General features: G+C 71.4%; 42 protein-coding genes. 21 read left to right on the top strand and 21 right to left on the bottom strand.

Annotated features, from left to right (window positions below):
* The 5 genes from ON41_RS16640 to ON41_RS16620 form a co-directional block, all read left to right on the top strand.
* Window positions 1-2,413, top strand: a 2,413-nt coding sequence (locus tag ON41_RS16640) for an exodeoxyribonuclease V subunit gamma (RefSeq protein ID WP_040748571.1), incomplete at its 5' end; no start/stop codon positions are given.
* A complete protein-coding gene (locus ON41_RS16635; protein WP_083905404.1) occupies window positions 2,410-5,988 on the top strand; it encodes a UvrD-helicase domain-containing protein in 3,579 nt (1,192 codons plus the stop codon). The genes ON41_RS16640 and ON41_RS16635, both read left to right, overlap by 4 nt.
* Complete coding sequence (gene recD / locus ON41_RS16630; protein ID WP_040748558.1) at window positions 5,985-7,862, top strand: exodeoxyribonuclease V subunit alpha; 1,878 nt, start codon at window positions 5,985-5,987, stop codon at window positions 7,860-7,862. Before ON41_RS16635 ends, recD begins: the two co-directional genes overlap by 4 nt.
* 458 nt (window positions 7,863-8,320) lie before the next feature.
* Window positions 8,321-9,574 (top strand): cytochrome P450 family protein, encoded by a 1,254-nt coding sequence (locus ON41_RS16625; RefSeq protein WP_040748557.1) that lies wholly within the window; start codon window positions 8,321-8,323, stop codon window positions 9,572-9,574.
* A gap of 10 nt (window positions 9,575-9,584) precedes the next feature.
* Window positions 9,585-10,820: a cytochrome P450 family protein gene (locus tag ON41_RS16620; RefSeq protein ID WP_040748556.1), complete on the top strand. Its 1,236-nt coding sequence runs from the start codon at window positions 9,585-9,587 to the stop codon at window positions 10,818-10,820.
* A 3-nt stretch (window positions 10,821-10,823) separates the two neighbouring features.
* Here the strand turns inward: ON41_RS16620 and ON41_RS16615 are convergent, their stop codons facing one another.
* On the bottom strand, window positions 10,824-11,516 hold the full coding sequence (locus ON41_RS16615) for a TetR/AcrR family transcriptional regulator (RefSeq protein WP_040748555.1): 693 nt from the start codon (window positions 11,514-11,516) through the stop codon (window positions 10,824-10,826).
* Window positions 11,517-11,652: 136 nt separating this feature from the next.
* On the opposite strand from ON41_RS16615, the gene ON41_RS16610 reads away from it, so the two are divergent.
* The 4 genes from ON41_RS16610 (at window position 11,653) to ON41_RS16595 (ending at window position 15,267) form a co-directional block, all read left to right on the top strand.
* Complete coding sequence (locus tag ON41_RS16610) at window positions 11,653-13,224, top strand: succinic semialdehyde dehydrogenase (RefSeq protein WP_040748554.1); 1,572 nt, start codon at window positions 11,653-11,655, stop codon at window positions 13,222-13,224.
* Window positions 13,225-13,250: 26 nt separating this feature from the next.
* Complete coding sequence (locus tag ON41_RS16605) at window positions 13,251-14,084, top strand: SDR family NAD(P)-dependent oxidoreductase (protein ID WP_040748553.1); 834 nt, start codon at window positions 13,251-13,253, stop codon at window positions 14,082-14,084.
* Window positions 14,085-14,183: 99 nt separating this feature from the next.
* On the top strand, window positions 14,184-14,702 hold the full coding sequence (locus ON41_RS16600; RefSeq protein WP_051161664.1) for a DUF4232 domain-containing protein: 519 nt from the start codon (window positions 14,184-14,186) through the stop codon (window positions 14,700-14,702).
* Window positions 14,703-14,910: 208 nt separating this feature from the next.
* A complete protein-coding gene (locus ON41_RS16595; RefSeq protein ID WP_040748552.1) occupies window positions 14,911-15,267 on the top strand; it encodes a hypothetical protein in 357 nt (118 codons plus the stop codon).
* Window positions 15,268-15,271: 4 nt separating this feature from the next.
* Here ON41_RS16595 and ON41_RS16590 read toward each other — a convergent pair whose 3' ends face one another.
* Window positions 15,272-16,075, bottom strand: a complete 804-nt coding sequence (locus tag ON41_RS16590; RefSeq protein ID WP_040748551.1) for a putative protein N(5)-glutamine methyltransferase — start codon at window positions 16,073-16,075, stop codon at window positions 15,272-15,274.
* 30 nt (window positions 16,076-16,105) lie between these two features.
* Window positions 16,106-16,978: a YdcF family protein gene (locus ON41_RS16585; RefSeq protein ID WP_051161662.1), complete on the bottom strand. Its 873-nt coding sequence runs from the start codon at window positions 16,976-16,978 to the stop codon at window positions 16,106-16,108.
* 507 nt (window positions 16,979-17,485) lie between these two features.
* Between ON41_RS16585 and ON41_RS16580 the strand changes: the two genes are divergently transcribed.
* Genes ON41_RS16580 through ON41_RS16565 form a run of 4 tightly spaced genes read left to right on the top strand, consistent with a single transcriptional unit; the run spans window position 17,486 to window position 20,472 of the window.
* Window positions 17,486-18,004 carry an RICIN domain-containing protein gene (locus tag ON41_RS16580; RefSeq protein WP_040748550.1) on the top strand — a complete coding sequence of 173 codons (519 nt, stop codon included), beginning with the start codon at window positions 17,486-17,488 and terminating at the stop codon, window positions 18,002-18,004.
* A 43-nt stretch (window positions 18,005-18,047) separates the two neighbouring features.
* Complete coding sequence (locus ON41_RS16575; protein ID WP_040748549.1) at window positions 18,048-18,899, top strand: bifunctional 5,10-methylenetetrahydrofolate dehydrogenase/5,10-methenyltetrahydrofolate cyclohydrolase; 852 nt, start codon at window positions 18,048-18,050, stop codon at window positions 18,897-18,899.
* Window positions 18,900-18,925: 26 nt separating this feature from the next.
* Window positions 18,926-19,333: a YciI family protein gene (locus ON41_RS16570; RefSeq protein WP_040748548.1), complete on the top strand. Its 408-nt coding sequence runs from the start codon at window positions 18,926-18,928 to the stop codon at window positions 19,331-19,333.
* Complete coding sequence (locus ON41_RS16565; protein ID WP_040748547.1) at window positions 19,330-20,472, top strand: RNA polymerase sigma factor; 1,143 nt, start codon at window positions 19,330-19,332, stop codon at window positions 20,470-20,472. The genes ON41_RS16570 and ON41_RS16565 overlap by 4 nt, the downstream gene beginning before the upstream one ends.
* A 71-nt stretch (window positions 20,473-20,543) precedes the next feature.
* Here the strand turns inward: ON41_RS16565 and ON41_RS16560 are convergent, their stop codons facing one another.
* Window positions 20,544-21,284, bottom strand: a complete 741-nt coding sequence (locus ON41_RS16560; protein WP_040748546.1) for a L,D-transpeptidase — start codon at window positions 21,282-21,284, stop codon at window positions 20,544-20,546.
* A gap of 253 nt (window positions 21,285-21,537) precedes the next feature.
* Here ON41_RS16560 and ON41_RS16555 point away from each other — a divergent pair, with 253 nt between their 5' ends.
* Window positions 21,538-22,770: an alpha/beta hydrolase gene (locus tag ON41_RS16555; protein WP_051161660.1), complete on the top strand. Its 1,233-nt coding sequence runs from the start codon at window positions 21,538-21,540 to the stop codon at window positions 22,768-22,770.
* A gap of 23 nt (window positions 22,771-22,793) precedes the next feature.
* Here ON41_RS16555 and ON41_RS16550 read toward each other — a convergent pair whose 3' ends face one another.
* On the bottom strand, window positions 22,794-23,450 hold the full coding sequence (locus ON41_RS16550) for a cyclodeaminase/cyclohydrolase family protein (RefSeq protein WP_051161658.1): 657 nt from the start codon (window positions 23,448-23,450) through the stop codon (window positions 22,794-22,796).
* A 144-nt stretch (window positions 23,451-23,594) separates the two neighbouring features.
* Between ON41_RS16550 and ON41_RS16545 the strand changes: the two genes are divergently transcribed.
* The gene (locus tag ON41_RS16545; protein ID WP_040748545.1) at window positions 23,595-24,632 is read left to right on the top strand and encodes an LLM class F420-dependent oxidoreductase; all 1,038 of its coding nucleotides are present in this window, start codon (window positions 23,595-23,597) and stop codon (window positions 24,630-24,632) included.
* Between the two features lie 45 nt (window positions 24,633-24,677).
* Here ON41_RS16545 and ON41_RS16540 read toward each other — a convergent pair whose 3' ends face one another.
* From ON41_RS16540 to ON41_RS16510, 7 genes are all read right to left on the bottom strand, one after another.
* A complete protein-coding gene (locus tag ON41_RS16540) occupies window positions 24,678-25,013 on the bottom strand; it encodes an STAS domain-containing protein (protein WP_051161656.1) in 336 nt (111 codons plus the stop codon).
* Between the two features lie 211 nt (window positions 25,014-25,224).
* Complete coding sequence (locus ON41_RS16535) at window positions 25,225-27,495, bottom strand: SpoIIE family protein phosphatase (RefSeq protein WP_040748543.1); 2,271 nt, start codon at window positions 27,493-27,495, stop codon at window positions 25,225-25,227.
* Between the two features lie 13 nt (window positions 27,496-27,508).
* Window positions 27,509-28,141: a SpoIIE family protein phosphatase gene (locus ON41_RS16530; protein ID WP_040748542.1), complete on the bottom strand. Its 633-nt coding sequence runs from the start codon at window positions 28,139-28,141 to the stop codon at window positions 27,509-27,511.
* Window positions 28,134-28,514 (bottom strand): ATP-binding protein, encoded by a 381-nt coding sequence (locus ON41_RS16525; protein WP_040748565.1) that lies wholly within the window; start codon window positions 28,512-28,514, stop codon window positions 28,134-28,136. The genes ON41_RS16530 and ON41_RS16525 overlap by 8 nt, the downstream gene beginning before the upstream one ends.
* A 35-nt stretch (window positions 28,515-28,549) precedes the next feature.
* On the bottom strand, window positions 28,550-28,927 hold the full coding sequence (locus tag ON41_RS16520; protein ID WP_040748541.1) for an STAS domain-containing protein: 378 nt from the start codon (window positions 28,925-28,927) through the stop codon (window positions 28,550-28,552).
* 13 nt (window positions 28,928-28,940) lie between these two features.
* Window positions 28,941-29,834 carry an STAS domain-containing protein gene (locus ON41_RS16515; RefSeq protein ID WP_051161654.1) on the bottom strand — a complete coding sequence of 298 codons (894 nt, stop codon included), beginning with the start codon at window positions 29,832-29,834 and terminating at the stop codon, window positions 28,941-28,943.
* 191 nt (window positions 29,835-30,025) lie between these two features.
* Window positions 30,026-30,535: a MarR family winged helix-turn-helix transcriptional regulator gene (locus ON41_RS16510; protein WP_051161652.1), complete on the bottom strand. Its 510-nt coding sequence runs from the start codon at window positions 30,533-30,535 to the stop codon at window positions 30,026-30,028.
* Window positions 30,536-30,767: 232 nt separating this feature from the next.
* Here ON41_RS16510 and ON41_RS16505 point away from each other — a divergent pair, with 232 nt between their 5' ends.
* Window positions 30,768-32,444 carry a fumarate hydratase gene (locus ON41_RS16505; protein WP_051161650.1) on the top strand — a complete coding sequence of 559 codons (1,677 nt, stop codon included), beginning with the start codon at window positions 30,768-30,770 and terminating at the stop codon, window positions 32,442-32,444.
* 30 nt (window positions 32,445-32,474) lie between these two features.
* Here ON41_RS16505 and ON41_RS16500 read toward each other — a convergent pair whose 3' ends face one another.
* Both ON41_RS16500 and ON41_RS41615 read right to left on the bottom strand, forming a co-directional pair.
* Window positions 32,475-33,926: an FAD-binding oxidoreductase gene (locus ON41_RS16500; RefSeq protein ID WP_051161648.1), complete on the bottom strand. Its 1,452-nt coding sequence runs from the start codon at window positions 33,924-33,926 to the stop codon at window positions 32,475-32,477.
* A gap of 279 nt (window positions 33,927-34,205) precedes the next feature.
* Entirely contained in the window at window positions 34,206-34,376 is a 171-nt protein-coding gene (locus ON41_RS41615) for a hypothetical protein (RefSeq protein ID WP_157185497.1), read from the bottom strand.
* A 214-nt stretch (window positions 34,377-34,590) separates the two neighbouring features.
* On the opposite strand from ON41_RS41615, the gene ON41_RS16495 reads away from it, so the two are divergent.
* From ON41_RS16495 to ON41_RS16480, 4 genes are all read left to right on the top strand, one after another.
* Window positions 34,591-35,067, top strand: coding sequence for a M15 family metallopeptidase (locus ON41_RS16495; RefSeq protein WP_051161666.1), 477 nt, complete (start codon window positions 34,591-34,593; stop codon window positions 35,065-35,067).
* A 182-nt stretch (window positions 35,068-35,249) separates the two neighbouring features.
* Entirely contained in the window at window positions 35,250-35,498 is a 249-nt protein-coding gene (locus ON41_RS16490) for a hypothetical protein (RefSeq protein WP_157185496.1), read from the top strand.
* A 54-nt stretch (window positions 35,499-35,552) separates the two neighbouring features.
* Window positions 35,553-36,521 carry a helix-turn-helix transcriptional regulator gene (locus tag ON41_RS16485; protein WP_040748538.1) on the top strand — a complete coding sequence of 323 codons (969 nt, stop codon included), beginning with the start codon at window positions 35,553-35,555 and terminating at the stop codon, window positions 36,519-36,521.
* Window positions 36,522-36,606: 85 nt separating this feature from the next.
* Entirely contained in the window at window positions 36,607-37,545 is a 939-nt protein-coding gene (locus ON41_RS16480; protein WP_051161646.1) for a phosphotransferase family protein, read from the top strand.
* A gap of 9 nt (window positions 37,546-37,554) precedes the next feature.
* Here the strand turns inward: ON41_RS16480 and ON41_RS16475 are convergent, their stop codons facing one another.
* From ON41_RS16475 to ON41_RS16450, 6 genes are all read right to left on the bottom strand, one after another.
* Entirely contained in the window at window positions 37,555-38,898 is a 1,344-nt protein-coding gene (locus tag ON41_RS16475; RefSeq protein WP_040748537.1) for an FAD-binding oxidoreductase, read from the bottom strand.
* Window positions 38,895-39,899 carry a class I SAM-dependent methyltransferase gene (locus ON41_RS16470; protein WP_040748536.1) on the bottom strand — a complete coding sequence of 335 codons (1,005 nt, stop codon included), beginning with the start codon at window positions 39,897-39,899 and terminating at the stop codon, window positions 38,895-38,897. The genes ON41_RS16475 and ON41_RS16470 overlap by 4 nt, the downstream gene beginning before the upstream one ends.
* Window positions 39,896-40,264, bottom strand: coding sequence for a RidA family protein (locus tag ON41_RS16465; protein ID WP_040748535.1), 369 nt, complete (start codon window positions 40,262-40,264; stop codon window positions 39,896-39,898). Before ON41_RS16465 ends, ON41_RS16470 begins: the two co-directional genes overlap by 4 nt.
* Window positions 40,261-41,358 carry an alpha-hydroxy acid oxidase gene (locus ON41_RS16460; RefSeq protein ID WP_040748534.1) on the bottom strand — a complete coding sequence of 366 codons (1,098 nt, stop codon included), beginning with the start codon at window positions 41,356-41,358 and terminating at the stop codon, window positions 40,261-40,263. The genes ON41_RS16465 and ON41_RS16460 overlap by 4 nt, the downstream gene beginning before the upstream one ends.
* Complete coding sequence (locus tag ON41_RS16455; protein WP_040748533.1) at window positions 41,355-42,791, bottom strand: amino acid permease; 1,437 nt, start codon at window positions 42,789-42,791, stop codon at window positions 41,355-41,357. The genes ON41_RS16460 and ON41_RS16455 overlap by 4 nt, the downstream gene beginning before the upstream one ends.
* A gap of 538 nt (window positions 42,792-43,329) precedes the next feature.
* Entirely contained in the window at window positions 43,330-44,502 is a 1,173-nt protein-coding gene (locus ON41_RS16450) for an MFS transporter (protein ID WP_040748532.1), read from the bottom strand.
* Window positions 44,503-44,625: 123 nt separating this feature from the next.
* Between ON41_RS16450 and ON41_RS16445 the strand changes: the two genes are divergently transcribed.
* On the top strand, window positions 44,626-45,207 hold the full coding sequence (locus ON41_RS16445) for a TetR/AcrR family transcriptional regulator (RefSeq protein ID WP_157185495.1): 582 nt from the start codon (window positions 44,626-44,628) through the stop codon (window positions 45,205-45,207).
* A gap of 3 nt (window positions 45,208-45,210) precedes the next feature.
* On the opposite strand, the gene ON41_RS16440 is transcribed toward ON41_RS16445, so the two are convergent.
* On the bottom strand, window positions 45,211-47,455 hold a 2,245-nt coding region (locus tag ON41_RS16440), incomplete at its 5' end, for an SbcC/MukB-like Walker B domain-containing protein (RefSeq protein ID WP_276325738.1).

Below are 47,455 nucleotides of genomic sequence, written 5' to 3'. Positions count from 1 at the left end.
CGGAACCCGTTCGGGCACTGTGCTTTCCGCGGTGCAGGACGGGATGCGAAGGGATGTGTGGCCGCCCGCGGAGACGAGTCCGGCGGACGGGACCGTCGAGGTGCACTCGTGCCACGGGCCCGCGCGGCAGGTCGAGGTGCTGCGCGATGTGCTGCTGGGCGCGTTCGCGGCGGATCCGACGCTGGAGCCGCGCGACGTGGTGGTGCTGTGCCCGGACGTGGAGACCTACGGCCCGCTGGTGCGCGCGGCGTTCGGGCAGCCGTCCCCGGAGACCGGCGCGCGGCCGGCGCATCCGGGGCACGGGCTGCGGGTCCGGCTGGCCGACCGGTCGCCCGGCGCCGCCAATCCGGTGCTGGCCGTGCTGGACGGGCTGCTCGGGCTTGCCGACGGGCGCGTCACCGTCACCCAGGTGCTGGATCTCGCTGCGGCCGAACCGGTCCGGCTGCGCTGCGGATTCGACGACGACGATATCGAGCGGCTGCGCGAATGGGCCGCCGAGACCGGCGCGCGGTGGGGGATCGGGCAGCGTCAGCGGCAGTCGTTCGGCCTGGGCGACTTCGCGCAGAACACGCTCAACGCCGCCGTCGACCGCATCCTGCTCGGGGTCGCGGCGGGCGAATCCTCCGAGGACTGGCTGGATCTGGCGCTCCCGCTGGAGGACGTGGACTCCGGTGACGTGGACCTGGCGGGTCGCTTCGCCGAATTCGTCGACCGGCTCGCGGTGTGCGTCCGCGATCTGCGCGGCCCGACTCCGGCCGAACCCTCCGGCTCGGTGCGCCCGGCGCACGAGTGGGCGCAGGTGCTGGTGCGCGCGGTGGATCTGCTCACCGATGTCACCTACGCGCAGACGTGGCAGGCGGTGCAGGCGCGCCGGGAACTGACCTCGGCGCTCGAACATGCCGGGGATATTCCCTTGCGGCTCACCGATATCGCCGCATTGCTCCAGGCCCGGCTCGCGGCCCGGGGCTCGCGCGCGAATTTCCGGACCGGCGAGCTGACCGTGTGCACGATGGCGCCGCTGCGGTCGGTGCCGCACCGCATGGTGGTGCTGCTCGGACTCGACGACGACGTCTTCCCGCGCCCCGGCGGCGTGGACGGCGACGACGTGCTGGCGCGCGACCCCAGGGTGGGCGAGCGGGACGCGCGCAGCGAGGACCGCCAGCTGCTGCTGGACGCGATCATGTCGGCGGGGGAGCGCCTGGTGGTGCTGCACACCGGTGCCGACCCGGTGACCGGCGCGTACCGCCCGCCCGCGATCCCTGTGGCCGAACTGCTGGATGTGCTGCGCGCGCACGTGGGTGACGACGGTGTGGTGACCCGGCATCCGTTGCAGGCCTTCGATCGCCGCAACTTCGATCCGGTGCGGCCGTTCAGTTTCGACACCGTGGCGCTGGCGGGCGCGCGGGCGGTGGCCGCTCCGGCGCGCGACCGGGTGGCGTTCCTGCCCGGGCCGCTGCCGGCCGCGACGCGCGCGGATGTGGCGCTGGCGGAACTCGTGTCGTTCGTCGAACATCCGGTGCGGGCGTTCCTGTGGCAGCGGCTGGGCATCCGGGTGCCGGAGGAGGAAGAGGAGATCGACGAGCGGCTGCCGATCGAACTCGACGGCCTCACCAAATGGAATATGGGCGAGCGCATGCTGGGCGCGCGGCTCAACGGCGCCGATCCGGCGGCCCTGCGCGCGGCCGAGTGGCGGCGGGGCACGCTGCCGGCCTTCGGGCTGGGCGCGGCCGTGCTGACCGAGGTGGAGGACACCGTCGACCGGCTGGTCCGCGTGGCCCGGCCGATGCACGAGGTGCCCTCGCGGACCATCGATATCGCCGTGGACCTCGGCGACGGGCGGCTGCTCAGCGGTACCGTGCCCGATGTGCACGACGACGCGCTGGTGCGCACCACCTTCTCCCGGCTGGCCGCGAAACATCGCATCGCCGCCTGGGTGCGGGTGCTGGCCCTGGCGGCGACCGGGCGCAACCAGGGCTGGCGCGCGGTCACCATCGGCCGCGGCAAATTCGGGCGTCCCGCGTGGCGCTCCACCCTCACCGCCCCCAATGCGGCCGCGGCCCAATCGATCCTGCGCGACCTGGCCGATCTGCGCGACGAGGGCCTGGCCGAACCGCTGCCGATCACGCCGACCGCCTCGGCCGTCTACGCCGAACGGCGGTGTCAGGGCGCGGATGTCGATGACGCCCGCCAGGCCGCCGACCAGGAATTCCTCGGCGGCCCCAACGGCCCCAAGCCCTTCGGCGACCACACCGACCGCTACCTCCGCTACGTCTGGGGCCCGGCCCCCCGCCTGGAACACCTGGAAACCCCCCTCCCCGAACCGGACCCCACCGGCGAGGTCACCCGCTTCGGCGCCCTGTCCCGCCGCCTGTGGAACCCGTTGCTGGCCAACGAATCCCAGGGACAACCATGACCGACGAACTCTTCTCCCTCACCGACCTCGACCCTGCCCCCCGTCCCCGTCGCCGCCCCCGCCCGTCCACCACCCACCCCGCCCCACCCCCACCCGAAACCCCCGACCTCCTGTCCCTCCCCACTCCCGCACCCCTTCCCGACTCCCGCACCCCTTCCCGCACGCTGGACGAGGTGCGAGAAGACGCAACGAGTGCGGGAGTCGACGAAGCCACGGCAGTGGACGACGTCAGCGCTACGCCGACCGACGCCGAGGGCAGTGCCCCGTCGGTGGAGGGGGTCGAGGGGGAGAGGTTCGAGTTGTGCGGGGAGTTGCCTCGGGGGACGACGGTTCTGGAGGCCAGTGCGGGGACCGGGAAGACGTATGCGATCGTCGGGCTGGCGGTGCGGTTCGTGGCCGAGGTGGGGGTGGACGTCTCGGAGTTGTTGCTGGTGACGTTCAGCCGGGCGGCCACGCAGGAGCTGCGGGAGCGGACGCGGGACAAGTTCGTCGCCGTGGCGGCGGGGCTGGCGGATCCGGAGGCGGCGCGCGGGAGCGAGGACGAGCTGATCCGGCATCTGGCGCAGGGGGATTCGGCGGAGGTGGCACGGCGGCGGAACCGGCTGCTGGCGGCACTGTCGGACTTCGACTCCGGCACCATCGCGACCACGCACAGCTTCTGCCAGCGAATGCTCGACGAACTCGGGCTGGCCGGTGAGCACGATCCGCGGGTGCGGCTGGTGGAGAACGTCGACGACCTCGTCGCCACCGCGGCGGACGATCTGTACCTCGCCCGCTACGCGCGGGGCGGACCGCCGTTCGCGGTGAAGGAGGCGCATCAGCTGGCCGCGGCAGCCGTGCAGGACCGGCACGCGCGGCTGGTTCCCGACGAGGAACTCGGCGCTCATCCGGGCGCCGAGCGCGTCGCCTTCGCCGCCGCCGTGCGCGCGGAAACCGAACGGCGCAAACGGCTCTCGGGCCTGCGCGACTTCGACGACCTGCTGGTGCTGCTGCACGAGGTGCTCGCCGATCCGGCGCACGGCGAGCAGGCCTGCCGCCGGATCCGCCGCCGGTACCGGGTCGCGCTGGTCGACGAATTCCAGGACACCGATCCGCTGCAGTGGGACATCCTGCGCCGTGCCTTCCACGGCCACGCCACCCTCGTGCTGGTCGGCGATCCGAAACAGGCGATCTACGCGTTCCGCGGCGCGGAGGTGCTCAGCTACCTGGACGCGGTCGCGCACGCCGACAGCCGCCGCGAACTCACCACCAACCGGCGCAGCGACGCCGGACTGCTCGCCGCCCTGGAGCATCTGATGGCGGGAGCGGCACTGGGGCACAAGGAGATCACCGTCTCCCCGGTGGCGGCGGTCCGCCCGCGTACCCGGCTGTCCGGCACCCTCGAGACGCCGAACCCGTTGCGGCTGCGGTGTTTTCCGCGCACCGGCGCGGGACCGCGCAACGGTGCGGGCTTCCCGTCGGTCGGCCGCCAGCGCGCCCGCGTCGCCGAGGACGTGGCGGCCGATATCGCGCGTCTGCTCGACTCCGGCACGCATATCGGCGACACCCCGGTGGGCCCCGGCGATATCGCGGTCCTGGTGCGCACTCGCGCGCAGATCGATCTCGTGCGCGCCGCCCTCGACCGGGTGGGTGTGGCCTCCGTGCTGGCCGGCGGCGCCAGCGTCTTCGGCACCCAGAGCGCCGTGGACTGGCTGTGGCTGCTGCGCGCGCTCGAACAGCCGCATCGCGGTGACCGGGTGCGCCTGGCCGCGGGGACGCCGCTGCTGGGCCTCTCCGCCGCCGACATCGATTCCGGCGGAGCGGATCTGGTGGGCCGGCTGAGCACCCAGCTGCGCGAGGCCGCCCGCCTGTTCGGCCGCGCCGGATTCGCCGCCGTGTTCGAAAAGCTCTCGGCCGAAACCGAACTCGCGCCCCGGCTGCTCGGGGTCGCCGGGGGCGAACGCCAGCTCACCGATCTGCGCCACATCGCGCAACTGCTGGACCGGGTGGCGCTGCGGGAATCGCTGGGCCTGACCGCGCTGACCCGCTGGCTGGCCGACCGGGTGCGCGATCCGGCCTCCGGCGCGGTGTCCGACCGCAGCCGCCGTCTGGACCGCGACGCCGCCGCCGTCCAGCTCGCCACCGTCCACGCCAGTAAGGGCCTGGAGTTCCCGCTGGTGTACCTGCCGTTCGCGTGGGACAGCGCGAAGAACCCGAACCCGGTGACCCTGCTCTTCCACGACGGCGGCGACCGGGTCCTGGACGTCGGCGGCCCGGAGGCGCCGGGCTACGCCGAGCGCAAACGCCGCAGCGACGCCGAGGAGGCCGGGGAGGAACTGCGCCTGCTCTACGTGGCGCTGACCCGCGCCCAGTGCCAGGTGGTGGCGTGGTGGGCCCCCGCCTACGGCACCGCCTTCGCGCCCCTGCACCGGATGATCCTGGGCCGCCTGCCGGGCAGCGCCGAGGTTCCCGGCAAGAGCGAGGTCCCCACGGACGACGTTGTGCTGGAACAGCTCTCGGCGTGGGCCGGATCGGCCGGTCCCGATCTGGTCGCGGTCGAACCGGTGGCGCGGGTGTCGAAGGTCCGCCCGCGCTGGGACCGCGACGAGACCGAATCCGGTGAGCTGGCCGCCGCCACCTTCGACCGGGCGGTGGACGCCGAGTGGCGGCGCACATCGTATTCGGCGCTGACTGCGGGCGCCCACGACAACCACGTGGCCGCGGAGGAGACCCCCGGCGGGTCCGACGAGCCGGAGACCCCGGCCGAGGTCGACGACGACACCGCCTTCGCCGGCGCCGCGCCGTCGCTGATGAACGACCTGCCCTACGGCGCCGACTTCGGCACCCTGGTGCACGGCGTCCTCGAACTCGTGGACACCGACGCCCCCGACCTCGCGGCGGAGGTGCACGCCCACTGCGTCCGCGCCGTCGAGGAACTGATGGCCGATATCGACCCGGCCGTACTCGCGACCGCGCTGCTGGCGGTCATGCACACGCCCCTCGGAACCGGTTCCCTCGCCGCCGTTTCCAGCCGCGACCGCCTCAACGAACTCGACTTCGAGCTGCCCCTCGCCGGGGGCGAGGCACCGTGCTCGGAGCGAGTCACGGTGCGCGCCATCGCGGGACTGCTGCGCCGCCACCTGCCCGCCGACGACCCGTTCGCCGCCTACGCCGACCAGGTGGAGACCCTCGAGGACACCGTGCTGCGCGGATTCCTCACCGGCAGTATCGATGCGGTGCTGCGTCTCGAGGGCCCGCGCTTCGTCGTCGTCGACTACAAGACCAACCGGCTGGGCACCGACCACCTCACCGTCGCGCACTACACCCGCGACCGCATGGCCGCGGAGATGATGCGCTCCCACTATCCGTTGCAGGCCATCCTGTATTCGGCCGCGCTGCACCGGTATCTGCGCTGGCGGCTGCCCGGCTACGACCCGGCGACGCATCTGGGCGGGATCCGATACCTGTTCGTGCGCGGCATGATCGGTCCCGAAACCCCGTCCGGTTGTGGCGTTTTCGACTGGGATCCGCCCGTCGCGTTGGTGCAGGACCTCTCCGATCTCCTTGCGGGTCAGCTGGACGGAGGCCCCGGGTGACCGCGATTCAGTTGGCGCAGCGGGCGACCGGGCTGTTGCGCACGTTCAACAACGCCGGGGTGCTGTCGGCCGCCGACGTGCACGTGGCCTTGCGGCTGGGGCGGCTCGGGCGCGAGGATACGGAGCTGGTGCTGCTGGCCGCGGCGCTCGCGGTGCGCGCGGTGCGGTCCGGATCGGTCTGCCTGGAACTGTCGCGGATGCACGAGATCGGCGTGGACGGCGAGGGTTTCGACACGGGCGATCCGGATGCCATCGATCCCGCGACGCTGCCGTGGCCGGAGGTGGACACGGTCCTCGCGGCCCTGCGGGGGAGCCCGCTGGTGGCAGGCAGTCCGGCCGGGCCGCTGCGTCCGCTGCGGCTGGTCGAGGCCGAGGGGTTCGGCCCGCTGCTGTACCTCGACCGGTACTACCGGCAGGAGCAGACCATCCGCCGCGTCCTCACCGAACGCGCCGCCACCCACCCGCTGATCGACCCGGAAACCGTTCGGCGGCAACTGGATCGGCTGTTCCCCGGCACCGCGGGCCTGGACCGGCAGCGGGTGGCCGCGGCGCTGGCCGCCACCCACTGGACGACGGTCGTGGCGGGCGGCCCCGGCACCGGCAAGACCCACACCATCGCCCGCATCCTGGCGCTGTTGACGGCGCACCAGCAGGCCGTCCCCGGTTCGGCCGCGCTGCGCATCGCGCTGGCCGCCCCGACCGGCAAGGCCGCCGCCCGCCTGCAGGAATCGGTCCGCGAACAGGCCGGCGAACTGGAACTTCCGGAGCTGACCGCCGCCACGCTGCACCGACTGCTGGGCTGGCAGCGCGGGGGCGCCACGCGCTTCCGCCACCACGAATTCAACCGGCTGCCCTACGACATCATCGTGGTCGACGAGACCTCGATGGTGTCGCTGACGATGATGAGCCGCCTGCTGCCCGCGGTGCGGCCCGACACCCGCCTGGTCCTGGTGGGCGATCCGGACCAGCTGGCGTCGGTGGACGCGGGCGCCGTCCTCGCCGACCTGGTCGCCGGGCCGGTCGCGGCCGAGCCGAATCCGCTCCTCGGCGAGATCCTCGGCGGCACCGATCCCGACGCCCTCACCCAGCGGGAACGAGATCGGCTGCGCGGGGGCATCGTCCGGCTCACCCGCGGGCGGCGGTTCGGCCGGCGGATCGCGGATCTGGCGGTCGCGGTGCGCGCGGGCGACGCGGACACCGCGCTGGCGCTACTGGCCGAGGGCGGGGACGACCTGTCGCTGCGCGAACCCGACGACACCGCCGCCGTGCGCGCCGACGTCGTCGGAACGGCCCGCGACTCGACCGCGGCGGCGGGGCGGGGCGACGCGGCGGCGGCCCTGGAGGCCATGGAATCCCATCGCCTGCTGTGCGCCCACCGGCAGGGCCAGTTCGGCGTCGAACGCTGGGACCGGCTCGCCGCCGGATGGGTGGCGGCCGCGGGGATCGGCACGGAACCCGGTGCGGGACAGTGGTTCCCGGGCCAGCCGCTGCTGGTCACCGCCAACGACCACGAGGCTCGCATCTACAACGGCGACACCGGCGTCATCGTCCGCGCGGCCGACGGCTCGCTGCGCGCGGCCCTGCAGCGCGGCGCCGAACCGTACCTGGTGCACCCCACCCAGTTCCCCGGCGTCACCACGGTCTACGCCATGACCATCCACCGCAGCCAGGGCAGCCAGTACGGCACGGTCTCGGTGGTCCTGCCCGGCCCCGAATCCACCCTGCTCACCCGCGAACTGCTCTACACCGCCATCACCCGCGCCCGCCACCACGTCCGGATCATCGGCACCGAGGAGGCGATTCGCGCGGGCATCGCCCGCCGCGTCCTGCGCGCTAGTGGTCTGCGGATCCCGGCCAAAAGCGTGCCGGGATAAATGAGGGTGCTCGTGCCGGGATAGGTGCTGGTGGTCGTGCCGGGATAGGTGTGGGTGGTCGTGCCGGGATAGGTGTGGGTGGTCGTGCCGGGATAGGTGCGGGTGGTCGTGCCGGGATAGGTGCGGGTGGTCGTCCCGGGATTGGTGCGGGTGGCCGTCCCGGAATAGTCGGCCGAGCGTGGCGGTTCCGATCTGTTCCCGGCATGCTTTTGGCCGGGATCTCGCAGCGAGTATGCACACCGAATCCGATAGCCAACCGGCATAGTGGGCGGTCAAACCGGTGGGTGCGTGAGTTCGTAAGGGCGACTGGGGAATCGGGAGAGAACCTGTGACAGTGCTGCTAATCTGGAGCGGCCGTCCGGTTCTTCCGGGCGGTAACGCTTGTCGGTAAGTTGCTTCGCACGGCTGGGTTTCGTGCGAAGTGTGTTGTGCTGCAATGGTTGTGAGGTGAACACTCAGTGTCGTCCGGCCCGCGTACCGCCACGACCGGGACGTGCCCGGTCCAGGGGTCTCCCGTAGATTCCGACGACCCCCGCACGCTGCTCGATACCCCGGAGTTCGCGGCCGACCCGCACGGCTTCTACCGGGACATGCGGCGGCGGTACGGCTCGATGGTGCCCATCGAACTGTCCCCGGGCGTCCCGGCGACGCTGGTCATCGGGTATCGCACGGCATTGCGGATCCTCAACGACCCCGAGCACTTCCCGGCCGATCCGCGGCACTGGCAGGACACGGTCCCCGAGGACTGCCCGGTGCGCCCGATGCTGCAGTGGTACCCCAACGCGCTGCGCAACTCCGGCACGGCGCACGCCCGCTACCGGCAGGCCTACGTCGCCGCGATCGACGGAATCGACCTGCACGCGCTGCATTCGACGGTGGAGTCGATCGCCGTCCCGCTGATCAACACCTTCTGCCAGGACGGTTCCGCGGATCTGTTGTCGCAGTACGCGTTCCCGCTCGTCTTCGAGTCGCTCAACCGGATCGTCGGCTGTTCGGCCGATATCGGGCAGCGGGTCGCCACGGGTATGGCCGCGCTGTTCGACACGGTCAACGCGGCGTGGGGCATGCAGCATCTGTCCGAGGCGCTGATGGAGCTGATCCAGATGCGCCGCGACGAGCGCGGCGACGACGTGACCTCGCGCCTGGCGCACCACCCGGCCGCCCTCACCGACGAGGAGATGCTCTACCAGCTGATCAGTTTCTACGGCGCGGGCATCGAGCCGATGCAGAACCTGATCAGCAATACGCTGCTGCTGATGCTCACCGACGACCGGTTCGGCGGCGGGATGCTCGGCGGCAGCATGTCCACCCGCGACGCGCTCGACGAGGTGCTGTTCAACGACCCGCCGATGGCGAACTTCTCCGTCACGTATCCGCGCCAGCCGATCCTGATCGACAGCGTCTGGTTACCGGCACACCGCCCCGTCGTGATCAGCCTCGCCGGCTGCAACAACGATCCGGCCATCGCCGGCGGCGACCGCACCGGCAACCGCTCCCACCTCGCGTGGAGCGCCGGTCCGCACGCCTGCCCCGCGCGGTCGGTCGCCTATCTGGTCGCGCAGGACGCGATCGACCAACTGCTCGATGCCCTGCCCGAACTCGGGCTCGCGGGGACGACGGCCGACATCACCTGGCGGCCCGGCCCGTTCCACCGCGCCATGGCGGCGCTTCCGGTCACCTTCCCCGCATCCCCTCCGTTGAATCTTGCGTAAGGAGAACCCGATGGCGCACGATCCGATCGTCCTGGACCTCACCGGCACCGATATCCAGGGCGAGTCGGCCCGGATCCGCGAACTCGGCCCGGTCGCCCCGGTCGTGCTGCCGGGCGGCGTGCCCGCGTGGTCGGTCACCGACCAGGCCGTGTTGCGCAGCCTGCTCGCCGACCCACGGGTGTCCAAGGATCCGCGTCAGCACTGGGCGGCGTACGGCAACGGCGAGATCACCGAGGCGTGGCCGCTGCTGCCGTGGGTGGCCGTGGACAACATGTTCACCGCCTACGGCCCGGAGCACCGGCGGCTGCGCAAACTGGTGTCCCCGGCGTTCACCCACCGCCGCACCACCGCGCTGCGGCCGCGGATCGAGGAACTCATCACGAGCCTGCTCGACGATCTGGCCGCCACTCCGCCGGGCGAGGTCGCCGATCTCCGCACCCGCTACGCCTATCCGGTGCCGATCCGCGTGATCACCGAATTGATGGGCGTGCCCGACCATCTCGGCGCGCCCATGCACAAATGCGTCGACGGCTTCTTCGATACCTCCTTCACCCCCGAACAGGCGCAGGCCAACTACGTCGAGATGTTCGGTCTCGTCAGCGAACTCGTCTCCTATCGCCGCGAGAATCCGGGCGACGACATCACCAGCGTGCTGATCACCACGCGCGCCGAGGACGACGGGTCGTCGCTGACCGAGAAGGAACTCGTCGACACCCTCATGCTCGTGATCAACGCCGGGCACGAGACCACGGTCAACCTGCTCGACCAGGCGATCACCGCCTTGCTGACCCATCCGGAGCAGCGCGACGACGTGGTCTCCGGCCGGGTGCCGTGGTCGGATCTGGTGGAGGAGACGCTGCGCTACCAGGCGCCCGTCGCGCACCTGCCGCTGCGGTACGCGGTGGAGGACATCGATATCGACGGCGGATTCCGGATTCCCAAGGGGGAGGCCATTCTCGCCTCCTACGCCGGCGCCAGCCGCGACCCGAAGATCCACGGCGAGACCACCGACGTCTTCGACGTGCACCGCAAGACCAAGGACCAGCACGTCGCCTTCGGCTACGGCGCGCACCACTGCCTCGGCGCGCCGCTGGCTCGCATGGAGGCGACCATCGCGCTGCCGGCGCTGTTCGAGCGGTTCCCGGGGCTGCGATTCGCCACGGACGCTTCGGAACTGGTGCCGATGGGCAGTTTCATCTCCAACGGTCACCGGTCCCTGCCGGTGTACCTGGACGCCGCGGCGTAGCGGTCAGCCGGCCGGCTCGAAGATTCCCGGAATCGTCAGCGCGAGTTCGACGTCCTCGCGCCGGCCGAGCGTGACCAGCACGCTGCGGATCATGGTGAGCCGCGCCGCGGCCACCTCGTCGGGTGCGGGTTCCGGGGCGGCCCCGGCCGATACCCGGTAGACCACGAACTCGCACACCTGTAGCGCCGTATCCAGATCCAGCGGGCTGGGCGCCGGACGCCCCAGCGCGGCGAATTTGGTGCGGACCAGCGCGCGGATGTCGTCGAACGCCTCCTCGCGATAGGCCGAGACCGGCGAGGCCGGATCGTGCAGCTCGGCGAAGACCGGCCGCAGCATCGGGCCGTGCCCGCGCGCCCAGTCCAGATAGGCGTCGATGATCCCGATGCCCAGCTGCACCGGCTCGTCGGATCGTTCCAGCGCCGCGCGGATGCCGCCGACCAGCCCCTCGTTGGAGGCGGTGAGCAGGACGTGCAGCGGCGCTTCGGCATTCGCGAAATACCGGTAGTAGGTCGGCCGCGAGATACCCGCGCGCTCGAGGACCCGCGCGACGTTCAGCCCGCGCGACCCGTGTGCGGTGAAGACGTCGGCGGCGGCCAGCACGATCCGGGCGCGGACCTCGTCGGCCTGTTCGCGCGTCTGTGGCGGGCGGCCCCGGCGGGCACTGCTGTGCGCCGCGGCCACGCCATCGTGCGGCATCTGTGACACCTCTCAGCTCGGGTGCGCGCCGCTTGACAGGACGCGCGGGAACACGATTAATCTAACACCAGTGTTAAGCTAACACTGGTGTTCAATAAATTCGTTGGACATGTTCCGCCGATCGAGAGGGCCGACGATGACGACCGCCCCGCAGCTCGCCCCCGCCGACGCGCTCCCGCAGTCGCTGGTAGGGGCCCTGCTCACGCACGCGACGGCGGGCGGCGCGCCCTCGGTCGAGGTGTTCGCCCCGGCCACCGGCCGCAAGATCGCGGATCTGCCGCAGTCGTCGACCGCCGATATCGAGGAGGCGTTCGCGGCGGCCCGGCGCGCGCAGCGGCAGTGGGCCCGGGTGCCGGTCGCCGAGCGGGCCGCGGTGCTGCGCCGGTTCCACGACCTGGTGCTGGGCGAGCAGGACGCGATTCTCGACATCGTCCAGACCGAGACCGGTAAGTCGCGCGTGCACGCCTTCGACGAGGTCGGCGACGTGGCGGTCAACGCCCGCTACTACGCCGCGGCGGCGGAGAAGCTGCTGGCCCCGCGCAGCCCGCGCGGCGTCCTGCCCGTCCTGACGCGGGTGGAGGTGCGCAACCGGCCCAAGGGCGTGGTCGCGGTGATCTCGCCGTGGAACTACCCGCTGGCGCTGGCCGCCTCCGACGCGCTCCCGGCGCTGCTGGCGGGCAACGCCGTGGTCGCCCGCCCGGACAACCAGACCGCGCTCACCGCGCTGTGGGCCATCGATGCCGCCGAGCGCGCGGGCCTGCCGAAGGGGCTGTGGCAGGCCGTGCTCGGGCGTGGGTCGGTGATCGGCGGCGAGGTGATCGGCCGGGCCGATTTCGTCGACTACACCGGCTCCAGCGCGACCGGCCGCACCATCGCCCGCCAGGCGGGGGAGCGGCTGATCGGCTACTCGCTGGAACTGGGCGGGAAGAATCCGCTGCTGGTGCTCGCGGACGCGGACGTGCCGGCGGCGGCGAAGATCGCGGTGCGCGCGTGCTTCGCGTCGGCGGGCCAGCTGTGCGAATCGATCGAGCGAATCTACGTGCACGACAGCGTCTACGACCGGTTCGTCGCCGAATTCACCGAGAACACACGGAAATTGGCGCTCGGCTCGGCCCTGGACTACTCCTACGAGATCGGCTCGCTGACCTTCCGGCGCCAGATCGACACCGTGGCAGCGCATGTCGACGACGCCGTCGCGAAGGGCGCGACCGTGCTCGCGGGCGGGCGCGCCCGCCCCGACCTCGGCCCCTACTTCTACGAGCCGACCGTCCTCGCGGGCGTGCGCGCCGGGATGACGGTCCACCGCGAGGAGACGTTCGGCCCGGTGGTGTCGGTATACCGGGTGAGCAGCGACGACGAGGCGGTCGAGCAGGCCAACGACAGCGCCTACGGCCTGAATGCCAGTGTGTGGAGCCGGGATACGAACCGCGCGCGAGAGATCGCGGCGCGCATCGACGCCGGATCGGTGAACGTGAACGAGGGCTTCATCGCCGCCTGGGGCAGCGTCGCCGCGCCGTCGGGCGGGCTCGGCATCTCCGGCGGCGGGCGGCGGCACGGTCCCGAGGGGCTGCTGAAGTACGTCGACACCCAGACCATCGCGGTGCAGCGGGCGCTGCCGATCGCGCCGCTCCCGGGCATGTCCGAGGCGCTGTGGGCGAAGACGCTGACGCTGTACTTCGGCGTGATGAAGAGCCTGCGGCAGAAGTGAATCCGGCGGAGACGACAGGGGTTGTGATGGATATGGAGACGGTGTCCGGCCGGACGGTGCTGATCACCGGCGGCGCGAGGGGACTGGGCAGGACCTTCGCGGAGCGGGCCGTGGGCGAGCGGGCCGCCGACGTCGTGCTGTGGGACATCGACGGGGAGGCGCTGGAGAAGACGGCGGCCGAGCTGACCGCGGTGGGCGGCAGCCGGATCCACCACCACGTGGTCGACGTCTCGGATCCCGCGGCCATCGCGGAGGCCGCGGCGGCGGTGCGCCGGGAGGTCGGCGATATCGACGTCCTGGTCAACAACGCGGGCATCGTGCGCGGGAACGGGTACTTCTGGGAGACGAAGGATCCCGCCGACATCGAGAAGACCGTGGCGATCAATTCCCTGGCGCCCATGTACATCACGCGGGAATTCCTCCCGGCGATGGTGTCCCGCCGGAGCCCGGCGCGCGTGCTGAACATCGCCTCCTCGGCGGCCCTGGTGGCCAATCCGCGGATGAGCGTCTACGCCGGTTCCAAGTGGGCGGCGCTGGGCTGGTCGGATTCGGTGCGACTGGAACTCGAGCAGTCCGGCAACGACCACGTCAAGGTCACCTCGTTCTGCCCGACCTACATCGACACCGGAATGTTCGAGGGCGCCAAGGGTTTCTGGTTCACCCCGATCCTCGAGCAGGACACGGCGGTGGACACCGCCTGGTCGGCGATGAAGAAGGGCACGCCGCTGGTCGTGATTCCCTGGACCTCCCGCATGAACCGCGCCATCTCGGGCCTGCTCCCGCTGAAGGTCCGCGACTTCTACCTGAACACGGTCGGCGTCTATCACTCCATGGACGAGTTCACCGGTCGCAAGGGCTGACGAATCGCCCGCTCACCTGCGGCGTCGGAGGTTGCCCGCCCATCCGGAAGGAATATCTGTTCGAATGGCCGGGTGAACTATGGCATTTCGAAAGGAACCATGACTTCGACGACCTGGCGAGTAACGGGAATCGCCGGCGCCGTGCTGGCATCCCTGGCGGCGGTGACGATCCCGGCGGTGACCAGCGCGGCAGCGCCCGCGCCGTGCGCCCCCGAATCCCTGGCCCTGAGCACCCGCGAGCGGCCGTCCGACTCGGCGAGCCAGGGCACACTGGACGTCGTCCTGACCAACACCTCCGCGCAAGCCTGTGCGCTGCAGGGCTTTCCGGGCGTCGACCTGGTCGGCCCCGCGGACCCGACCTTCGGGCCCACCTACTCGCTGCCGCGCCAGGCCGCGGACCCCACGCCCCAGACGGTGGAGCCCGGCGCCGCGGTGAGCAGCCTGCTGACCTATCTGCCCGGCGGGCCGGACGGCTGGGTCCCGGCGACGGTCGTCGTCACCCCGCCGGACACCACCACCCAGCTTCAGGCGCCGTGGCCCGCGGGCGTGAGCGTCCAGCGCCAGGACGGCGCGACCCATCCGGGCACCTTCGTCGGACCCCTGGTTCCCGGCGCCTGATTGCCCTCCGCGACACCGCGCCGCGCCGACCGCCGGTCGGCGCGGCGCACTCGTGCGGCAACCCGGCAACAGCTGGCAACACTGCAACGCTTCCGCGAATCGTCCCGGCACAGGACCCTGTAAGCGGCCCCGCCGTCGGATCGATTTCGAGCCCCTGACTCTCCGGCGGCGGGTGCTTTCGAAGCCGAGCCGTTGCGAGGAGTCGACCATGACAGCGAAGTCGGAAGCCATCGGGTACGTGCGGCAGGATGTCTCGGGCGCGCGGCAGCAGTGGGACGAGATCCAGATGCGCAGTCTCGCCCGGCGTCTGGGCTACAACCTGCGCAAGACGATCGTCTTCGGCCCGAACACCCACGACCCGGTCGGCCGGTTACGCGACGTCGTCGGCCGGTTGGGCGTGGACGCCGTGATCGTCCCCGGCGTGGCGCATTTCGACGGGCTGCTACCCATCGACCTGCTCGGCGTCGTCGACCTGGTGACGGTGGCGCCGGAGGAGCGGTTCGCGCGGTGGAAGTCCGGCGAGCTGACCGTGGCCGACATCATCCAGGGGCAGGGGATCGACTGAGCGGTCAGGCGGGCCGGGTGCCGAGGACGACGGTCGCGTAGAGTTCGTCCGATTCGGCGACGGTCGGCGTGAGGCCGTGACGGGCAAAGACTTCCGTGGCCTCGGGGACCTGCTCGCGGCTCGACTCGACCAGCACGTGGCCGCCCGGGGCCAGCCAGTGCCGCGCCCCGGCGGCGACGCGGCGCACGATGTCGAGACCGTCGGCGCCGCCGTCGAGGGCCGCGCGGGGTTCGTGGTCGCGGGCCTCGGGCGGCAGGCGGGGGATCATCGCGGTGGGGACGTAGGGGGTGTTGGCGAGCAGAATGTCCACGCGCCCGGCCAGATCCGCGGGCAGCGGGCCGAACAGATCGCCCCGCAACACCCGAGCACCCAGCGCGTCGAGATTGCGCCGGGCGCACTCCACCGCGGCGGGGTCGATATCGCTCGCCGTCACCTCGACGCGCATGCCGTACTCCGCCAGTTCCGTCGCGGTCGCCAGGCCGAGCGCGCCGCATCCGCAGCACAGATCGACCAGCACCCGCGTAGTGCCCGGACCGCGACGGCCGAGGGCGACCGCCCGCTCGACGAGGAATCCGGTGCGCTGCCGGGGCACGAAGACGCCCGGCGCCACCGCCACGCGCAGACCACGGAACTCCGCCCAGCCCAGCAGCTGTTCCAGCGGAGTACCCGAGACCCGTTGCGCCACCATCGATTCCAGTTCGCCGGGAGACGAAGCCGTCGCCGTGAGCAGCGCGGCCTCGTCCTCGGCGAAGACACATCCCGCGCGGCGCAGCGCGGCGGTGACGGACTCGAAGTCGGGTGCGATCACCCGCTCATTGTCCGACGCCGGGTCAAGCGGTTATCGGGAGGACGGGAGCAGGAAGGTGCGGGTGGCGTCCAGGTAGATGCCGCGCTGCCCGGCCCGGCTCGGCGGCGGCAACTGCGAGACCAGCTGATCGGTCGAGGTCATCGCGCCCACAACGGGGAGGCCCGCGACCATGAAATCGGCGACCGCGCGGCGGATGTGGCTCGGCGAGGTCACCACGACCGCGCTGGTCGCGCCGGCGTCGCGCAGCATGCGGGTGCTGAACAGCGCGTTCTGCACCGTCGACCCGGCCCGGTCCTCGACCAGGACGCGGCTGGCCGGGATGCCGTGGCCGATCAGCCAGCCGGCCATGGCCACCGCCTCCGGCACGCCGTTCTGCGGGTTGCCGCCGGTGACGACGATCGGCGACATCGGCGCGGCGACGGCCTGGATCCAGGCCGCGGTCAGCCGGTCCACCAGTTCGGGCCGCAGTGAGCCGTCGGGCAGCAGGCCGTAGCCGAGCACCGCGATGCCGGTCTGCGGGCCGACCAGCGCGGGCAGCGGATTCGGCAGGGTGCCGACCGCGGCGCCGATGGCGCCGAGCAGGTTCCGGGTGCCCTGGGCCATGCCGCCGTCGATGGCGCCCAGGCGGTTCAGCGCGGTCTCGCGGGTGATCACATCGCCCACGTAGTCCGACCAGACGGCCTGCAGCGCGAGCGCCTGCGCGTCGTCGGGGGTGTCGTCGAGCAGCGCGTGCAGGTCGGCCAGCCCGGCCGGGTCGTTGCCGTTGGAGAAGTTGGCCTGAGCGGAGTTGTACAGCGGGGCGGGGCCGTCGGCTGCGGCGGCGGTGGTCCCGAGCGGGGCGGCGAGCACGAGGGCGGCCGACGCGGTCGTGACGACGTATCGGAATCGTCTGGCGATCTTCACTGCTGTCGACACCTTTCCGGAGGAGCGGGGTCACAAGTAGCTGGCAGTTGGCTCGTAAACGGTCGAGCCAACAATACGACCGTTATGAGTGCCCAGGGCGTATTTGGCGTTGTGACATTTCCATATGTAACGCGGTAGCGGGGTGGTAGCGATGGGCCGCGACACGGGGTCGATGCGCTGGCGGAACGCCTCGCGGGGCCGGGTGCCGGGCTTCCGGACGGGAGCGGCGCAGCGGGGGCGATGTCACTGACCGGCAGGTGTCCTCTTTCGGCCCCGGACGCCCGATCCGGCGGGCGGACCGCGGGATCCACAGCCGTCGGGCGGGGCGGCCAGCAACCTCGACAGGACACGCGGCGTGGCGGCGATCGGTGAGCGGGCCGTCGGGGTCGCGGATTGCCGTTAAGCTTCCGTCGCTCGAAGCCGGGCTGTGTGACCGGCGAACGTCGTTGCCGCGCAACCGCGTACGAGTGTCGATGCGTGATATCCGTCCGGCGAGAGGATTGGCGAGTGGTGGCCCGGTATCTCATGGCGGTGGTGGTGGGCGTGGTCGGTTCGGCGCTGAGCGTCTGCGCGCCCGCGTCCGCGGCGTCGATCACGCCGGGCACGTATCGGGTGTTCTGGGAGCCCCGCCCCAATCACGTCGTGCTCCCGCAGGCCGCCGTGACGCGGCCGTCGCGTGGCGGCGACGACACCGTCGACGTCCATCAGTGGGAGTTCGTGGCGGTCGACTACCGCCCCGCGGGGCCGGTGTTCCAGATGCGCAATGCGGCCAGCCGCCTGTGCCTCGTCCCGTCCCGCTCCCGCCCCGGCGTCGTCGCGGTCGAGCAGAACGCCTGTGGCGTCGGTGATTCCGGACTCTGGTACGTCGCCGAGACCGGCGGCCACTACCGCATCACCCTGGCCTCGAATCCCCGGACGGCCCTGTACGGCGCGGCGGTCGGGTCGTCCGAGCCGTCCGCGGCCGTGGGCCAGGTCGGAGACGAGCCCACCGCACGGTGGATCCTCGAGCCGCTGGAGAAGCGCTAGGGCACGCGGGACGGGGGCGGCGGGACCGTTAAGGTGGGAGTCCGTGGACACGACTTCGCTGACCGGCAAGGAGCTTGCCGCCGCCCTGAACGCCGAGACCAAGCAGCGCGCCGCCGCGCTCGCCGAGCAGGGGGGCGCGCCGCGACTGGTGCTGGTGGTGGCCAACGACGACCCGGCCAGCGGCTGGTATGTGGGGTCGTTGCAGCGTGCCGCTGGGCGGCTCGGAATCGACTGTGACACGGTCGATCTCGGGGCCGACGCCACCGCCGACGCGATCCGGGCCGAGCTGTCGAAGCTGAGCGCCGATCCGGGCGTGCACGCCGTCATGTTGCAGACGCCGTTGCCGGCCGGTGTCGGCCTCGACGACGTGAGCGGCGCGATCGCCGCGGAGAAGGACGTCGACGGCGTCAGCCCCCTGTCGCTGGGCCGCCTGGCCGCCGGGCTTCCCGGATTCCCCCCGGCGACCGCCGAGGCCGTCGTGGAACTGGCCCGCCGGCACGACATTCCGCTCGCCGGCCGGCATGTCGCGGTCGTCGGCCGGTCGAACGTGGTCGGTAAGCCGCTGGCGCACCTGCTGCTGGCCGAGAACGCCACCGTCACGGTCTGCCACTCCCGTACCACGGACCTGCCCGCCGTGACCTCGGCCGCGGACGTGGTCGTCGCCGCCGTGGGCCGCGCGGGCTTGATCACGGGCGACCACGTCCGCGAGGGCGCGGTCGTCATCGACGTGGGCACCAACGAAGGGCCCGACGGCGGCATCGTGGGGGACGTCGACGCAGCGTCGGTCACCGGCAAGGCCGCCGCCCTCAGCCCCGTGCCCGGCGGCGTGGGCCCGGTGACCACCGCCCTGCTCATGCGCCACGTCGTCCAGGCCACGGAGGCCGCCCGGGCCTAGGCGGGACCCACTCCGAGGAGACGACGATGGCCAAGTACCTGCTGCTCAAGCATTACCGCGGCGCACCCGCGGCGACCAACGACGTGCCGATGGACCGGTGGACCCCGGAGGAGGTCACGGCCCACCTGCAGTACATGCGGGATTTCGCCGCGCGACTCGAGACCACCGGTGAGTACGTCGACCACCAGGCGCTCTCCCCGCAGGGGACGTTCGTCCGCTCGGACGGCGAGGGCCGCCCGCCGGTCACCGACGGGCCGTTCGCGGAGACGAAGGATCTGATCGCCGGCTGGATGATGATCGACGTCGAGACCTACGAGCGCGCACTCGAACTGGCCGCCGAGCTGTCCGCGGCGCCCGGCGCGGGCGGCGAGCCGATCCAGGAGTGGCTCGAGCTGCGGCCGTTGTACGCCACGATGCCCACCGTGACCGAGTGAACGAGGCGCTGCTGCGGGAGCTGGTGCCTGCGGTGATCGGCGTGCTGGTCCGGCGCGGGGCCGATTTCGCGGCGGCCGAGGATGCCGTGCAGGAGGCGCTGATTCGCGCCCTGGAGATCTGGCCGGAGGATCCGCCGCGGGATCCGAAGGGCTGGCTGGTGGCGGCCGCCTGGCACAAGTTCCTCGACGCCGTCCGGGCCGAAAGTTCGCGGCGGGGAAGGGAACTCGCGGTGGACGCCGAGCCGCCGCCGGAGCCGGCGCCGGGTACCGACGACTCCCTGTGGCTCTACTTCCTGTGCGCGCACCCGTCGCTGTCGCCCGGTTCGGCCGTCGCGTTGACGCTGCGCGCGGTCGGCGGCCTGACGACGCGGCAGATCGCGACGGCCTACCTCGTGCCCGAGGCGACCATGGCGCAACGGATCAGCCGCGCCAAGCGGCGGCTCGCGGGACAGCCGCTCGATCGGCCGGGGGATCCGGCCACGGTGCTGCGCGTGCTCTATCTCGTCTTCAACGAGGGCTACGGCGGGGACGTCGATCTGGCGGCGGAGGCGATCCGCCTCACCCGCCAGCTGGCGAGCGCCACCGACGACCCGGAGGTCGCGGGCCTGCTGGCGCTCATGCTGCTGCACCATGCCCGCCGCGCGTCCCGCCTCGGCCCCGGCGGGCGGCTGATACCGCTCGCCGACCAGGACCGATCACGATGGGACACCGGTCTCATCGCCGAGGGCGTGACGGTTCTGCAAGCCGCCCTGGCCCGCGACCGGCTGGGCGAATACCAGGCGCAGGCCGCGATCGCCGCGCTGCACGCGGACGCCCCCACGGCCGCCGAGACCGACTGGGCCCAGATCGTGGAGTGGTACGACGAACTCCTGCGCCTCACGGACAGCCCGGTGGTCAGGCTCAACCGCGCGGTCGCGGTCGGCGAGGCCGAGGGTCCCGCGGCCGGGCTGGCGGAACTGAGCACCGTCGACTCCGGCCTGCCCCGGCACACCGCGGCCCGCGCCTACCTCCTCGAACGCGCCGGTGACCTCGCCCAGGCCGCCGACCTCTACACCGAGGCCGCCCACGCCGCCACCACCATCCCGGAACGCGACCACCTCACCCGCGAGGCCGCGCGGGTGAGGCAGCTACTCCACTGAGCCCGTTCCCGCCGAGGGTCCCGGCAGACGTGCCCACATCCTCGTTGGTCCCGGCATGCTTTTGGCCGGGATCACCAGTGCACTGTCACCGGATCACCGACGCTCACGTTGTTGTAGTACCACTGGGCGTCGTCCGGCGGCAGGTTGATGCAGCCGTGGCTGACATTCGAGTAGCCCTGCTGGTCGACCGACCATGGGGCCGAGTGCACGAAGACGCCACCCGAGGTCAGGCGCTCGGCGAACTCACCGGTGAGCAGGTAGCCCTCCGGATCGCTGAGCGGGATGCCGATGGTGCGAGAGTCGAAGGTGATGGTCCGGAACTTCTCCATGACCGGGAAGGTGCCGACCGGCGTCTCCCGTCCGGGTTTGCCCATCGACGCCGGAATCACCCGCGGCGCCTCACCGGGGACGTAGACGGTGAAGGTGTGCGCGGACATATCGGCGTCGGCCGTCGTGCCGCCCCCGGTGCTGAACTGCGTGCGGGCGGTGCCGGCCTTGACCGTCACGGTGGTATTCGCCGGTAGGAACCCGGTGGGATGCCACACGAGTTCGCTGTCGCCGTTCCAGGAGAACGACCCGGCCTGGGTGCCTACGGTGACCGAGCGCTCGACGCCGGCTCGGTCGGCGACCGGTGCGGCGAACCGGACGGTCACCGGATGCGCGATGCCGACGACCGCGCCGTCGGACGGTGTTATCGATTGCACGGGCGGGACGTGTGGCGTCACTGTCACCGCCGCCGCCGTGCCGGAAGAGATCGCGGCCAGCGCCACGATCACGAATGCCAGGAACAGATGTCTGGTCGTGTTCCGCATGGCTCCACCCCCTCAGGTGGTGTGATTCTGAGACGTTCATTTTAGAACTTCATGATCATGTAATCCTCCGGAAAGTGGTCGGTTCGTAATCAAAATGCGGCCTGTCGCAACGGCTCTGACTGCGGTCCGTCTGATATGGCCTTACCCGCTCAGCGAGGCGATAACCCGGCATAACGGACGGTCGGTGCGCGGTTCGCCGGGCTCGTCCGTAGCATCGGGGATCGTGTTGCCGGGCGAGCGGGAGACGAGTGCTGTGACGGAGGGCCCCGAATCCGGGCGGCGACGGCGGTTCGGCTGGCGGACTCCGGTGCGGCTCGCACTGCTGGCGGTGGCGGTGCTGCTGGGGGTGTACTCGGTGGTGGCGCAGGTGCTCGCCCTCGCGCCCGTCTCCTGGACCGGACCGCTGCTGCGGGTCGAATTCACGCAGTACACCGTGCTGGCCGTGGGCTGGGTTCGCGACTGGCTCGGCTCGTGGAATCTGGTGATCGGAGGCGCGGCGGTGATCGCCGCGCTACTGGCCGTCCGCCTGCGCCGGACCTGGCCGTCCGGGTCGATCACGGCCGTGACCGCCGCGGGGCTGGTGATGTGCGTGGTCACCAGTGTCGGGCTGGCCGTGTCGGCGCACGCCGCGACCGGCCGGTGGACGCTGTTCGCGCCCGTGCCGCTGGTCGCCGCCGGGAAGGCGCCGAACGAGACGATCACCTACGCGACACTCGACGACCGGCCGATGCGCGCCGACCTGTACCTCCCGGCCGACCGGTCGGTGACGGCGCCGCTGGTGGTGAGCATTCACGGCGGCGGATTCATCGCCGGCAGCAAGGGGCCGAACCCGTACCACCACTGGCTCGCCGAGCACGGTTACGCGGTGCTCGACGTGGACTACCGGCTCTCCGACGCGAACCACCTGCGCTGGAACACCGAGGACGCGGATGTCGCCTGCGCCATGACCTGGGCCGCCGCGCACGCCCAGAAGTACCGGTGGGATATGAACCGCGTCGCCACCTTCGGTGGATCGGCGGGCGGGAATCTCGCGGTGAACGTGGCGTACAAGGCGAACGCCGGCCGCTTGCAGCCCAGTTGCGGCACTGTCGCGGAGCTGCCGAGGGTGCGCGCGGTCGTCGCGGTCTACCCGGCCGTGGACCTGACGGCCTCGGAAGCGGATACCGCGGAGGGCGAGCAGTTCGCCGGCGCGTACCTCGGCGGCCCGGCCACCGAGTATCCGGACCGGTACGCCGCGACCGACTCCGCACCCCAGATCAACCCCGCGGCCCCGCCGACCCTGCTGTTCCAGGGCCGCGGCGACCATCTCGTCTTCGCCTCGCACACAGCGGCATTCGCCGATCGGCTGACCGCCGCGGGCATCGTCCATCGCTACGTCGAACTGCCGTATCTGGACCACGGATTCGACGCCGAAGTCCTGAATACGGGTGCACAGGTCGGCCGCGACATCACCCTCGACTGGCTGGACCGGCACGACAAGCCCTGACGGGGCACCGACAGAGGGCGGCGTCAGCGGGTGATGGCGGCGACGACGTCGTTGTGCAGCGCGTCGGCGCGGGCGATGACCTCCTCGACCGTGCGCAGCACGGGGGCGAACTCGGCCCCGTGCCCTTCGCTCAGCGAGGCGACGTTGATGGCGATGTTGAGCTGGGAACTGGCGGCCGCGGAACGGGCGGCGTCGGCCGCGGCGCCGATGTCGGTCACCACGTTCGGGTTGCCGATCGGCAGCAGATCGGTTGCCAGGGAGAGGATCTCGTCGGCCTCGGCCACGACGGCGGCCGGTACGCGCGCGGCCTGCAACAGCGCCGCGGTGATCGCCTCGCCGCGGGCGGCGGTCTCGTCGTCGGTCGATTTGGGCAGCTTGTAGGCCGCGCCGACGGCCGTGAACGCCGCGGCGTCGGCGTCGGCCAGCGCCAGCGCGCGCTCGCGGGCGGTGTCGGCCGCGGCGATGATGCGGTCGATCACCGGGCGGTGCTCGGCGTCCTTGGCGCGGGTGGTGTAGCGCGCGACCATCGCGACCAGCGCGGCGCCCTGCGCGGCGTGCAGGGCGGCCACCGCACCCCCGCCCGGCGCCGGGATCTTGGCGGCCAGATCGTCCAGATACCGCCCGACCGTCGCCTCCCCGAACGTCGTGGTCTGCGGCGACGACGTGGTGTCCTGAGACATGCTGCGGGGCCTCCCGATTCGAAGTGCGGCGTGCGGTTCGCCGACAACCGTACCGGTCGGCTGTCCGCGCCCGGCCGCAAGCCCACCTCTCGATGCCGGGGCCGGTGGGGGTGGGGGGTCGAGAGACTGAGTAGGTTCGGGTTCATGCGTATCGGACTGGGCATCAACTATGCGGGGGGCTTCAAAGAGGTGGCGGCGGAGGTCGCCGATCTGGAGCGGGCGGGGCTGGATATCGCCTTCGTGCCCGAGGCGTACTCTTACGACGCCGTGAGCGGGCTGGGCTACCTGGCCGCCAAGACCGAGCGCGTCCAGCTGGCCTCCGGCATCCTGCAGCTCTACACCCGCACACCCACGCTGACCGCGATGACCGCGGCGGGCCTGGACTACGTCTCCGACGGCCGCTACATCCTGGGCCTGGGCGCCTCCGGCCCGCAGGTGATCGAGGGCTTCCACGGCGTGCCCTACGACGCGCCGATCGGCCGCACCCGCGAGGTCGTGGAGATCTGCCGCAAGGTGTGGCGGCGCGAGCGCCTGGAATTCGAGGGGAAGTACTACACGGTCCCGCTGCCCGCCGGGCAGGGCACGGGCCTGGGCAAGCCGCTCAAGCTGATCAATCACCCCGTCCGCGAACGCATTCCGGTGCTGCTGGCCGCCCTGGGCCCGAAGAACGTCGAACTCGCCGCGGAGGTCGCCGAGGGCTGGCAGCCGATCTTCTTCCTGCCGGAGCAGGCCCACGACGTGTGGGGCGACGCGCTCGCGGCGGGCAAGGCCAAACGCGACCCCGCGCTGGGAGACCTCGACGTGTACGCCGGCCCGGCCCTGGCCATCGGCGACGACGTCGAGGGCCTGCGCGAATTCGTGAAGCCGCATCTGGCCCTGTACATCGGCGGTATGGGCGCCAAGGGCAAGAACTTCTACCACACGCTCGCCACCAAATACGGCTACGGCGCCGAGGCCGACCGCATCCAGGAGCTGTACCTCGCGGGGGAGAAGGAGGCCGCGGCCAAGACCGTGCCCGACGATCTGGTGCGCGACATCTCGCTGATCGGTTCGGCCGGATTCGTGAAGGAGCGCATCGCGGCGTTCCGGGAGGCCGGGGTCACCGTGCTGAACGTGGTGCCGATGGCGGCGACGCCGGCCGAGCGGGTCGCGCTGATCGAGCAGCTGCGCGAACTGGTCTGAGCCTCCGACACCCGGCCGGTCCGCCGCCGCTGCCTCTCGCGATCGCTATCCCCGCAAGCCGGACAGGGCCTCGTCCAGCGTGGGATGCATGGCGAACACCTGATCCAGGTTCGTCATCCTGAGCTGGCGGCCGGTGGCCGGGCCGTCGGCGACCACCGCGATGCGGGTCGCTTGCCCGGCCCGCTGGTGGGCGCCGACGAGGGCCGCCATACCGGCGGAGGCGAGGAAGGTCACCTGCGAGAGATCGATGATGAGGGCCGTGGGCTTGCCGCCCAGGGTCGCCTCGATCGCGCTCTCCAGCGCTGGTGCGGTCGCCAGGTCTACCTCACCGGCCACCGTGAGGACGGTCGCTTCGTCGTGCACCGAGACCGAGGTGGTCATCGCGTCGGCGAGGGGATTCGCGTCTCCGGAAGAATTGGTCACATCAAGACAATCTGCCATGAACCCGTCTCCCGTGCTGCATCGTCGTCGGATTGGTTGGCGTTTCGTAGTCCGCGCCGCGGCGAAAACCCCAGGTACACCGGCATTATTGGGATTGCCGGGTGGTCGCTGGCAGATTTGCGCCGGAGTGTCACCTCTGTGACGGACCCGCCTAGATCCGGCCCGCGGAGAACGAGACCGCGGGGAGTTTCGCGATCATCCGCACATGGGTGCCGACCCCCATGTGATCGATGATCAACTCGTCGGACAGCGCGCGCATCATCGCGATGCCGCGCCCGCGCGGACCCGGGTCCTCGGGCAGCGGGCGCCACTCACCGTTGTCGGCGACCTCGATGGTGACCCGGTCGACCGAACAGTCGGCGGTCAGCACCATATGTCCCGGGGACTCGCCGAGATAGGCGTGCTCGATGCTGTTGCTGCACGCCTCGTTGGCGGCGGCGACCAGATCGGCGGCCAGTTCCTGCGGCACCGCGGCGGCGGCCAGCCATGCGGCCAGGTCGCGCCGCACGCCGGCGAGCCGGTTGGCCGCGGCCGGGACCTCCAGCCGCAGCGGGCGCGGCGGCTGCCGGTATACGACCATGGCGACGTCGTCGTCGTAGCCCGCCGCCGGGCGCAGCCGCGTCAGCACCGAGTCGGCCACCTCGCGCGGCAACTGCCCGGCGGCCCCGGTCAACTCGTCGGCGAGTTCGTCGAAGCGCATATCGATATCGATGCCGCGCTGCTCGACCAGCCCGTCGGTGAACAGCACGAGCGTCGACCCCGGTGCGAGCGGCGTCGTGGCCTCGGGGCGGCGCGGGGGATCGAAGGTGGCCAGCGGCACCGCCCGCCCGCCCTCCAGCAGCCGTCCCTTCTCGCCCGGATCCGCCAGCACCGGCGGCATGTGCCCGGCGCTGGAGTAGCGGACCAGCCCGCGCTCGGAATCCAGGATCGCCGCGCACACGGTCGTGCACATCGCGCCCGGAATGCGGGCGGCGACGGCGTCCATTTCGGCCAGCAGCTGCGCCGGGCCCGCGCCGCGCAGCAGCAGAGCCCGTGCGGCCGTGCGCAATTGGCCCATCACCACGGCCGCCGACAGACCACGCCCGACGCAGTCGCCGACCACCACGCCGATGGCGCCGTCGCGCAGTTGCACCACGTCGTACCAGTCGCCGCCGATCTCGAGGGGCGGTAGCGCCGGTTCGTAGTGCACCGAGAAACGCGGTGGCAGTTCGATCGGGCCGAGCATCGCGCGCTGCAGCGTCAGCGAGGTCGAGCGCGCCGCGTCGAAGTTGCGGGCGCGCTGCACGGCCAGGCTGAGATGGCCGACCAGCAGCGAGAACAGTGCCCAATCGCCGGGGCTGATGGCGCGCGGCGCGGCGAAGCGCAGCCACAGCGCGGCGTCGCCGGTCTCGCCCAGCGGCGCGACGATCCCCTCGGAGGTGGAGGCGCCCTCGGGAATCGCGAACATCGTGCGGCCCGGCCGCAGCCGGGCCCGGTCCAGCAGGGCGCGGGCGCGGGCGTCGAGAACTTGGCGGGACACCGCGGCGTCGACCTCGTCCTCGGCGTCCGATTCGCTCGGCGACACCGGCCCGGACACATACAGGTCCGGACCGGTCTGGCGGTTCGGCCACATGGAGACCACGGCCGTCTCGGCGCCGATCGCGCGCCGCAGCTCCTCGAGCCCGACGGTGAGCACCTCGACCACGCTGGTGCCGCCCGCGACCGCGGTCGCCAGCCGCGAGACCGCCTGATCGCGGGCCTGGGCGTCGTGCTCGGCGGTGACGTCGCGGATGGTGCCGACGAAGATGCGCTCGTCGTCCTCGGGTTTGACCAGGGACGACGTACTGACCGCCAGCCACAGCCGCCGCCCGTCGCGGTGACACACCGGCATCACGAACCGCGCGGCCTCGGTCCCCAGGCCCGGATATTCCGAGCCGTCGTCGGCCGACCACGGATGCGGCAGCGCGTAGGGCACCCCGTCCGGTCCGTATCCGGTGAGCGCGCCGAAGGCGGAGTTGACCTCGGTGATGGTGCCGTGCGCGTCGGCGACGAAGAAGCCGTCCTGCAGCGATTCGACGAGCGCGGTGCGGAAGGCGTCGCGGCCCTCCAGATCCTCGGTGCGCAGCCGCTGCAGTTCGTAGCTGCGGTTGATGTCGAGAAACCCGCGGGTGGCGACGTCGAGCGCGGCGAGGGTCTGCAGCAGGAATTCCAGCGCCGCTTCCGCGCGGTAGCCGGTATCGGCGCCCGGCGCGGGATCGACGAGGCCCGCGCGGTCGATCAGCCGGAAGTGGTGCTCGGTGAGATCGAGGATGCTCACGCCCTCCACGAGGGCGCGCCGCCCGAGTTCGTAGCCCTCGGCGAGGGTGGTCTGATTCGGTGAATCCAGGTGCAGGCGAAGGGCATTCGCGTAGGCGTCGCGGAATGCCGCCAGCACTGCGCTCACGACCGGCCCTCGCTCACGGCGCCGGATCCGTTCGGCCGCGGTGCCGGGCCGCCAGCACCAGCGCGTCGTCGGTGTCCTTGGCGTGGCTGCCCAGGATGTCGGCGGCGATGTCGGCGGTGGACTTGGCCAGGTCGATGCCGTCGACGTAGTCGTCGACGATGCCGTCGGTGACCATCAGCAGCAGTTCGCCCGGCCGCACGGAGACGGTCTGCGTCTGGAGATTCGGCGGCAGCAGGTAGCCGACGATGCCGCCGGTGAGCATCGCGGTCGCGCGCAGGACGGGTTTGCCGTGACCGGCCGTGACCACCCGCGACTCCACATTGCCGACCCCGAGCCAGTGCAGCTGGTTCTTGGAGCTGAACAGTGCCAGCGAGACCGCGGCGCCGCGGGTGTCGGCCATGGCGCGGTGGCACATCACCATCAGCACGTCGAGCGGTTCGGCGCGATTCTCCGACAGCACCTGGGCGGCGCGGTCCGCGGCCTCGCCCGCCGCCTTGCCGTGCCCCAGGCCGTCGAGCACCGCGAACAACACCGCGCCGCCGCCGGCGTCGAGCACTATCGACCGGTCACCGGAGATCTTCTGACCGGGCAGGGCTCGCCCGGCCACCGCCCATTCGACGGCGCCGATGAAACCGTCCTCATGCACCGGGGGGCACCCACTTCCACATCTCCACCAGCGTGCCCTGCCCGGGTGCGGACTCCACGTTCAGCCGGTCCATCAATCGCCGCGCGCCCGGCAGGCCCAGGCCGAGGCCGCGCCCGGTCGAGTAACCGTCTTGGAGGGCGCGGGTGATGTCCTTGATTCCCGGCCCGTTGTCCTGGGCGTGCACCACGAGCGCACGACGGCCTTCACGATCCTCCACCGTGACCCGGATCTCGCCGGTGCCCGCATAGCTGGTGATGTTGCGGGCCACCTCGGAGATGGCGGTGGAGATCATGGTGATGTCGGTGAGCGAGAAGCCGAGCTCGGTCGCCAGCTCTCGTCCTGCCTGCCGGGCGGTCACGATGTCATTGGACATCTTGACCGCGATCACCACGTTGTCGGCCGTCACGGTCACGAACCATCTCGCTGGTGGCGGGCGGAAAACTTTCTGTTGAGCCAGGCCAACCCTTCCTCGAGGTCGAGCGCGGTGTGCATGTCCTCGAACGTGAGGCCCAATTGCACCATGGCGAAGGCGACCTCGGGTTGCAGGCCGACGATCACGGTCTGGGCGCCGCGCAACTTGGTCATGTGCACGATCGTGCGCAGCGAGCGCGCGGCGAAGGAGTCCATCACATCGATGGCGGTGACGTCGACGATGATGCCCTTCGCGCGGTACTTGCTGACGTAGGCCATCAAATCGTCCTGCAGGCGCTCCGTATCGGCATCGGTCAGTGCGGACTGCACGGACGCGATGAGATAGGTGCCCTGCTTCAGAATGGGTACCGGCATGTGCGCGCCCCGGTCAGCGTCCGTCGCGATCGGTTACCCGGGAAACCTCGTAACCGAGTAGCCGCTCAGCTTCTTCGATACCGCCCTGCAGGTCACCGACGGCGGTGATCTTGGACAGATCCAGGCCGATGGTCACGAGGATCAGCGCGATCTCCGACGACAGGCCGGTGATGATCACGCTGGCGCCCATCAGGCCGGAGGCGTCGACGGTCTGCACCAGGTGGTTGGCGACCGTGGAGTCGATCGACGGCACACCGGTGATGTCGATGACGACCACCTTGGCGCGGTTGGCGCGGATGGCCCGCAGCAGTTGCTCGGTGAGCTGCCGGGCGCGCTGGCTGTCCAGCATGCCGATGATGGGAAGGATGAGCAGCTGCTCGCGGACCTGCAGCACGGGCGTGGAGAGTTCCCGGATGGCTTCCTGCTGCTGGCGAATGACGCGCTCGCGCTCCTGGACGAAGGAGATGCTCAGCGTGTTGGCGATGCGGTTGGCGGCCGGCTCGTAGGCGTCCAGCACCTTGCCCAGCAGTTCGAAGCTCGACTGGTACTTCTCGAAGAGGCTGCGCGCCAGCACATCTCGCAGCAGCAGCACGATCCCTACCACCTCGTCGGTCTCGACGCCTCGCGGTATGATGCGCTCGGACAGGTCGCGGGCGTAGGCCTGCAGGGCTTCGACACTACCGGTCTCGAGTACTTCCACGTAGCCGTCGTAGATCGAGGTCGCCTCGGAGAAGATCTCCTCCGGAGTCATCGCGGTCAGCAGTGCGGCATCGGTGATGCGGCGGGCCCACTCCTCCCGCAGCCCGGTGCGGTTCTGCCGCAGGTGTTCGACCAGCTGCGGGAGCAGATTCTCTGCCGGGCCGGACGGGAGCGAGTCCGGCGGCAGGCCGATGGACACGTCGGACATGGAAACTCCTGCCCCTTTCGAAGGGAAGGTCGGTTGCTCGTGTGGTGGGCTCGCGCACGGCTGCTCGTGGTTTGCCTTTTCGAGCCTAGTCTTTCCTGCTACCCGATGGGGCGCAAACCCAAACCCGGCCTCCCGTAATCCGGTTGGCCACGGCCTGCGGAAGGCAGCCCGTAAGCCGCGGATATCGAAGGTCACGGGTTCGCGCCGTCGGGCGGGCCGGGGGCGGCGGCGTGGTGTTGATCACCCAGTCTCCGATGGTGGGTCAGGAGCGTGTCGTAGATGTCGGCGAGGGCCACGAGCTGCTCGCGGTCGAGGACGTCGATCATATTGCGGCGCACGCTGTCGACGTGCGCGGGCGCGGCGGTGTCGAGAACATCGGCGCCCTTGGCGGTGAGGACGGCGGCCGTGCGCCGGGCGTCGTCGGGGATCGCCTCGCGCGCGACCAGGCCCCGCTTCTCCATCCGGGTGATCTGGTGCGACAGCCGGCTCTGCGACCACTCCAGCACGGCTGCCAGCTCGGCGAAGCTGCGCCGGTGGTCGGGGGAGTCGGCCAGGCGGGCCAGGACCGTGTACTCGACATAGGTGAGATTCGAGTTGCGCAGCGAATCGCGCCCGACGGCCGCGGCGATGAGGTCGCGCGTGAACACGAAGCCGAGCCACGCGCGCATCTCGAGATCATCGAGCCACCGGGGTTCGCTCACGATTCCTCTCCAGGTCCCTGATACGTCATGCTATTGCCTGCCCGCTCCGGGCCACCACTCAGACGACAGGTACACCCCGGATGTTGAAGGTGCAACCTATGTGACGGGTGTTGCATATTAGGTTTGCCTCAGATCATTCGTGGATCCGGTGCTGGCTAGAGTCGACTCGCTTGGATTCACCCGGCTGCCCGCGCCTGAGCGCTCCAGCCCCTCGTCGAGGAGTGTGCGAAACGTGTCCGCGCCTGACTTCCTGTACTCGGATCTCCTGCCGACCGGTGCGGACGACACCCCCTACCGGCTGCTCACCACCGAGGGCGTGCACACGTTCGAGGCGAACGGGCGGACCTTCCTGCAGGTCGAGCCCGAGGCGCTGCGGCTGCTGACCGCCGAGGCCATGCACGACATCAGCCACTACCTGCGCCCGGCGCACCTGGCGCAGCTGCGCCGGATCATCGACGATCCGGAGTCCTCGGGCAACGACCGGTTCGTGGCGCTGGACCTGCTGAAGAACGTCAACATCTCCGCGGGCGGCATCCTGCCGATGTGCCAGGACACCGGCACCGCGATCGTGATGGGCAAGAAGTCCGAGGGCGTGCTGACCGGAGCGGACGACGCGGAGTGGATCAGCCGGGGCGTCTACGACGCTTACACCAAGCTGAACCTGCGCTACTCGCAGCTGGCCCCGCTGACGATGTGGGACGAGAAGAACACCGGCTCCAACCTGCCGGCCCAGGTCGAGTTGTATTCCACCGCGGCCGATCCCGCGCATCCGGCGTACAAGTTCCTGTTCATGGCCAAGGGCGGCGGTTCGGCGAACAAGTCGTTCCTGTACCAGGAGACCAAGGCCATCCTGAACCCGGCGCGGATGCTGGAATTCCTGGACGAGAAGATCCGCTCGCTGGGCACCGCGGCCTGCCCGCCGTACCACCTGGCGGTCGTGATCGGCGGCACCAGTGCGGAATTCGCGCTCAAGACCGCGAAATACGCCTCGGCGCACTACCTCGACACCCTGCCGACCGAGGGATCCCCGTCCGCGCACGGCTTCCGGGATCTGGAGCTGGAGGACGAGGTCTTCAAGCTGACCCAGTCCTTCGGCATCGGCGCGCAGTTCGGCGGCAAGTACTTCTGCCACGACGTGCGGGTGATCCGGCTGCCGCGGCACGGCGCCAGCTGCCCGGTGGCGATCGCGGTGTCCTGTTCGGCGGACCGGCAGGCGCTGGCCAAGATCACCCCCGAGGGCGTGTTCCTGGAGCAGCTGGAACGCGAACCGGCGCAGTACCTTCCGGAGCAGACCGACGAGATCCTCGGCGGCGACGTCGTGCAGGTCGACCTGAACCGGCCGATGTCGGAGATCCGCGCAGAGCTGTCGAAGTATCCGGTGAAGACGCGGCTGTCGCTGACGGGCCCGCTGGTGGTGGCGCGCGACATCGCGCACGCGAAGATCAAGGAGCGCCTGGACGCGGGCGAGCCGATGCCGCAGTACCTGCGCGATATGGCGGTCTACTACGCCGGTCCGGCCAAGACGCCGGACGGGTACGCGTCCGGATCGTTCGGGCCCACGACGGCCGGGCGTATGGACTCCTACGTCGACCAGTTCCAGGCGGCGGGCGGCTCGTTCGTCATGCTGGCCAAGGGAAATCGCTCGGCGCAGGTCACGAAGGCGTGCAAGGAGCACGGCGGGTTCTACCTGGGGTCGATCGGCGGCCCGGCGGCCCGGCTGGCCCTGGACTGCATCAAATCCGTCGAGGTGCTGGAGTACCCCGAACTCGGCATGGAGGCGGTGTGGAAGATCGAGGTCGAGGACTTCCCGGCGTTCATCGTCGTGGACGACAAGGGCAACGACTTCTTCGCCGAGACCCAGAAGCCCATCGCCCTGCGGGTGCGTACCCGGTCCAAGGAACGGGTCTGACACCGGCGGTGGAACGGGGCCCGAGAAGCCTCAGAAGGCGATGCCGCCGCGAAGGCGGTTGTCCGGATCGGCTGATCGGTGGACGGCGCGCACGCGGGCGAGATTGCCCGCGTAGTAGCGGTCGGGCCGTTCGCCGGGCTCGACGTAGTTGACGTACGCGCCCGCGGAGGCCGGGCCGAGTGCCCGGTGGGCGTCGGCGATCCAGCGGCGGGCATCGCCGGGGTCGTCGGGCGACTCGACGATCCATTGCAGCGCGGCGGCGTGTGCGCGCCAGGGGAAGGCCGTGGCATCGGCGGGGATGTCGCGCACCGCGCCGTCGAGCGGATCGATGAGGACGTAACCGCTTGCGCCGCCGCGTGATCGGGCGGTCACGGTATCGACGATCGTGGCGGCGACGGCGGGGGAGAGCTGCGCGAGCACGTCCGATCCGGCGACCTTGCTCGACCGGGGCAGGCTGGCCCCGCCGCCGAGGCGGACGGCCGCGTCCAGCGGCGCGAACGAGCGGGTGTCCACCGACAGCGGCGCGGTCGCCGCGGTGGCCGCGATCTCGGTGGCCGCTCGGGCCCCCGCACCGGCGTCGCTCACGACCAGTACGGCGCAGCCGAGGCCGTCGGCGGTGGCGGAGATCTCGACATTGGCCCAGACCGCCCGGTCCGCGGCCGGCATCCACTGTGCCCAGCCGGTGAGGACCCGCGCCGCCGCCTCGCCCGGAAAGGTCAGGCGCACGACATCTTTCGCGGTGGCGGGGCACGTGCGCATCGTGAGCGAGGTGACGATGCCGGTGACGCCGCCCGCGCCGCGCAGCGCCCAGAACAGCCCCGGCAGCTCGTCGGCGGACGTCCGCGCGGTCGCCCCGGTGGGCAGCACCAGTTCCGCCGAGACCAGCCGGTCGCACGTCAGCCCGTACCGGCGGGAGTCGACGCCGAGGCCGCCGCCCAGGGCCAGACCCGCGAGGCCGACGTCGGGGCAGGTGCCGACCGGCAGCGCGTGACCGGAACCGTCCAGCGCGGACAGCACATCGAAGCTGGTCGCCCCCGTCCCCACGGTCACCAGGTCGCCGTCGACGGTCACCTCGCGCAGGTTCCGCACGTCCACGACGAGCGCGCCGTCGGTGGCGGAGGCTCCGACATAGGAGTGCCCGCCCGCGCGGGCGGCGATCGGCAGCCCGCGGTCGCGTGCGTAAACGATTGCGGCCGTGACGTCGTCGGCGGTGGCGGCTCGAATCACGCCCGCCGGCGCGCGATCGTCGAACTGCGGGTCGAACAATGCCTTCGCGGGGCCGAACGTGGTATCCCCGGGCAGGACCAGCGTGCCGCGCACCCGCTCGCGCAGCTCGTCCCACGCCGTCGCGGCGGGCTCCTGCGCACCGGCCACACCGGATCCGGCGACATTCGCGGCGGCCAGCGCACCGGCGCCGAGCAGGAACGAGCGGCGCGGTAGCGCGCCGGTGATGCCGTCCGATCCGTTCGCCCTGTCGGCCATCGATACCTGTCGCTTTCCGCTCGCTTCCGGCCACGATTCGCCTCGAATCGTAGTGCCGGGACCCGCGCGCGGCCCCGGTGACAACGCGGTACCCCCTCGTCAACGCTGGGAATCCGGCTGCCCCGGAGGAGGCCAATACTGTGTGCTCCCCGGATAATTCGAGAAGGAGAGAGAATGGATTTCCAGAGCATCCTGTCCATGGTGCTCAGTGCGGGCAGCAGCGTTCTCAGCCTCGGCAGCAGTGTGCTGAGGTAGCGCCACACGAGTTCCGGGCCGTCGTCACTCCAGGACGGCGGCCCGGGTGTGGCGCCGGCGCAGGGCCGCGGGGTAGTTGTCGCGGGCGCCGCTGTCGGTTCTCGCGGGGGAGCGGGTGGTGAGCGCGACCAGCGCGGTGGCGCCGAATGCCGCGGTGACGGATACCAGTACGTGCGCCGTCATCGGAAGTGACATGACACCCTCCTCGCCGTCGAGGCCTGGGGACCACTGACCACCCGTACGGTAGCTGGTCCGTCGCTGTCCGTGGTGCCGGACACGCGAATTCGTGTGAATGACCCGGTGGTGGGTGTGTAAGTCCGCAAGGCCGCGCATTTGCGCACCGATTGCGCGGGCCGATCTCCCCGCGTCGGTGAGATCGACCGGTACGCCGGTGGCATACGATCTGCGCATGTTGCAGGAGATAGCGGGAGCATCGCTGGCGCTGGGCGTCGCCGTCTGGGGTCCGGCGCTGACCGGGCCGGCCCACGCCACCACCGAATCCGCCGCCGGCACAGGCGGACTCGAACCGGCGCTCGCCGCCGCCTACTCCCTGGCCGAGCAGCAGGCGCACGCCGAGGGGGTGCCGCTGTCGATCACCTCGGGCTACCGCACGCCCGAGCAGCAGGAGGAACTGTGGCAGGACGGGCTGGCCACCTACGGCGGCCCGGACGAGGCGCGGCGCTGGGTGCTGCCGCCCGCGGAGTCCACCCACGTGCAGGGCAGGGCCGTCGACGTCGGCCCACGGGAGGGCGCCGGATGGCTGGAGGCCAACGGCAATCGCTGGGGACTGTGCCGGACCTTCGACAACGAATGGTGGCATTTCGAACTCGTCACCGCGCCCGGCGGGCAGTGCCCGCCACGGTCACCCTCCGCCGCCGAACGCTAGCGGGCCCCGACCGGACGCTCGACCGGCAGCTAATGTCCGGTTTTTCGCGAAATTGGTCGGACACGCCCATTTTCCTGTGCGTTACCGGTGTGGCGAACGCGGCGATGGACCATCCTGGTGAGCTGGCGGCGGTCCGGCAAACGACCGGTCGCCGGTAGTCGGTTCGAAGCGATGGAGGTTCGGTGACACGGCGGGTGCACGGCGCGGGATATTGGTCGGTACCGATCCCACGGCAGGCGAAGATCGCTGTGACGCAGGACTTCCCGTCGACCTGGCTGTTACTGGACCTGCCCACCGCACTGCTCGTGGCGGTCTTCGTCGGCACGGGCTGGCTCGGATACGCGCAGTCGAGCCCCGCCGAGATGAATTCCCCGGCGCGCACGGTCGTGGTTCCGGCCGAGACGATCGCCCCGGCGCCACCCGTCCGGTGATCCCCTCGACGGTCTAGGACCGAACCCGTCCTAGTTGTCGGGCAGGATGCGGATATGACCGATACGCCCGCCCGGCTGCTCCGCCTGCTCTCGCTGTTGCAGACCCCGCGCGACTGGCCGGGCAGCGAGCTGGCCGAGCGGCTCGGCGTCACCGACCGGACGGTCCGCCGCGATATCGATCGCCTGCGGGAACTCGGCTATCCGATCGACGCCACGCTCGGCGCGGCGGGCGGCTACCGGCTGGCCGCGGGTACGGCCATGCCGCCGCTGCTGCTCGACGACGAGGAGGCCGTCGCGGTGGCTGTCGGGCTGCGGGCGGCCGCGGGACAGGCGGTAGCGGGGATCGAGGACGCCTCGGTGCGCGCGCTGGCCAAGCTGGAACAGGTCCTCCCGGCCCGGCTGCGCCGCCGCGTCCGGGTGGTGAGCGGTGCGACGGCGGCGGCCGCGAACGGCGGTCCGCAGGCGGATCCGGAGGTCCTCGCCGCGCTGGCGGCCGCCGTCACCAACCGGGAGCGGGTGCGGTTCGCGTATCGCGACGCCGCCGGCGGCGAAACACGCCGTCACGCCGAACCTTTCGGGCTGGCGGTCCGGCGGGGGCGCTGGTACGTCGTGGCCTACGACCTCGACCGGGACGCCTGGCGCGGCTTCCGCGTGGACCGCGTCGAGCGAGTCCAGCCGACGGGAGCCCGCTGCGCCCCGCGCACCCTGCCCGCCGCCGACGCCGCCGCGTACCTCTCGGGCGACCGGACCGATTGGGGCACACCGGTATACCGCGTGGACGTCACGATCGACGCACCGGCGCACCGCGTCGCGGCCCGCCTCGGCGTCCCGGAGACGGCGCTCGAAGCCCTGGACGAGCATCGCTGCCGCCTGCGCGGCGACCGCGACGACGACCCGTACTGGCTTGCGGCCCAGCTGGTTTCGCTCGGCGCCCGATTCCGGGTACGCGAATCCCCGGAACTGGCCCGGCAACTGCGCGGCCTGCGGGATCTGGCCGACGCGGCCCTGCCGGACCGAGCATAGGGGCTGCCGCCCAGGTACGCGTGCCGGCCGGGTGCGCTGTGCGACGATAAGTCGATCGCGGAGGGCACGTACTCGAGCGGAACTCATGGCGCTGACGGGGAGTGAACGGACAATCGGCGACGCCGCGCGCGCCGAGGTCGTATCGGTTGTGCGGCAGGCGTGTTCGCAGGCCGGCCTCGACGCGGCGGAGGTGCGGCCGATGCGGTCGGCCGGTGCGCTGTTCCTGCGGCTCGCGGGCGAGGTGGTGGCGCGGGTGGATACTCCCGGGCGGACCGCCGCGGCCCGCAGGGCGCTCGCGGTGTCGCGCTGGCTCACGGAATCGGATATCGCCGCACCGCAGTGCCTTTCGGGCCTCGAACAGCCGATCCGGGTGCACGGACACGCGGTGACGTTCTGGCACGCCCTGCCCGCCCACCGCCGGGCGACCCCCGCCGAGGTGGGCGGGCTGCTCGCGCGGCTGCACCGGCTCCCGCCGCCGACCGCCGTCGATCTCGCCGCCCTGTCGCCGTTCTCGTCGGCGGAGAGCCGGGTTCGCGCGGCCGCGACGCTGGATCCCCGGGACCGCCGGTGGCTACGCGAGCACGTCGGCCGGCTGCGGTACCGGTGGACCGCGCTGCCGGAGGGCGAGCCGTGGGGCGTCGTCCACGGCGACGCGCGATCCGGCACGATCGCCGTCGGCGAGGACGGCCGGGTCCTACTGCGCGATATCGACCACGTCGCGATCGGCCCGCCGGAATGGGACGCGATCGGTACGGCGGTCGCGCTGACCTCCTTCGGCTGGATCACCGCCGACCAGTACGCCGGATTCTGCCGCAGCTTCGGCCGGGACGTGCTGCGCTGGGCGGGTTTCTACCTCCTGCGGGACATCCGCGAACTGCACATGACCCTCGCCGCGGCGGCGGCTGCCGTGCACGACCCCGCCTACCGCGACCACGCCGCCTACCGCGTCCGCTGCCTGCGCGGCGACGAGGGTCCGCGGCAGTGGCGCGCCTGGCGGCCGCTGGACCGGGTCCGGACGCGCTGACGCCGACGGTCAGGCGTCGAGGATCTTGCCGGGGTTCAGCAGGCCGAGGGGGTCCAGGGCCCGCTTGATCGCCGCCATCACCTCGACGGCCCCGCCGTGCTCCTCCCGCAGATACCGCTTCTTGGCCAGCCCGATGCCGTGCTCGCCCGAGGCGGTGCCGCCGACGGAGAGGGCGTGACGCACCACCTGATCCGAGAAGTCCCGCGCCGCCTCGTGGTTCGCCTCCGTGTACGGGACCACGGCGTGCACGTTGCCGTCCCCGATATGCCCGGCGACGCTGACGTCGAGGCCGAGTTCGGCGCCGAGCCGCGTCGCGGTGGCGACCGCCCCGGCGATCCGCGAATACGGCACCGCGGTGTCGGTCACCAGGAACCGCGAGCCCGGACTGCTCGCCTTGAGCGCGAAGAACAGCAGGTGGCGGTCCTCCCACAGGGCGTGCCGTTCGGTATGGGTGACAGCGCGCGCCGCCTCCTCCGCCCCGCGCTCCCGGCACACCCGCTGGATCTCCGCCTCGTCCGCCGCCGCGCCCGCCTCCGACGCGGACTCCAGATCGATGAACAGCGCGGGCGATTCGGGATAGCGGGTGTCACGAAAGGCGTTGATGGCGGCCATACTTCGCGCGTCGACGAGTTCCAGGCGGCTGACCGGCAGCGCCAGCCCGAGCATGGCCACGGCGGCGTCGACCGCGTCCTCGACCGTGGCGAACGAGATACGCAGCGACCGCAGCCATTCCGGGATCGGATGCAGCCGCACGGTCAGCTCGGTGATGATGCCGAGGGTGCCCGCCGACCCGATCAGCAGATCCCGCAGGTCGTAACCGCTGGACGACTTGCGCACCCCCCGCCCCAGCCGGGCCTGCGACCCGTCGGCGAAGACCGCTTGCAGGGCAAGGACATTGGCCCGCATCCCGCCGTAGCGCACGCTGGTGGTGCCGGAGGCGTTGGTCGCGGCCATCCCGCCCAGCGAGGCGTCGGCGCCCGGATCCACGGTGAATTGGAGCCCGTGCGCCGCCGCGGCGGCATTGAGCCGGGTGCGGGTGACGCCCGGCTGCACGGTCGCGGTGAAATCGCCGGGGGAGATGTCCACGATCGCGTCCGCCCGGGACAGGTCCAGCACCAGTTCGTCGCCGCGGGCCAGCAGATGCCCCTCGAGGCTGGTGCCCGCGCCGCGGGGGATGAGCGGCGTGCGGGTGTCGCGCGCCCAGGCGACCACGGCCAGGACGTCGTCGAGACCGGCCGCGTAGGCGACGCCCCGGGGACGGTGGCCGGGGCGGCCGGTCTCGTCGGCGACGAACTGGTCGAGCACCGCGGGGCGGGTGTCGACCTCGATCGGGGGATCGTGGAAGGTGGTCACCCGCGTTCCAGGATCGTGGTCACCAGCATCGTGTGGTCCTCCATCCGCCGGGTCACCGACCAGCCCAGGCCGGCGAACGCGCTCTCGTACTCCTGCTGCGTCCACAGCCGCACGCCCGTGATCGCATGGTAGATCTCGTAGGTGGGGGAGAACCAGGGCTGCTGCGTCCAGTGCGGCGCCTCGAGCAGATAGCCGTCGCCGACGACCAGCCGCCGCACGTTCGGGAACCAGTCCATCCAGCCGCGCAGCACCGCGGCGATCCCCGCGCCGTCGCTGGCCAGCTGGTGCAGCAGGAAGAACGACATGGCGGTGGTGACCGAGTCGCGGTCGACGGCGTCGAGCCAGGCCGGGGGCTGCGGCTCCGGCTGCACCGACCCGGCCAGCAGGGTGACGCGGTCGGCGATGCCGAGAGGCGCGAGTTCGGCGGTGGCCGCGGCGACGACGCCCGCCTCGATGTCCACGCCCACGAACCGCTCCCGCGGCGCCAGGCCCGCCAGCGCCTTGACCCGCCCGGCGTCGGCGCAGCCCAGATCGATCGTGCAGCCCGGATCGTCTTCCGCGAGAACGCGTCCGATGGTTTCGAAGATCTCCGGGCGGCGGCGCGCGATATCGGTGCAGCCGCGAGCCACCTCCCCGGGTTCGGTGGCGGCGGGGATGTAGGCGCGATGCGGGCTGCCGGACAGCTGCCGGAAGGTGGGTTCCCAGCCGCGCACGGCGACCCGGACGAAGCCGCGGTTCTTGCCGACGTCGTGACCGGTGTGGGTGAGCTGGTAGCGATGCCCGCGCCGGTGCAGGAAGCCGGCGCGGACCAGGCCGTCGGCGACGGTCTGCTGGATGCCGATGGCGGGTTCGATGGTGTCGCCCGCGAGCAGCGATGTCCACCAGCCCCAGTCGTCGGCGGCGACGATGAGCTGACCGGCGGTCTGGCCCTCGATGACGTCGCGGATGGTGAAGTCGCCGAGGGTCGGATGCGGGGAGACGAGGGGAGTCACTGTGGTCATGATCGATCTTCCTGGTGCGCGGCGACGGCGATCGCCTGGATTTCGATGAGCAGCCCGTCGATGGGCAGGGTGGTGACGAGGGTGGTCCGCGCCGGCGCGGCGGTGCGGAAATAGTCGGTGAAGGCGCTGTTCCAGGCCGGAAACCAGCGCCGGTCGGACAGGTAGCAGTCGAGTTTGAGCACCTGCTCGCGGGTGCTGCCCGCGGCTGCCAGTGCCCGGTCGAGCTGCCGGAACACCTCGGCGGCCTGATCGTCGAACGTGGTCGCCGAGACGGTCGTGGTGGCGGGATCGACAGCGGCGAGGCCGGAGGTGAACACCAGCCCCCCGCTGCTGCGTGCCAGCGGGAAGGATGTGGCGGTGCTCACGTCTCTGCCCGCACGATCCGCCGGTGGTCTATGTCGGCGACCGTCTGCGCGCCCGCGAGGATCATCAGCGTGCGCAACTCCTCGGTGAGCAGCTCCAGCACCCGGTCCACCCCGGCGGCCCCGGCAGCGGCCAGACCGTAGATGGCCGAGCGGCCGATGATCACCGCGTCCGCGCCCAGAGCGAGGGCGAGGAAGACGTCGCTGCCGGTGCGGACGCCGCTGTCGAACAGGATCGGCAGCGCGGGGCCCACGGCGGCGCGGACGGCGGGGAGCATGGCCAGGCTCGCGGGCGCCGGATCCACCTGGCGGCCACCGTGATTGGATACCACGATCGCCGCCGCGCCGAGGGCCGCCGCGCGTTCGGCCGCCGCGGGGGTGAGGACCCCCTTGGCGATCCACGGCAGCGAGAACTCGGTCGCCGCATCGGCCAGCTGGCCCCAATCCCACACCGTGCCACCGTGTTTGAGCAGCTGGCCGAAGACCTCGGCGACGCCGGGCGCGCCGTCCTCGCCGGTGAGGTTGCCCGCGAAGTACCGCAGGTCGGGATCGAACCGGTTGCCCATATTGCGGGTGCGGAATCCGCCCACCGGGCAGTCCACGGTGACGCACAGCGCCTCGAATCCGGCATGCCGCACCCGCTCGGCCACCGCGGCGGCGTGCGCGAAGGGATGCAGTTGCGCGATCCGGGCGGCGGCGGGTCCCGCGGCCCGGACCTGCTCGTAGGAGAAGCTGCCCGCCTCCGGCACGATCGACAGCGCGCCGCGCCGCTGGGCGGCCTGCGCGACCGCGAGGTGGCCGTCCGGATGGAACAGCGCGTCCCCGCCGAAAGGCGCTGTCAGCACGGGGGTTTCGAGCGGCATGCCGAGCAGTTCGGTGCGCGTGGACGGGACGCCGACGCCGCTCATCGGCTCGGGCAGGATGCGCCAGCGGTCGAACGCCTCGCGATTGGCGCGCAGCGTGATCTCCCGGCCCGCGCCGCCCTCGACGAAGTCCCGGACGTCGGCGGGCAGCGCCGCGGAGGCGGCGAGGTGGATCTCGTCGAGGGTGCCGAAGGCGACCCGGGTGGGGTAGAAACTGTCCAGCTGTGCGGTCATGCGGTCCCTCCGGTGGCGGCGATGTCGCGGCCGGCGACGGATCGGGTCCGGCCGTAGGTGAGGTAGAGGGCCGCCCCGGCCGCGCTCCAGATCAGGAAGCGCAGCCAGGTCAGTGCCTCGAAGGTGGTGGCCAGCCAGACGCATCCGGCGATGGCGGCGATCGGGACCAGCGGCATGAGCGGTACCCGGAACGGCCGCGGCCGGTCGGGGTCGGTGCGGCGCAACAGCATCACGCCGAGCGCGACCACGACGAAGGCGAACAGCGCGCCGATATTCACCAGTTCGGCCACGGTGTCGATGGGCAGCAGCCCGGCCACGACCGCCACGGCGGCGCCGAGAATCAGGCTCAGCCGCACGGGCACGCCCCGGGAACCGGTGCGGGACAGCGACTTCGGCACGAGGCCGTCGCGGCTCATGGCGAATACCAGGCGGGTCTGCCCGTAGAACAGCATGAGCAGGCCCTTGGTGAGCGCGATGACGGAGGCCACCAGAATGACCTTGCCGATCCAGCCCGCGCCGATGGCGGCCAGCGCCGTCGCGACGGGCGCGGCATTGTTCAATGTGGAATACGGCGCGACACCGGTCAATACGGCACTCACCGCCACGTAGAGCACGGTGGCCACGACGACGGAGCCGATGATTCCCCACGGCAGGTCCCGGCGCGGGTTACGGGTCTCCTCGGCGGAGGTCGCGACGATATCGAAACCGAGATACGCGAAGAATGCCAGGGCCGCGCCGGCCGCGATGCCGTTGACGCCGAACGGCGTGAAGGGCGTCCAATTCCCGGCGTCGAGATGGGGTGCGCCGACGGCGACGACCAGCACGAGAACGCCGATCGTCACGGCCACCAGAATTTTCACCACCGCGGCCGCCACCTTGACCTCGAAGACGAGGACCGCGACGAGTGCCGCGACGATGAGAACGGCGGGCAGATTGACGATTCCGCCGCTGCCCGGCCCGGCCGTGATCGCCACCGGAAGTGTCACGCCGAACAGCGAATTCAATGCCGCGCCGAATAATCCGGACCAGCCGATCGCCACCGCCGCGGCCGCCACCGCGTATTCGAGCAGCAGATTCCAGCCGACCAGAAAGGCCGGGACCTCGCCCATGGTCGCGTAGGTGTAGGTATAGGCGCTGCCGGAGACGGGAGTCATGGACGCCAGCTCGCTGTAACACAGCGCCACCAGTACACAGATGGCCCCGGCCAGCACGAACGACAGCACGATCGCCGGCCCCGCCTTGGTCGCGGCGGCGACGCCCGTGGTGACGAAGATGCCCGCGCCGACGATGGCGCCCACGCCCATCGCGATCAGATCGACGCGACCGAGACTTCGCACGAGCGTTCCGCCGGGATCCGCCGGAGCCGCGGCGTCCTGCCGCCGGAACAGGGTGGTCCGCCGCAATGCGGAACCGATCTCAGGTGGTGCTGCCATGATGGGAATCCATTCGCTGGGAATGTATTTCGAGTGGTACCCATTCAGTGAATCAACCGGATTTTGTGTGCGGATGAACGTGTGTAACGAAACCGTTTCCAGTTGGGTTGACGAAAAGCGAAGTGGCATAACGTATTCAGCGCATGCGAATATGCCCCGGGTGCCCTCGGGGCTCGAATTCCATGCGCTGTCTCCACTTTTGGATCCAGGCCTATTCACCTATTTCGCCCGCGCCACCACACGTCTGCCGCGCCTCGCGCCACCACGTGTCTGCGGCTACTCGCGTCGCCATGTGTCTGCGGCTACTCGTGTCGCCACGCGTCGGTCGCTACTCGCGTCACGCCATCGTTATTCGGCGCGCCTCACGCCCCGACCATTTTTCCGGCGCGCTTTTGGCCGGAATCTCCCGCTGGATTCCGGCCAAAAGCGTGCCGGAAAAATGATCGGTGGGACGGAAAAATCAGGTCGGTGGGACCGTGAAGTCAGGTCGGTGGGACGTGAGATCAGGTCGCGGGAACGCTGGTGGTCGGGGGAGTTGTCAAGCGATCGTGGACTTCTCGGGAATCGGAACCGACCCGCCGACCCGCGCCGTTGCGCGCCGGCGGACGAGGGTCGTGGCGGAAACCACCACGCCCAGTACGACGACGGCGGCGAGCACCGCGTCGCGCATGGACCCCGCGGTGGCGATCGCCCCGAAGGCGAGCGTCGCCACCGCGGCGCACAGATAGGCGACCGTCGCGTACCGCGACGCCGCGCGGGCATGACCGTCGGGCGGCGTGGCGGCGCTGACGATCCGCAGCCCGCTGCGATAGGCGATGCCCTGACCGCAGCCGGCCACCACACCCCCGCACAGCAGCAGCACGGCGCTGGGCAGCCACGACACCACCGCGGCCAGCGCCACACCGGCGATGATGGCCAGCTGCGCCCACACCGGTTCGGCGGGAAGGACATTCGGCGGCAGGACCCGCTGCGCCACCCACGCACTGACCAGATACAACGTCACCGGCAGCGCCAGCAGCGCGAGATTGCCCGTGCCGAGCAGCTCCGCGCCGTAACTGGGCAGCAGCGCGACCACCAGCCCCGCCGACACCCACGCCGCGATACCGCTGAGGTATCCGGCGAGCGGCGGCTCCGTCGCCGCCACCGCGGACCGGGCCCCGCCGGATGCCGGGACATGGTGCGGCGCGGCGCGATCGGCGAGTACGGTCACCGCGACCGCGGCCAGCAGCACCCCGTGCGCAAGGTACACCGTGACCCCGGGCGCGGGCAGATACTGTGCGACCACGGCGGCGGCCAGGGTGCCCACCGCCGATCCGAGCACGGTGGCGCTCGCCATGGCGGTGCGGCCCCCTTCGCCGCGCCGCTCCAGGATCAGCCCGGCCAACGAACCGGTCACCAGCCCCACCGACAGCCCCGCGCAGATCCGCGCCACACAGGCGAGCCACGCCGAATCCGCCGCGGCCATCGCCAGATCCGCCGCCACGCCGAGGGCCGACCCCGCCCCGATCCGCCACCACCAGCCCGCCCGCCCCGGCGGCGTGCCCAGCACCGACAGGGTGGGCGTCAAGGCCACCAGATACGCCGCGAAGATCACCGTGATGAGCAGCGGCGCCAGCGCCCAGGCATGCCGGTAGTACGGCATCATCCCGGTCGCGAGATTGGGTTGCGCCATGACCAGCACAAACAGCGCACCCGGAGCGACTACCCGCATCCTGCCCCCTAATTGAGGAGATCTTCTCGATTGAAGGATAGACAATTGAGAAGAAGTTCTCTACTCGAACGGGCACCCTCGCGCCCGTCACGGAACGGAGCTGTGCAGGATGGTGAGGTGCCCGTGAACACCCGCAGTGATGCCCAGCGCAGCCGCGTACTGCTGGTCGATGCGGTCCGCAGCCTGCTGCAGGACGGCCGCGTCGGCTTCTCGATCCCGGAGCTGGCCGCCGCGGCGGGCGTCGGTGTGGCCACGGCCTACCGGCATTTCCCGACGCCGCAGGACGCGATGCAGGCCTTCCACCGCCGGGCCCTCGAACAGCTGATCACGGCGCTCACCGCGGTGGACGCCGGTCCGGATCCCGTCTCGCGCTTCCATCGCTGCTGCCGCACCTGGGTCGAGCAGGCCATGCAGTGGGGACCGGGCGTGCGCTACGTCCGCAGCAGCAAGGGTTTCGTCGAACGTCTCGCGGACGGCGACGAGTCCATCACCGCCCTGCACGACATCCTGACCGACGTGCTGAATTCGCTGGCGCGCGAAGGCAAGTCGGCCGAGGACGATCTCAGCTACGCGGTGCTGCTCTGGATCACGATCTTCGACGAACGCGTCGTCTACGACCTCACCGAGCACCGCCGGTGGACACCCGGCGAGGTCACCGATCACCTCACCCGGGCGGTCGCGGGGGCGCTGGGCCTGGCGGTGTGACCCTCAGGAACTGAGTTCCAGCGCCTCGTCGAAGGTGATGCCGCCCTCCACGGTGTGCGGGGTGCGGCGGCGGTTCGGCGAGCCGAGCGCGGTGGTGAGGTCGGAGCCGTCGTGTTCGGCCAGCAGATCCTTGGAGTCCCACACCAGCAGCGTGGCGCTGACGGTGTTCTCCGCCGCCGAATGCGCCAGGTCGTAGTGGGCGCAGGCGGGGACGTGGTCGTAGGTGATCCACAGGTCGTAGCCGGTCATGAACAGGTCGAGGTCGAAATCGACCGACAGGCCGAGCAATTCGCTCTTGCCGTTGTCGTCGACGCCCGCGAACGCCTCGTCCAGCGCCAGCAGCCGGGGCGCCTGCGGATCGGCGGAATCCAGCATGACGTGCGCCGCGGCGAACAGCGGCAGATGCAGCGATACCGACTGCTCGCCGCCGGACAGCGCGCTGTGGCGGGCCACGGTGAGCCGGTCCTCGCTGCCGTCCGCGGTGATCAGCGTGAAGGAGAACACCCGCCAAGTGCGGTAATCCAGTGTGGTGGCGAGGATTTCGGGATAGGAGCGCTCCGGGTGCGCGGCGCGGGCGGTGCGGATCTCGGCGGCGAAGTGGGCGCGGATGGTGGCCAGATCCTCGGGGGCGAGATCGGAGGCGTCGCGGTCGAGCAGCTTGCAGACCGCCCGTGCGGAATCGGACAGGTTGTCGGCCAGCACCCAGTGCACGCCGATGGTGTTGCCCGAGGACATCCGGCGCTGCTTCATCTCGCTGCCCATCCGCGTGATGAGATCGCGGGCGTCGCTGGTGCGTTCGTGGATCTGCTGGGCCAGCCCGGTCAGCAGCGCGTCCTCCAGGATGCGGCGCTCGGCGTCGGTGAGCAGCAGTTCCTGGTCGGAGCGGGCGCCGGCGATGCGGTCGGCGAAGTCGGCCAGCGCGGCGGCGCCCTGATCGTCGTGTACCTGCACCACGGTGAGGCCGTCGGCCGCGTCCCATTGCAGCCGGTAGTCCTGGCGGGCGGCGGCCAGGGCGGCGTCGAACTCCTGGAGGGCGGCGGTCACCGCGCTGCGCGTCGACTTGCGCGCCGCCTCGCCCGCGCGCACCGACGACGTTGCCGCGGAGAGGTTCTCGAACAGCTCGTGCACCTCGTCGGGCAGTACTCGCACCGGTTCGGCGTCCTCGCCCGGGGTTTTCGGGCCGGTCGTCTCGATGCGGTAGAGCAGCTGTTCGGGGGTCGACCACGCGGCCTCGCTGCTGGGCCAGCGGCTACCCTCCGGCGCGCCGAGCAGGCTGAGCAGATCCGGGCGGGCATAGGGCGCAAGGTGTTTCACGTCGGCGAGCAGTTCGGTGAGGGCGGTGCCGAGCGAATCGTGCGCGGCGCGGTAGGCGCCCTCGGCGGTGCCGACACCCTCGATGGCGTCGGCGGCGGCCTTGCGGGCCGCCTTCTGCTCCGCGCGCGCGGCCTCGATGCGCTCGCGGGCCTGTTCGAGTTCGTGGTCGATGTCGGCGGCGCCCGCGCCCAGGGCCTCCCGCAGGGTCTCCAGCTTGCGCAGCTGTTCCTCGTATCCGGTGCGGGCGGCCTCGGCCTCCTCGGCGAAGGCCTCGGCCAGGTCGCGGGATTCGGCGAGGCGGTCGTCGGATTCGCGGGCGCGCTCGTGCTCGCGCTGGTGGTCGCCACGCAGCCGCAACAGGGCGGTGCCGGTGTTCTCGAAGTGCCGGATGGCGGCGGCCAGGGCGTCCAGTTCGGCGGGATCGCGCGGGGCCCGGTGCGCCGCGGCGACCGACCGGACCTTCTTGTCGGCGGCGGTGAACGCGGCCACGGCCTGATCCAGGTCGCGATCGGCCTGCGTCGCGCTCTCGGACCGGGAACGCAGCATGCCGGCCGCCTCGGACACCGCCCGCAGGGCCGTGGTGACGCCGCTGGTCCGGGGAAGCGCCTTGGCGGCGGCGGAGATCCCCGCCAGCTCCGCGGTCGCCGACTCCTCCTCCGCCCGCGCGGCCTGCCCGGCCTCCTCGGCGGCCTCGATCGCGGCGGCGATCTCGGCCAGCCGCAGTTCGCGGCGCCGAGCGCGAGCGGTAGCGCCGATGAACTCGGCGTGCGACTTGGTGTGACGGCCCAGCTGAACACCATGCCGATACCGCCCGTCCGCACCGACCGTCACGTGCGTCGCCCCGCCACCCGCGGTATCACTTCCTCCGCTGCCGCTGCCGCTGCCGCTGCCGCTGCCGCTGCCGCTGCCGCTGCCGCTGCCGCTGCCGCTGCCG

Origin of the sequence: Nocardia transvalensis NBRC 15921 (assembly GCF_000308875.1) — a bacterium.
Lineage (GTDB): Bacteria > Actinomycetota > Actinomycetes > Mycobacteriales > Mycobacteriaceae > Nocardia > Nocardia transvalensis.
Note: the sequence above shows the minus strand (reverse complement) of the source record. Positions and strands in the feature narration are given on the sequence as shown.

Excerpts from the sequence above, each read along its gene's own strand:
- ON41_RS16455 (WP_040748533.1), bottom strand. The coding sequence starts at position 42,791 with ATGGCAGCACCACCTGAGATCGGTTCCGCATTGCGGCGGACCACCCTG.
- ON41_RS16570 (WP_040748548.1), top strand. The coding sequence starts at position 18,926 with ATGGCCAAGTACCTGCTGCTCAAGCATTACCGCGGCGCACCCGCGGCG.
- ON41_RS16595 (WP_040748552.1), top strand. The coding sequence starts at position 14,911 with ATGACAGCGAAGTCGGAAGCCATCGGGTACGTGCGGCAGGATGTCTCG.
- ON41_RS16485 (WP_040748538.1), top strand. The coding sequence starts at position 35,553 with ATGACCGATACGCCCGCCCGGCTGCTCCGCCTGCTCTCGCTGTTGCAG.
- ON41_RS16520 (WP_040748541.1), bottom strand. The coding sequence starts at position 28,927 with ATGCCGGTACCCATTCTGAAGCAGGGCACCTATCTCATCGCGTCCGTG.
- ON41_RS16550 (WP_051161658.1), bottom strand. The coding sequence starts at position 23,450 with ATGTCTCAGGACACCACGTCGTCGCCGCAGACCACGACGTTCGGGGAG.
- ON41_RS16470 (WP_040748536.1), bottom strand. The coding sequence starts at position 39,899 with ATGACCACAGTGACTCCCCTCGTCTCCCCGCATCCGACCCTCGGCGAC.
- ON41_RS16605 (WP_040748553.1), top strand. The coding sequence starts at position 13,251 with ATGGATATGGAGACGGTGTCCGGCCGGACGGTGCTGATCACCGGCGGC.
- ON41_RS16515 (WP_051161654.1), bottom strand. The coding sequence starts at position 29,834 with ATGTCCGACGTGTCCATCGGCCTGCCGCCGGACTCGCTCCCGTCCGGC.
- ON41_RS16480 (WP_051161646.1), top strand. The coding sequence starts at position 36,607 with ATGGCGCTGACGGGGAGTGAACGGACAATCGGCGACGCCGCGCGCGCC.
- ON41_RS16610 (WP_040748554.1), top strand. The coding sequence starts at position 11,653 with ATGACGACCGCCCCGCAGCTCGCCCCCGCCGACGCGCTCCCGCAGTCG.
- ON41_RS16635 (WP_083905404.1), top strand. The coding sequence starts at position 2,410 with ATGACCGACGAACTCTTCTCCCTCACCGACCTCGACCCTGCCCCCCGT.
- ON41_RS16450 (WP_040748532.1), bottom strand. The coding sequence starts at position 44,502 with ATGCGGGTAGTCGCTCCGGGTGCGCTGTTTGTGCTGGTCATGGCGCAA.
- ON41_RS16615 (WP_040748555.1), bottom strand. The coding sequence starts at position 11,516 with ATGCCGCACGATGGCGTGGCCGCGGCGCACAGCAGTGCCCGCCGGGGC.
- ON41_RS16495 (WP_051161666.1), top strand. The coding sequence starts at position 34,591 with ATGTTGCAGGAGATAGCGGGAGCATCGCTGGCGCTGGGCGTCGCCGTC.
- ON41_RS16600 (WP_051161664.1), top strand. The coding sequence starts at position 14,184 with ATGACTTCGACGACCTGGCGAGTAACGGGAATCGCCGGCGCCGTGCTG.
- ON41_RS16460 (WP_040748534.1), bottom strand. The coding sequence starts at position 41,358 with ATGACCGCACAGCTGGACAGTTTCTACCCCACCCGGGTCGCCTTCGGC.
- ON41_RS16500 (WP_051161648.1), bottom strand. The coding sequence starts at position 33,926 with ATGGCCGACAGGGCGAACGGATCGGACGGCATCACCGGCGCGCTACCG.
- ON41_RS16620 (WP_040748556.1), top strand. The coding sequence starts at position 9,585 with ATGGCGCACGATCCGATCGTCCTGGACCTCACCGGCACCGATATCCAG.
- ON41_RS16540 (WP_051161656.1), bottom strand. The coding sequence starts at position 25,013 with ATGACCACCTCGGTCTCGGTGCACGACGAAGCGACCGTCCTCACGGTG.
- ON41_RS16560 (WP_040748546.1), bottom strand. The coding sequence starts at position 21,284 with ATGCGGAACACGACCAGACATCTGTTCCTGGCATTCGTGATCGTGGCG.
- ON41_RS41615 (WP_157185497.1), bottom strand. The coding sequence starts at position 34,376 with ATGTCACTTCCGATGACGGCGCACGTACTGGTATCCGTCACCGCGGCA.
- ON41_RS16545 (WP_040748545.1), top strand. The coding sequence starts at position 23,595 with ATGCGTATCGGACTGGGCATCAACTATGCGGGGGGCTTCAAAGAGGTG.
- ON41_RS16525 (WP_040748565.1), bottom strand. The coding sequence starts at position 28,514 with ATGTCCAATGACATCGTGACCGCCCGGCAGGCAGGACGAGAGCTGGCG.